54 protein-coding genes and 4 pseudogenes (1 of these 58 running past the window's edge) are annotated in these 56,514 nt (G+C 66.3%); 38 read left to right on the forward strand and 20 right to left on the reverse strand.

What is annotated here, in order from left to right; all coding sequences use genetic code 11:
- From H537_RS46170 to H537_RS49830, 17 genes are all read left to right on the forward strand, one after another.
- Positions 1–1,302, forward strand: a 1,302-nt coding sequence (locus H537_RS46170; RefSeq protein ID WP_043460559.1) for a hypothetical protein, incomplete at its 5' end; no start/stop codon positions are given.
- Between the two features lie 126 nt (positions 1,303–1,428).
- Positions 1,429–3,234 carry a type I secretion system permease/ATPase gene (locus H537_RS46175; RefSeq protein ID WP_084151016.1) on the forward strand — a complete coding sequence of 602 codons (1,806 nt, stop codon included), beginning with the start codon at positions 1,429–1,431 and terminating at the stop codon, positions 3,232–3,234.
- On the forward strand, positions 3,231–4,613 hold the full coding sequence (locus H537_RS0129085) for an HlyD family type I secretion periplasmic adaptor subunit (RefSeq protein WP_051243512.1): 1,383 nt from the start codon (positions 3,231–3,233) through the stop codon (positions 4,611–4,613). Before H537_RS46175 ends, H537_RS0129085 begins: the two co-directional genes overlap by 4 nt.
- A gap of 232 nt (positions 4,614–4,845) precedes the next feature.
- Entirely contained in the window at positions 4,846–6,081 is a 1,236-nt protein-coding gene (locus H537_RS0129090; protein ID WP_029000674.1) for a TolC family protein, read from the forward strand.
- 61 nt (positions 6,082–6,142) lie between these two features.
- Positions 6,143–7,912, forward strand: a complete 1,770-nt coding sequence (locus tag H537_RS0129095; protein ID WP_156901995.1) for a tetratricopeptide repeat protein — start codon at positions 6,143–6,145, stop codon at positions 7,910–7,912.
- A gap of 2 nt (positions 7,913–7,914) precedes the next feature.
- Positions 7,915–8,877 (forward strand): class I SAM-dependent methyltransferase, encoded by a 963-nt coding sequence (locus tag H537_RS46180; RefSeq protein WP_169517110.1) that lies wholly within the window; start codon positions 7,915–7,917, stop codon positions 8,875–8,877.
- Between the two features lie 92 nt (positions 8,878–8,969).
- Positions 8,970–9,866 (forward strand): exostosin domain-containing protein, encoded by an 897-nt coding sequence (locus tag H537_RS51610; protein WP_169517111.1) that lies wholly within the window; start codon positions 8,970–8,972, stop codon positions 9,864–9,866.
- A 12-nt stretch (positions 9,867–9,878) separates the two neighbouring features.
- A complete protein-coding gene (locus tag H537_RS53500) occupies positions 9,879–10,880 on the forward strand; it encodes an alpha/beta fold hydrolase (protein WP_156901996.1) in 1,002 nt (333 codons plus the stop codon).
- Between the two features lie 55 nt (positions 10,881–10,935).
- Positions 10,936–13,131 carry a glycosyltransferase gene (locus H537_RS51615; protein WP_084151018.1) on the forward strand — a complete coding sequence of 732 codons (2,196 nt, stop codon included), beginning with the start codon at positions 10,936–10,938 and terminating at the stop codon, positions 13,129–13,131.
- The gene (locus H537_RS53505) at positions 13,124–14,131 is read left to right on the forward strand and encodes a coiled-coil domain-containing protein (protein ID WP_156901997.1); all 1,008 of its coding nucleotides are present in this window, start codon (positions 13,124–13,126) and stop codon (positions 14,129–14,131) included. The genes H537_RS51615 and H537_RS53505 overlap by 8 nt, the downstream gene beginning before the upstream one ends.
- A gap of 67 nt (positions 14,132–14,198) precedes the next feature.
- Positions 14,199–15,551, forward strand: coding sequence for a UDP-glucose dehydrogenase family protein (locus H537_RS0129110; protein ID WP_029000677.1), 1,353 nt, complete (start codon positions 14,199–14,201; stop codon positions 15,549–15,551).
- 308 nt (positions 15,552–15,859) lie between these two features.
- Positions 15,860–16,120: a nucleotidyltransferase family protein gene (locus H537_RS46190; protein ID WP_211235102.1), complete on the forward strand. Its 261-nt coding sequence runs from the start codon at positions 15,860–15,862 to the stop codon at positions 16,118–16,120.
- A complete protein-coding gene (locus tag H537_RS55150) occupies positions 16,117–16,404 on the forward strand; it encodes a hypothetical protein (RefSeq protein ID WP_211235103.1) in 288 nt (95 codons plus the stop codon). Before H537_RS46190 ends, H537_RS55150 begins: the two co-directional genes overlap by 4 nt.
- 59 nt (positions 16,405–16,463) lie before the next feature.
- Complete coding sequence (locus H537_RS55155) at positions 16,464–16,658, forward strand: hypothetical protein (RefSeq protein WP_211235104.1); 195 nt, start codon at positions 16,464–16,466, stop codon at positions 16,656–16,658.
- A gap of 76 nt (positions 16,659–16,734) precedes the next feature.
- On the forward strand, positions 16,735–17,964 hold the full coding sequence (locus H537_RS49820) for a glycosyltransferase family 2 protein (RefSeq protein ID WP_051243517.1): 1,230 nt from the start codon (positions 16,735–16,737) through the stop codon (positions 17,962–17,964).
- Positions 17,965–18,070: 106 nt separating this feature from the next.
- Positions 18,071–18,967, forward strand: a complete 897-nt coding sequence (locus H537_RS49825; protein ID WP_051243520.1) for a DUF1796 family putative cysteine peptidase — start codon at positions 18,071–18,073, stop codon at positions 18,965–18,967.
- 83 nt (positions 18,968–19,050) lie between these two features.
- Entirely contained in the window at positions 19,051–20,757 is a 1,707-nt protein-coding gene (locus H537_RS49830; protein ID WP_156901998.1) for a glycosyltransferase, read from the forward strand.
- Between the two features lie 3 nt (positions 20,758–20,760).
- Here H537_RS49830 and H537_RS0129140 read toward each other — a convergent pair whose 3' ends face one another.
- From H537_RS0129140 to H537_RS0129170, 7 genes are all read right to left on the reverse strand, one after another.
- Positions 20,761–21,411: a hypothetical protein gene (locus H537_RS0129140; protein WP_051243525.1), complete on the reverse strand. Its 651-nt coding sequence runs from the start codon at positions 21,409–21,411 to the stop codon at positions 20,761–20,763.
- Positions 21,408–22,949 (reverse strand): tetratricopeptide repeat protein, encoded by a 1,542-nt coding sequence (locus H537_RS0129145; RefSeq protein WP_029000679.1) that lies wholly within the window; start codon positions 22,947–22,949, stop codon positions 21,408–21,410. The genes H537_RS0129140 and H537_RS0129145 overlap by 4 nt, the downstream gene beginning before the upstream one ends.
- Positions 22,946–24,031, reverse strand: coding sequence for a hypothetical protein (locus tag H537_RS0129150; protein WP_029000680.1), 1,086 nt, complete (start codon positions 24,029–24,031; stop codon positions 22,946–22,948). Before H537_RS0129150 ends, H537_RS0129145 begins: the two co-directional genes overlap by 4 nt.
- 27 nt (positions 24,032–24,058) lie before the next feature.
- A complete protein-coding gene (locus H537_RS0129155) occupies positions 24,059–24,979 on the reverse strand; it encodes a GlcNAc-transferase family protein (RefSeq protein ID WP_029000681.1) in 921 nt (306 codons plus the stop codon).
- 277 nt (positions 24,980–25,256) lie between these two features.
- A complete protein-coding gene (gene lspA / locus H537_RS0129160; RefSeq protein ID WP_043460640.1) occupies positions 25,257–25,787 on the reverse strand; it encodes a signal peptidase II in 531 nt (176 codons plus the stop codon).
- Between the two features lie 41 nt (positions 25,788–25,828).
- On the reverse strand, positions 25,829–28,681 hold the full coding sequence (gene ileS, locus H537_RS0129165; protein ID WP_029000683.1) for an isoleucine--tRNA ligase: 2,853 nt from the start codon (positions 28,679–28,681) through the stop codon (positions 25,829–25,831).
- 267 nt (positions 28,682–28,948) lie between these two features.
- A complete protein-coding gene (locus H537_RS0129170; RefSeq protein ID WP_029000684.1) occupies positions 28,949–29,911 on the reverse strand; it encodes a bifunctional riboflavin kinase/FAD synthetase in 963 nt (320 codons plus the stop codon).
- Between the two features lie 107 nt (positions 29,912–30,018).
- On the opposite strand from H537_RS0129170, the gene H537_RS0129175 reads away from it, so the two are divergent.
- The gene (locus tag H537_RS0129175) at positions 30,019–31,221 is read left to right on the forward strand and encodes an MFS transporter (protein ID WP_051243528.1); all 1,203 of its coding nucleotides are present in this window, start codon (positions 30,019–30,021) and stop codon (positions 31,219–31,221) included.
- A 102-nt stretch (positions 31,222–31,323) separates the two neighbouring features.
- On the opposite strand, the gene H537_RS53510 is transcribed toward H537_RS0129175, so the two are convergent.
- From H537_RS53510 to H537_RS57095, 3 genes and pseudogenes are all read right to left on the reverse strand, one after another.
- On the reverse strand, positions 31,324–31,647 hold the full coding sequence (locus H537_RS53510) for a hypothetical protein (protein WP_156901999.1): 324 nt from the start codon (positions 31,645–31,647) through the stop codon (positions 31,324–31,326).
- Positions 31,648–31,699: 52 nt separating this feature from the next.
- Positions 31,700–32,176 (reverse strand): annotated as a pseudogene (locus tag H537_RS46215) (IS701 family transposase); the annotation flags it as partial.
- Positions 32,177–32,313: 137 nt separating this feature from the next.
- A pseudogene (locus H537_RS57095) lies at positions 32,314–32,513 on the reverse strand (IS701 family transposase); the annotation flags it as partial.
- Between the two features lie 187 nt (positions 32,514–32,700).
- Between H537_RS57095 and H537_RS0129185 the strand changes: the two are divergent.
- The 6 genes and pseudogenes from H537_RS0129185 to H537_RS0129200 all read left to right on the forward strand — a co-directional run bounded on the left by H537_RS0129185 (position 32,701) and on the right by H537_RS0129200 (position 36,184).
- Positions 32,701–33,114, forward strand: a complete 414-nt coding sequence (locus H537_RS0129185) for a plasmid mobilization protein (protein WP_238446843.1) — start codon at positions 32,701–32,703, stop codon at positions 33,112–33,114.
- Positions 33,111–33,524, forward strand: a pseudogene (locus tag H537_RS56885) (relaxase/mobilization nuclease domain-containing protein); the annotation flags it as partial. The gene H537_RS0129185 and the pseudogene H537_RS56885, both read left to right, overlap by 4 nt.
- Positions 33,525–33,852: 328 nt before the next feature.
- Positions 33,853–34,356 carry an IncQ-type mobilization protein MobB gene (locus H537_RS0129190; protein ID WP_029000687.1) on the forward strand — a complete coding sequence of 168 codons (504 nt, stop codon included), beginning with the start codon at positions 33,853–33,855 and terminating at the stop codon, positions 34,354–34,356.
- Between the two features lie 56 nt (positions 34,357–34,412).
- Positions 34,413–35,300: a DNA-primase RepB domain-containing protein gene (locus tag H537_RS0129195; protein WP_043460642.1), complete on the forward strand. Its 888-nt coding sequence runs from the start codon at positions 34,413–34,415 to the stop codon at positions 35,298–35,300.
- 106 nt (positions 35,301–35,406) lie between these two features.
- The gene (locus H537_RS56890; RefSeq protein ID WP_084151023.1) at positions 35,407–35,649 is read left to right on the forward strand and encodes a S1/P1 nuclease; all 243 of its coding nucleotides are present in this window, start codon (positions 35,407–35,409) and stop codon (positions 35,647–35,649) included.
- A 193-nt stretch (positions 35,650–35,842) separates the two neighbouring features.
- Complete coding sequence (locus tag H537_RS0129200) at positions 35,843–36,184, forward strand: hypothetical protein (protein ID WP_043460571.1); 342 nt, start codon at positions 35,843–35,845, stop codon at positions 36,182–36,184.
- A 98-nt stretch (positions 36,185–36,282) separates the two neighbouring features.
- Here the strand turns inward: H537_RS0129200 and H537_RS0129205 are convergent, their stop codons facing one another.
- Entirely contained in the window at positions 36,283–36,990 is a 708-nt protein-coding gene (locus H537_RS0129205) for a pseudouridine synthase (protein WP_029000690.1), read from the reverse strand.
- A 131-nt stretch (positions 36,991–37,121) separates the two neighbouring features.
- On the opposite strand from H537_RS0129205, the gene H537_RS54625 reads away from it, so the two are divergent.
- The 7 genes from H537_RS54625 to H537_RS0129240 all read left to right on the forward strand — a co-directional run bounded on the left by H537_RS54625 (position 37,122) and on the right by H537_RS0129240 (position 42,453).
- The gene (locus tag H537_RS54625; RefSeq protein ID WP_029000691.1) at positions 37,122–37,832 is read left to right on the forward strand and encodes an ABC transporter permease; all 711 of its coding nucleotides are present in this window, start codon (positions 37,122–37,124) and stop codon (positions 37,830–37,832) included.
- A 62-nt stretch (positions 37,833–37,894) separates the two neighbouring features.
- Positions 37,895–38,611 carry an ABC transporter ATP-binding protein gene (locus H537_RS54630; protein ID WP_029000692.1) on the forward strand — a complete coding sequence of 239 codons (717 nt, stop codon included), beginning with the start codon at positions 37,895–37,897 and terminating at the stop codon, positions 38,609–38,611.
- Positions 38,602–39,444 (forward strand): ABC transporter substrate-binding protein, encoded by an 843-nt coding sequence (locus tag H537_RS0129220; RefSeq protein WP_043460574.1) that lies wholly within the window; start codon positions 38,602–38,604, stop codon positions 39,442–39,444. Before H537_RS54630 ends, H537_RS0129220 begins: the two co-directional genes overlap by 10 nt.
- Positions 39,445–39,542: 98 nt before the next feature.
- On the forward strand, positions 39,543–41,480 hold the full coding sequence (locus tag H537_RS0129225; RefSeq protein WP_029000694.1) for a hypothetical protein: 1,938 nt from the start codon (positions 39,543–39,545) through the stop codon (positions 41,478–41,480).
- Positions 41,481–41,490: 10 nt separating this feature from the next.
- Positions 41,491–41,820 carry a cupin domain-containing protein gene (locus tag H537_RS0129230; protein ID WP_043460576.1) on the forward strand — a complete coding sequence of 110 codons (330 nt, stop codon included), beginning with the start codon at positions 41,491–41,493 and terminating at the stop codon, positions 41,818–41,820.
- 82 nt (positions 41,821–41,902) lie between these two features.
- Entirely contained in the window at positions 41,903–42,136 is a 234-nt protein-coding gene (locus H537_RS0129235) for a hypothetical protein (protein WP_029000696.1), read from the forward strand.
- Positions 42,109–42,453: a MazF family transcriptional regulator gene (locus H537_RS0129240; RefSeq protein ID WP_029000697.1), complete on the forward strand. Its 345-nt coding sequence runs from the start codon at positions 42,109–42,111 to the stop codon at positions 42,451–42,453. The genes H537_RS0129235 and H537_RS0129240 overlap by 28 nt, the downstream gene beginning before the upstream one ends.
- 143 nt (positions 42,454–42,596) lie before the next feature.
- On the opposite strand, the gene H537_RS56355 is transcribed toward H537_RS0129240, so the two are convergent.
- Both H537_RS56355 and H537_RS0129250 read right to left on the reverse strand, forming a co-directional pair.
- The gene (locus H537_RS56355; protein WP_259375249.1) at positions 42,597–42,728 is read right to left on the reverse strand and encodes a hypothetical protein; all 132 of its coding nucleotides are present in this window, start codon (positions 42,726–42,728) and stop codon (positions 42,597–42,599) included.
- Positions 42,729–42,832: 104 nt separating this feature from the next.
- Complete coding sequence (locus H537_RS0129250) at positions 42,833–43,051, reverse strand: hypothetical protein (protein WP_029000698.1); 219 nt, start codon at positions 43,049–43,051, stop codon at positions 42,833–42,835.
- Between the two features lie 536 nt (positions 43,052–43,587).
- On the opposite strand from H537_RS0129250, the pseudogene H537_RS50415 reads away from it, so the two are divergent.
- Positions 43,588–44,374, forward strand: a pseudogene (locus H537_RS50415) (IS110 family transposase).
- Between the two features lie 16 nt (positions 44,375–44,390).
- Here H537_RS50415 and H537_RS0129260 read toward each other — a convergent pair.
- Together H537_RS0129260 and H537_RS46225 are read right to left on the reverse strand one after the other, a co-directional pair.
- Positions 44,391–44,651, reverse strand: coding sequence for a hypothetical protein (locus tag H537_RS0129260; protein ID WP_029000699.1), 261 nt, complete (start codon positions 44,649–44,651; stop codon positions 44,391–44,393).
- Between the two features lie 57 nt (positions 44,652–44,708).
- Positions 44,709–45,821, reverse strand: a complete 1,113-nt coding sequence (locus H537_RS46225; RefSeq protein WP_043460579.1) for a substrate-binding domain-containing protein — start codon at positions 45,819–45,821, stop codon at positions 44,709–44,711.
- 177 nt (positions 45,822–45,998) lie between these two features.
- Here H537_RS46225 and H537_RS0129270 point away from each other — a divergent pair, with 177 nt between their 5' ends.
- The 6 genes from H537_RS0129270 to H537_RS0129295 all read left to right on the forward strand — a co-directional run bounded on the left by H537_RS0129270 (position 45,999) and on the right by H537_RS0129295 (position 53,436).
- Positions 45,999–48,113 carry a TonB-dependent receptor family protein gene (locus tag H537_RS0129270; RefSeq protein ID WP_238446844.1) on the forward strand — a complete coding sequence of 705 codons (2,115 nt, stop codon included), beginning with the start codon at positions 45,999–46,001 and terminating at the stop codon, positions 48,111–48,113.
- Between the two features lie 155 nt (positions 48,114–48,268).
- Complete coding sequence (locus H537_RS0129275) at positions 48,269–49,054, forward strand: quinoprotein dehydrogenase-associated SoxYZ-like carrier (RefSeq protein ID WP_029000701.1); 786 nt, start codon at positions 48,269–48,271, stop codon at positions 49,052–49,054.
- Entirely contained in the window at positions 49,051–50,097 is a 1,047-nt protein-coding gene (locus H537_RS46230; protein ID WP_064736070.1) for a quinoprotein relay system zinc metallohydrolase 1, read from the forward strand. The genes H537_RS0129275 and H537_RS46230 overlap by 4 nt, the downstream gene beginning before the upstream one ends.
- Positions 50,098–50,244: 147 nt before the next feature.
- Positions 50,245–51,984, forward strand: a complete 1,740-nt coding sequence (locus tag H537_RS0129285; protein WP_029000702.1) for a PQQ-dependent methanol/ethanol family dehydrogenase — start codon at positions 50,245–50,247, stop codon at positions 51,982–51,984.
- 40 nt (positions 51,985–52,024) lie between these two features.
- The gene (locus tag H537_RS0129290) at positions 52,025–52,777 is read left to right on the forward strand and encodes a hypothetical protein (protein ID WP_029000703.1); all 753 of its coding nucleotides are present in this window, start codon (positions 52,025–52,027) and stop codon (positions 52,775–52,777) included.
- A 116-nt stretch (positions 52,778–52,893) separates the two neighbouring features.
- On the forward strand, positions 52,894–53,436 hold the full coding sequence (locus H537_RS0129295; RefSeq protein ID WP_043460582.1) for a PEP-CTERM sorting domain-containing protein: 543 nt from the start codon (positions 52,894–52,896) through the stop codon (positions 53,434–53,436).
- A gap of 40 nt (positions 53,437–53,476) precedes the next feature.
- Here the strand turns inward: H537_RS0129295 and H537_RS0129300 are convergent, their stop codons facing one another.
- The 5 genes in view from H537_RS0129300 to H537_RS0129320 are tightly spaced (at most 7 nt apart) and all read right to left on the reverse strand, a layout consistent with a single transcriptional unit that may run on beyond the window.
- Positions 53,477–54,487, reverse strand: coding sequence for a tripartite tricarboxylate transporter substrate binding protein (locus H537_RS0129300; RefSeq protein WP_029000705.1), 1,011 nt, complete (start codon positions 54,485–54,487; stop codon positions 53,477–53,479).
- Positions 54,478–55,194, reverse strand: coding sequence for a hypothetical protein (locus tag H537_RS0129305; protein ID WP_051243543.1), 717 nt, complete (start codon positions 55,192–55,194; stop codon positions 54,478–54,480). Before H537_RS0129305 ends, H537_RS0129300 begins: the two co-directional genes overlap by 10 nt.
- Positions 55,194–55,688 (reverse strand): hypothetical protein, encoded by a 495-nt coding sequence (locus tag H537_RS0129310; RefSeq protein WP_029000707.1) that lies wholly within the window; start codon positions 55,686–55,688, stop codon positions 55,194–55,196. Before H537_RS0129310 ends, H537_RS0129305 begins: the two co-directional genes overlap by 1 nt.
- The gene (locus H537_RS0129315) at positions 55,685–56,290 is read right to left on the reverse strand and encodes a DUF2135 domain-containing protein (protein WP_029000708.1); all 606 of its coding nucleotides are present in this window, start codon (positions 56,288–56,290) and stop codon (positions 55,685–55,687) included. The genes H537_RS0129310 and H537_RS0129315 overlap by 4 nt, the downstream gene beginning before the upstream one ends.
- A 7-nt stretch (positions 56,291–56,297) precedes the next feature.
- Positions 56,298–56,514, reverse strand: partial view of a MotA/TolQ/ExbB proton channel family protein gene (locus H537_RS0129320; RefSeq protein ID WP_238446845.1) — the 3' portion only. Its footprint extends 470 nt past the window's final position; only the last 217 of its 687 coding nucleotides appear in the window; the start codon falls outside the window, past its right edge; it ends in the stop codon at positions 56,298–56,300.

Consider the following 56,514-nt stretch of genomic DNA (forward strand, 5'->3'; position numbering starts at 1 on the left):
GGCTTCAGCTTCGACGCGGGCACGGACGTGACGGTCACGGGCACGGGCTTCCTGCATGCCGGCGGTGTCACGCCGGTGGCGCTGGGCGGCCTGCTGGGCGCGGCCGACGTGACGGCACATTTCAGCGCCCAAGAGCTGGGCCAGGTGCTGCACGATGGAGACGCGGCGCTGGACGCGCTGGTGCAGCAGCTGCACGCCGTGGGCGTGGACCATCTGGCGCTGGATGCCGGCCAGGTGGCGGATCTGGCCCACGCACACTTCAGCTTCGATCCGGGTACGGCCATCACCGTCACGGGCACGGGCTTCCTGCATGCCGCCGCGCCGGACGATCTGCACGCGCTGCTGGGCGCGGCCGACGTGACGGTGAAGCTCAGCGAGCAGGACCTCAACGCCGTGCTGTCGGGCGAGAACGCGCACGTGGGCCTGGAGACGCTGGCTTCGCACCTGCACGCCGCAGGTGCCGATGCGCTGGAGCTAGATGCGGGCCAGGCCATCGATCTGGCGCAGTCGCAGGCGCCCACGGAGGGCTGGCTCAGCAACGGCGGGCTGGAGGTGCGTATCGACGACCCGCTGGCGCTGGCCCAGACGGCCGACGCCGCCGAGCTCGATGCGCTGCGCACGCTGTTCGAGCACGCAGACACGACGGCCAACCTGGAAATGGACGACCTGCGCAACGAACAGTTCGGCAGCGTGGACGACCTGCACCATTCGCTGGACGAGCTGCAGACGGCGCTCGCCCACGCCGGCGTGGACAGCATCGAGATCGACGATGCGCTGGCCAACGCACTGGCCGAGGCCGACAGCCACTTCAACGGCACCGGACCGGAACTGGTGGTCGTGGCGCAGGCCGATGCCCAAGCCGGCGACGGTTCCACCGCGTACCTGGAGGCTTCGCTGGCCGACCTAGCCAAGCTGGGTGTGGACGAGGTGCATGCCGCCGCGGGTGTGGATCGCATCACGCTGGCTGCGCACGACGCGCTGCAGTCGGGGGCGAGCGACCCGGGCTTCACCATCGACGACCTGCCGCACTTCCATGTGCCGGCCGGCACGGAGGTGGACTTGGTGGTCACTGCCGACGACCTGGCGGCGCTGCTGCAGCATGCCGGCGCGTTCGAGCAACTGGAGGACCTGGGCATCGACAAGCTGCTCTACGCCGGCGACGGGTCGGACCCGGACTACGCGGCGGCCCTGTCGGCATCCCTGCCCATCGAGCTGGCACACCTCAACGCCACCGAGGTGCAACTGCTGGGTCTGGGCGAGGAGCCCGCCAACCCGCTCGATCCGTTCCACAAGCACAGCTGACCGGATTCACGCCGAGGACGAGGCGGCGATACGCCGCCTCACACCCGACCGAGCCCTCTTCCGTTCGCGGAAGAGGGCTTTTCCACTGTGGGCCGGCATATACGGCCGGTTACCGGAAGAGAAGTTATGCAACAATCCGAGCACCCCAGCACTCGTCAAGGGCCGGTGCGCACCACGCCGGTAGGGCAGGTGCTTTACCAGTGCCGCCGCAGCTTTTGGGCGGTGGCGGCGCTGTGCTTCGTCATCGAGGCGGTTTCGCTGGCACCCATCGTCTACATGTGGAATGCCTTCGACCGGGTCATGCCCAGCCGCAGCGTGGTGACGCTGGTGTCGCTGACGGTGCTCGTGGTGGGCGTCTACCTGTTCTGGGCCGCCATGGACTGGATGCGGGGACGCCTGATGGTGCGCCTGTCACTGCGCGTGGACTGGGAGATGGCGGTTGACGTCTTCGATGCCGCCTTCAGGCGCCATGTCGGCCGGCGCAAGCTCAACGTGCAACAGGTGATGTCGGACCTGCTGGAGCTGCGCCAGTTCCTGGGTGGCAAGGGGGTGTTGACGCTGATGTCAGCCCCTTTCGCCGTGCTGTTCATCGTGGTGGGTGCGGTGTTCCACCCGTTCCTTGCGCTGTTCTCGCTGTGCGCCGCCGCGGTCATGCTGATCGTGACGCTGGTCAACCAGCGCATGACGTCCGCCGCGCTCAAGGCGTCCAACGACGCCAACATGCAGGCGATGCAGATCGCCGCCGGCGTGCTGCGCCAGTCGGAATCCACGCTGGCACTGGGCATGATGCCCGCCATGCGCCGCCGCTGGCACCGCAAGCACCGCAAGTTCCTGATGCTGCAGGTCAACTCCTCAGATGCCGCGGGCACGGGTTCCGGGCTCACCAGCTTCCTGCAGCACAGCTTCCAGTCGCTGGGCATGGCACTGGGCCTGTTCCTGGCCATCGAAGGCGTGATCACCGGCGGCATGGTCATGGCCGCCACGATGCTCATCGCCCGCTCGGTGGCGCCGCTGCAGCAGCTCATCAGCGGCTGGCCCGGCGTCGTCAAGGCGCGCCAGGCCTATGACCGGCTCAACCAACTGCTGGGCGAGGACGAGGGGCGCTCGCAGCAGATGGCACTGCCCGCGCCCACCGGCCGCCTGGTCGTGGAGGGCATGTCGGCTGTGCCGCAGGGCATGGCCAAGCCGGTGCTGGCCGACCTGGACTTCAGCCTGGAAGCCGGGCAGGCGCTGGCCATCGTGGGCCCCAGCGCCTCGGGCAAGTCTTCTCTGGCCAAGCTGCTGGTCGGCGTGTGGAAGCCCGCCCAGGGCTCCGTGCGCCTGGACGGCGTGGAGATCTCGGACTGGAACCACGATGAGCTGGGCCCGCATATCGGCTACGTGCCGCAGGAAATCGAGTTCTTCGAAGGCACGGTGGCCGAGAACATCGCTCGCCTGGGAGAGGTCGATGCCGAGAAGGTGGTGGCCGCGGCCAAGCTCGTGGGCCTGCACGAGACCATCCTTTCGTGGCCCCAGGGCTACGACACGATGCTGGGCGATGCGGGCTTTGCCGTCTCGGGCGGACAGCGCCAGCGCCTGGCGATCGCCCGCGCCCTCTACGGCGACCCCGCCTTCGTCGTGCTCGATGAGCCCAACGCCAACCTCGACGAGGTTGGCGAACAGGCGCTGATCGCCACGCTGCGCCACCTGCGCGAGCGCGGCGCCACCGTGGTGGTGACCACGCACCGCCCGCGCGTGCTCGGCATCATGGACCGCATGCTGGTGCTCAAGGGCGGCCGGCAGGTGGGCTTCGGCGCACCCAAGGATCTCTTCGCCGCCGTGCAGCGCGCACAGCCTGCGCCCACCCCTGAGCTTGCCGCCGCGGCGCCTGGCGCGCCGGCCCACCCGGCTGCGCTGGAGTCCGCAACGCATCAACGAGGAGTCACCGCATGAGTGCCTTCGCACAACGCCTGCGGCTCTGGGCCACGGGCTGGAACCCTTACGACCCCGCCAAGCTGCAGCCCAAGGGCGAGGGCATCGAGCCCGTGCTGCTGGAGGAAAGCGCGGTTCGCCGCTCGATCGTGCGCATGGTCGCAGTGACCTTCGCCGCATTCCTGGTCTGGTCGATGGTGGCGCCGCTGGACGCGGGCGTGGTCATCCCGGGCTCCGTCACGGTGTCGGGCAACCGCAAGGCGGTGCAGCACCCGGGCGGTGGCGTGGTGCAGGACCTGCTCGTGCGCGAGGGCTCACAGGTGCGGCAGGGTGACGTGGTGCTCAAGGTCAACCCACTGGACACCGAGGCCAATCTCACCAATGCCGAGGGGCAGTACATCAACCTGCTGGCCACCGAGTCACGCTTGATGGCCGAGCGCATGGGCACCGACATCCGCTGGAAGCCCGAGCTGGCCCAGTTCGGTGCCAATGACGCGCGCGTGGCCGAGGCCAAGCTGGTGCAGCTGCAACTGTTCAGCTCGCGCCGCGCCGAGCTGGAGGGCCAGCTGCGCATCCTGCGCGAGCAGCTGTCGGGCCAGCAGGCCCAGGCACAGAGCCTGGTGAAGGTGGTTGCCGAGAAGCGCAGCCAGCTGGAGCTCGTGGCGCGCGAGGCGCGCAACATCGCGCAGCTGGCCAAGGAAGGCTACGTGCCCGAGGCCAAGGCCAACGAGGCGCTGCGCTCGCAGAGTAGCCTGCAGAGCGACATGGCCAACCTGGCTGCCGAGGCCAGCCGCACGCAGGCCAGCATCGCATCCACGCAGCTGCAGATGTCGCAGCAGCGCAGCATCTTCAACAAGGACATCGACAACGAGCTTTCCGAGATCCAGAAGAACCGCGAGGCCTTCCAGGCCCGCATGGAGTCGCTCAAGTTCGCGCGCAACCTCACTGAGGTGAAGGCGCCGGTGTCCGGCACCGTGGTGGGCCTCAAGGTCAACACCGTGGGCGGCGTCATCACCGCCGGCCAGGTGCTGATGGAGATTGTGCCGCAGGGCGGCCAGCTCATCATCGAGGGGCGCGTGCCGCTGACTTCCATCGATAAGGTCAGGCAAGGTTTGCCGGCGGACTTGCGCTTCTCGGCCTTCAACCAGCGCAACACGCCGGTGGTGCCCGGTGTCGTCAAGCTCGTGGGTGCGGACAAGCTGATTTTCCCGAGCGACAACACGGAGTACTACTTGGCCCAGGTGGAAACCACGCCGGAAGGCATGCAGCTGCTGGGCCATCACCAGATCCAGCCCGGCATGCCGGTGGAGGTGATCGTCAAGACCGGCGAGCGCACCTTCATGACCTATCTGGTCAAGCCATTGACGGACCGCTTCGCACGCAGCTTCAAGGAAGACTGATCGCGCCGGCCGCGGCGCCCCCGCTGCGCCGTGCAGCGCTGCGCCTGGAGCACGTCCAGGCGTAGCACGGTGCCGTGTGCAATCCGGCACAGGCCGTTCGTGAAATGCGTCCGCAAATCAGGCGTGGACGGCGTCAATCCGTTGATGCGTGACTTGAAACGTTCCTAGCATCGCGTCCGAGCAAACAAACCGACATGGATCGCCCCAGAGCCGGCCCGAATCACCAGCAGTCATGAAGTTTCCCTTCTCATCCCGGCTCAAGAGCGTGATCGTGACGCTTACTGCCACGACCGCTTGCGGCCTGGGCCATGCCCAGAGCTTCGAGCAGGCCGTGGCGGCGGCGCGCAGTGCCGATGCCCAGTACACGGCGGCGCTGGCCGCCGTAGCCAACCGCCGGGTGCAGGCCAGCCAGGCCGGCGCAGCTTTCTACCCTTCGGCTGCCGTGAACTACAACCAGGCTGACGTCTCCGCCAGTGGGCGCAGCACCCGCAGCGTGAGCGTGACCCAGCCGCTGCTGAGCTTCGACCGCTACCTGACGCTGAAGCAGGCCGATCCGCTGGCGGCCCTGGCCGAGGTGGAGCTGGCGCAGGCCGACAACGACATGGCGTTGCGCGTCTTCACCGCGATGGCGGACATCGTGCGCAACCGCGAGCAGATCCGCGCCCTCACGGTGCAGATCGAGGGCCTTGAGGAACAGCTGCGCCGCTCTCGGCGCATGCGCGAGCTGGGGCAGGGCACCGTGACGGAGGTGAGCGACTTCGAGGTGCGTGTGGCCGTGGCGCAGGCCAACCGCGTGAGCCTGCGCAATGCGCTGCAGGCGGCGGAGCGCAACTTCACGCTGCAGACCGGGCTTCGGGCCGACGTGCCCACGCTGCAGGTGCAGGTGCCGGTGTGGCCGGAATCCGAAGACCTTGATGCGCTGGTAAGCTACGTGCGCGAGCGTGCGCCGGCTGCGCGCTCCGCGCAGCTCAACGTGGAATTGGCGCGGATCGCATCGCGCCGCGTCGTGGCGCAGTACCTGCCCCAGGTGTCCGCCCAGGTCGCTCGTGTCCAGACGTCGGGCTTCGAACCCAACAACAGCTCGCGCGTGGCCGTCACGCTGTCGGCCCCGCTGGGCGTGTCGCCTTACTACGAAAACCAGCGCGCCGCCGCCGACTTGGTGCGTGCCCAGGAAAACCTGCGCTACGCCCAGGACAGCACCGCCACGGAGGCGACACGGCTGTACACGGCGCTGCGCTCGTCCCGCGACGAGGTGCGCATCCGCCGGCAGGCGGTGGAGACCGCCCGCCTTGCGGTGGATGCCAACGTCAAGAGCTACCAGGGCGGCGTGAAGACCAACATCGACGTCATCAGCAGCTACCAGGCGCTGGCCGATGCTGAAGTGGCGCTGGTGAACACTGAGCTGCAGTTGACCGAATCGAGGTTGCGCTTGCAACTGCTCCAGCAAGGTGTGCCAACAGCGCTTTGATGCGCGCTGTGGCACGAACGGCATTGCGTTGACCCCGCTCCCCATACCTTCGTTTCCACCCATGCCCAACAAGACCGCAAAGAACGCTGCCAAGGACGAGTCGACTGGAATCGAGGAAGAGGTCCTGGCACGTCGAGGTGTGCGTAAAAGGCGAGCCTCCGCCGAGGCAGCTGCGACCGCGGCGCCAGCGCCCATTGCCCACAAGCCGCCGTCGCAACGCACTTTGCAGCGCAAGCTGCCCACGGCGGCGAAAGGCGGCGCCGTCCCGGCGTTGATGCCTGTGGAGGCAGACGCCCAGGCCTTTAGGCTTGCGGGCGGCCCCATGGCAGTCGGGGCGACGGTTAAGCAGGCGGGGGCTGCCACGCCACCCGCTCCACTGGCACTCAAACCGCTGGGAGCACTTGGCGTTGACGAAGGTGTGTTCGTGCTATTGGCGATACCTGCGGCTTTCGAGTCCGTGGAAGCATTTGCCCGCTATGCCGAGGAACCGCTGCCCCATCTGCTGTCTGCAACCAAGGGTTCGTGGTTAAAGCGGCAGAGCATGGGCGGCGCGGCCGTCTATGTCGCCTTCGTGCCTTGGCCGCACCCGCCGGCCGGCTTGGTGCAACTGGGCTGCATCACCGCTGGCGGGCGCAAGCCGGTGTTCAGCGTGGAGTGCCTGCGCTGGGGCGAGACTGAGCGGGAGCCGCTCGCCGCGTTGCTCAAGCGCTATGGTCGCTTGCTGGTTCCGGCTTTCGATGCAGTGTTGCCGGCGGCGCATCCGCTGCGCAAAGCACTGGCACCCGCTCCGATAGCTGCAGCACCAGCTCCGACCGGGCCGGCATTGGTCGTGAGAGGCCATTTCGACGGTGTGGTGGATGAGCTAGCGCACGGCTGGGTATTCTGTCCGGAAGAGCCTGAGCGCCGCTTGAGCGTGGAAGTGCTGTGCGAAAGCGAAGTGGTAGGCCGCGGCCTAGCGGATCGCTATCGCGACGACCTGCAAGCCAACCATATCGGCGACGGCCAGCACCACTTTCGGCTGCAGCTCTCCAACGAGCTTTTCGACGGCCGGCCGCACGAGCTAAGCGTGCGCGTACTGGAAACAGGACTGCTGTTGCCGGGCCGTTCCATGGCCACGCTGCCTCAGCGTCAGCCCACACACATCGACTTGATGCCACGTGCGGAGCTGCTTGCGCTCGCACAGCGGCTGGCGCAAATAGTGCAAGTCCGCAACTCCAACGCTCTGAACGCGCTGTTGCAGGCGCTGCGCACTGCGAGCCTGTTACAGGAAACTGGACAGTGCGCTCAGGCACGGGCGGGCTACGAGCGGCTGATGAAAGCTCTTGGGCCCAATGCCTTGTGCTATTGCCGCATCGCCGAGACCTGGCTGCTAGAGAACGACCTTGAATCCGCGCTGAAGGCATACCAGGCAGCGGTGCAGGCCGACGCACAACTGGCCTGGGCGCATCTGGGACTGGGCAATGTACTGCGGCTGCAGGGACAACCGTTGGAAGCAGACACGGCCTACCGCGCCGCACTGGCGTGCCAGGTGGGCATGAAGCAGGCTCATGCGCGGCTGGCCCAGGTGGGCGGAGACGCTGGCGTGGCGCGCGCACAGTGGCTGTTGGAACAAGGCGACCGACAAGGGGCTGTGACCTTGCTGACCGCCGTGTTGATCGCGCATCCCGAGCATCCGCAGACAATGGCATGTCTGGAGAATTTGTTGCGAGAGCCTGTGCAGGACCGCGAGGCCGCACAGCCTGCGGCTGCCGCACAAGCGCACCGGTCTCGCCGGCTGCTGGACGTGGTGCTTGACGAAGCGGAGCGCCGGTTAGCCGAAAGATGCACCTGAGCATGCTGCGACGCATACAACAACAGCTGAAGCTGGCGTCGCCGTCGACGCAGCGGCAGGTGAACGAGTTGCAATCGCAACTTGCGAGCGTGGCTGTGCAACTGCATGACGCTCAGCGTGAGTTGGTGGCTACGCTGGCTACCGCACAGCAGCAGCAGCGGTCGCTGCTGGATCACATCGAGCGTCAGCAACAGGAGCTTGTTCAAGTGCGCGAGCAACTGGCCGATGCGATGAAAAGGGAGTCCCACAATGTTGTGCAGCAGGTAGAGGCCTTTCTGAATCTGCAGTCGCTGTGGAGTGGCCAGGGTACGCCAATGCCGCCGCTGCATGGTTGGCCGGTGAGTTCGGACATCGCCCTGCATCTGGCTGAGTTGCTACGCACTGAGCGTTACGATCAGGTCATTGAGTTTGGCTCAGGAAGCAGCACGCTGATCATCGCGCGACTGCAACAGCAGCTGGGCGGTGGCCGCCTACTAACCTTCGAGCATTTGTCGAAGTACCACGAGCAAACAACCGCTCTGTTGCAACGTGGAGGTTTGAAAGAGTCGGTAGACCTGCAGTTGGCGCCTTTGGCATCCAGAGGAGGCGCTAATGGGCGCGAGTATCGCTACTACGACTGCGACACTGCGCTGGCGCGAACGGCCCAAGCGCTGCGCGGGGTCTCGGCTCCCAAGCTGCTTGTCTTCGTCGATGGACCGCCGGCGGCCACGGGTGCCATGGCGCGCTACCCCGCACTGGATGCGGTGCTGGTTCATTTTCCGGCCGCTGCGTTGCACTTTTTGCTGGATGACTACGGACGTCAGGATGAAAAGGACATCGTTAAAACTTGGGAGGCTGATCTGCGGCGGGCCGAGCGTGCGTATGTTCACACTTCGCTGCCTATGGAAAAGGGCGCCAGCATGTTGCGCATAGCGCCGGCCAATGCAACGGTGTATGCGAAGCCTTCGGGCGGGGGGCAAGTATGAAATGGCAACGTCAAGGCAGTGTGCTGGCTTGGCCTCATGGCTGGCAGCGGCCTAATAAAACCGAAGAATGGGCTTACGAGCATTGCCTAGCCATGCTGCGGCCCGACCCCCTCCTGCAAATACTGTGCTTTCCTTGGGCTACCTTAGTGGATCTGAAGCACAAGGGTCAACACCAGCGTGCCCAGCCTTTACTGGAAGCACTGCACTGGGCTCCGCCACGCATAACGCTCCGGCGTGCCACCGTAATGCAGCATATCTGGGCCAAAGACATGCTCGAGCACCTTCAGGCACTGGGCGTTACGGACGTGTATTGGTCTCATGCTGTCAGGGAGGAGCCTACTTGGTCAGGCGGCATCCGCGTCCATCCATTCCCGCTCTACCCAGTGTGCTGTGGCCCGGACATTGACCCAGCCGATACACCGCCGTTAGAACAGCGTCCGTACCTCTACAGCTTTATTGGTGCCTACGAGCCGGATTTGTATTTGAGTAAGGCAAGACAATGGATTTTTGAACTGCCATCGCGCCCTAACGCCCATACGCTCCGACGCCACGAATGGCATTATCAAGGGCCAGTATACAGAGAGCAAATCCATGGTGACACAGAGCCAGATGAGGCCAAAGTCGCACGACAACTTAAGGAGCAAGAATACCGGCAGATTTTAGAGAAATCTATCTTTAGTCTGTGCCCATCGGGATCAGGGCCCAATAGCATTCGTCTTTGGGAATCTCTGGGGTTGGGCGCTATTCCGGTGATTTTGTCCGACCGTTTAGCACTGCCGGGTGAATACTCGGAATGGCGTGCAGCTGCTGTGTTTGTGAGGGAATCGAGAACTGGTGTTGAAGGCATACCTAAATTATTGAGCGAGCTTTGCAATAGCTCAGATGCTATTGATCGCCTGCGAGTCGCCGGTCGGGCAATCTGGTTAAAAGTACGAAATCCGGTTTGCGAGTATTTGAGGCGTGATAAATACGCTATTTTTAGCGGCTAATTGGAGAATGGTATGTCGTTGTTGAAGTTGAAGTCTTATGACTATCACGATGTTTATGTGCTTCCTAAGGTAAATCCCGCGTCTCGCATTGCTTTTGTTTCGTTTTCTGCATGGTCAATGACCGGTGTGGGTACTATTTTCGGGCATGCCTTCTTTGGGGTAAATGGAATCCCGGCATACTTTGTGGTGCAACGCAAAAACGTTTGGTATCGATCGTCAGATATCGAGGAAATTGCATTTGATATCTGCGCTCATGCGAAATCGTCTGGACTCGACTTAGTTTTGTACGGTGCCTCAATGGGCGGCTATGCAGCAGTAAATTTTAGAAGCTTGTTTGGTGCAATCCATTCAATCGCTATTGCGCCCCAAGTATTGATTCTTCCTGAGAATGCTCCGTTTGAGCCGCGATGGATGAACGAGCGTAAAGAAATGCCAATGGGCAGCATCGCTGAAGTAAATAATTTGTCTCGTCAGCGAGTGCCGCTATTGGTATTTTTTGACCCAAACCACTCGCTGGATCGCCAGCATATTGAAAATCTTAAGCGGATTTCAGGTAATTGTGATGGCGATTGCGTGATTGAGGTGCCTTACGCTAATCATGATGTGGCGAGAGCTTTGGTCAAGAGCAAAGTGATACAACGTTGTTTAATTGCCATGGCGGAGTATAGCCCCATTGATGTGGACTCTTTTCGACAACAATGTGCTAATTTGTTTAGGCAAGATCCGAAGGCATTTCTTAATTACTATAGAAATGTGGTGAGCGTGTCACATGCAAAGCTAGGGCATGATGATTATTTTTATTTTCTATCCTTTATGGAGAAAACGAAAGATTTCGACTTCGAGGCATGTTATATGGCTGCCGAGATTTATGCCAAACTCGAAAGCCGCGAGGCAGCTCTTGCAATGTCTCAAGCATCTTTAGATAGGTACCCCAGGGAAATTCCAAATTACTTGCATCTAAAGCATACTGGCATACTAAAAAAATTTGGTATTGTTTCGAGCCAATCTTTATAAATTGGCGCTGATGCAATTGGTGGGAATGCTGCTGTAAAAATTTTGAGGACTTGAAATGCCTAATACCAAGAATATTGTGCAGAAGTTCGCGCTGGCAAACAAGATGCTGCGAGAAGGGTGTTATGAGGACTCTGTAAATATGTACAGAGAACTCATAGCGGAAAAGCCTATAAAAATATACAAAGACAACTTGCAGCAAGCACTGCGTCTTGCGAGCAGTGCTTGCTCTAGTGCCGCTCCCGATCAGAAGTCACCTTCGCGTCGGCCGTCGATACTATTTGTGACCGCCGGTCTTCTCGGGCCGACGCCCGGTGGCGGTATTGCTACCTGTTTTCATAATATGGTTAAGGCGGTTTCTGAAAATAGTGATGCCAAGATTGATATCGTTTATGTTGCGCATCCATATTATGGGCGTGGCAATCGACAAACCTGGGTTGAATATTACCTGAAAAATTTCGGTGCCCGCTTGCTAACTCTCGATATCAATAAGAAAAACTATGGTTCGGAAGAGATGCGTCGTTCCCAAGCGGTGGACGAATATTTAGCTTCCGTCGACGGCCTGTATGATACTGTGGTTTTTCACGACTTCATGGGTTTGGGTTATTATGCCCTATTATCCAAAAAGTACGGTCTATCGTTGCAGTATGCCCGCGTTGTGATTTCAGCTCATGGAAATCACGAACTCTCCTACCACTTTGGGTCCAAAAAAGTGTCCAAATGGGCAGAAGCAGCAACCATGTTCATGGAGCGTATGGCTCTGGGGTTGGCTGATGTTGTGACAACGCCGAGTCAATATTATGCGGATTGGCTTTGCGAGAAATTCAAAGTCAAGTCTGCTCGACATATTCCAAATATTATTTACAAAGACGAGCGAAAAGCCGAAGACATTCAAATCAACTTGGCGCCTTCATTGCCTACCGTCGTATTTTACGGACGGATGGAGCGCTTGAAAGGCGTCGACACCCTGCTGCAAAGTGCGGCATTGCTGTCTGAGCGCGGCATCGCTATGAATATAGTTTTTGCAGGCAATTCCACTAAGATTGATGGAGTGGATGCGGCCGAATATATTCAGGAGAAACTTAAGGGGTCTGCGCACGTTTTTCACTTCATTGTTAATACCACTCCAAAAATGATTTTTGAGTTTTGTAAGAAAGCTAAGTGTGTGGCTGTCTACCCGACGCTCGGTGAGACATCGTCATGTGTGGCGGTGGAGTCTATTATTTACGACGCGCCTTTTGTTGCATCTGATATACCTGGCATCAAAGAACTTATTGCTGACGAGCATCACTCGGATGTTCTATTTGAGGCTGGCTCCCCGGAGGGTTTGGCAGATAGTTTGGTGAGTGCCTTCCAGAAACGTAAGGTTCCTTCCTTGTCGTTTGATATGAGCGAAAACTGCAAGCGCTGGGCCACATTTCTCATTGAATTTCCGGAGCGTTTCAGTCCAGTATCGCGTTTGCATGGGTCGGCTATGATTTCCGTCATCGTTCCCACATGCGATCGACCGGAACTGTTGAGTGATGCCATCGATTCTCTGCAGTACCAAACTTACAGGAATTTGGAAATAATCGTTGTTGACGATGCTAGTGTTGAGTGGCAGAGGAATGAGGAAATTTGTGCGCAGAAGGGTGTCCGCTACCAGCGACTGACTAGCAAAGCATACAAAGGGCGAGCTTGCAATACCGCAGCGGAACTTGCCAACGGGGAATTCATCTGTTTCTTTGATGACGATGATATGGCCAAGCCGGAAATGCTTGAGACCTATGTCAGAGCTTTCGCGGCAGACCCCAGCCTCGATGTGTTAAGTTGCTTTGCCGACTACTTCGAACACGCGGGATGGCAGCGAGGCTCTGAGATCAAACGAGAATATGTTTCCTTGTCGCTCGGTGGATCGCTGGAGACAAACCTGCTTGCAAATTTCTTCGGCAAGGGCACGTTCATTGTTCGCACTGAAAAGTTCTTTCAAATGGGAGGGTATGAATGCGACTTCGACTCGGTTCCTATGGTGGATTTCCGGTTCTATATAAAGGCGTTCCTCTCCGGCTTGAAGATATCGACCGTGCCGCGTGCCCTATATCACTACAGGAAGAACTCGCCGAATAGTTTGTTCTATAAGAACAAAGATAATCGACGAATGTTGTACCTTGCCAAGAAGTCCATCGAGGAAGTCTTGATTGGTAAATGTGGCGAAGGTGTGGGCAAGAGTTTGGGTCACCTTGTGTGGAATGTGGGGCTGCCTGTTTATGAATAACCAAGAAACATTTGCACCCATAGGTGCTCACGATGACGCTGCGCTGCTTCTGCAACAACTGCACGCTGCGCAGGAAGAGTTGCATCTTTTCTACTTGGGGCTAGCGCGTGGCGCATCGGACAGTGCCAGCAGCGCACAAGCCGTGGCTCTTGCGCAGGTACGGAATGAGTTAGCGGACTGCACCGGGAAGTTGAATGCAGCTACTGGGAAACTGTCAAAATCGGAAGCAACTGCAGCCACGGTCGCTCAAGAGCTGAAAAAATTTAAGCAGGCGCTCGAAGCCGAGCAGGATGCCAAGCAGGCATCCGAGGCGGCTTTGAAAGCCGCCAAAAGTGAAGTAGCGGCACTGAAGACGCAAGCCTCCAAGGTGGAGGGGGAACTGGCAAGAATCTGTCAGGAAAAATCAATTGCAGAACAATCTCATTCCCAGCAGCTGGCAAGCCTTAAGCACCAGCTTGAGGCTGAACAGCGGGATAGGGAAAAAATTAAGGTTGCACTGGATGCTATGCGCAATAGTGCTGAGTCCCTGCAGGCGCAGCTCCAGGAGGCTCAACAGCAGCATGTCGCTTCCTGTCAACGCCAAAGGGCTGCAGATCATGCCCACTCATTAACAGAAAATAAGCTGACGCGGGCTGAAAGCGCGTTGAGCAGTCTACAGGCAGAATTTGATGCTTTGCAGAGAAGTTACGCTTCTGTTTTAGAGTCCGCCAAGAAGCTGGAGGCTGCCGAACTAGAACTGACTCGGTTACGCTCTTCTAGGGACAGCATGTTGGATGAAGTCCGCGCCGAAAATGGATTGCTCATGGAACAGATGCATCAGGTTCAGGAAGAGCTTGAACGGTACTTCATGGAAAACCGAGAATTACAGGCCGCCGCACAGATGTCACGGGATTCGCTAGAACGAGCCCGTAAGGTCGTGAGTCGACTAATGTCTGTAGAAATCTTAATGCCCGATACGGAGCTGAGCTTGGATCTGCGCCAGGACGTTGCTTCACGCTAACTGTATGAACGGGCCGCATCCTAGTATGTTTGTGCGCTCATTTTTCAATTCCTGAGGAAATGGACTCATGAAAATCACCGTCGTCGGCTCCGGATACGTGGGCCTCGTCACCGGCGCCTGCTTGTCCGAAATGGGCAACCACGTCCTGTGCCTGGACCTGAACGAGCGCAAGATCCGCGTGCTCAAGGAGGGCGGCCTGCCCATCCATGAGCCCGGCCTGCTAGAGATCGTGCAGCGCAACGTCGCCTCGGGCCGGCTAGAGTTCACCACCGACGTCGACGCCGCCGTACGCCATGGCACGCTGCAGTTCATCGCCGTGGGCACGCCGCCGGACGAGGACGGCTCGGCCGACCTGAGCTACGTCGTGGCCGCAGCGCGTGCCATCGGCCAGCGCATGACCGATTACAAGGTCATCGTCGACAAGAGCACGGTGCCGGTGGGCACGGCTGACCGCGTGCGCGAGGCGGTGCGTGAGGAACTAACTGCGCGCGGCCTGGCGCTGGACTACGCCGTCGTCTCCAACCCCGAGTTCCTGAAGGAGGGCGCCGCAGTGGAGGACTTCATGCGGCCGGACCGTATCGTCATTGGCGCCGGTGACGAGCGCGCGGTGTTGCTCATGCGGGCGCTGTACGCGCCCTTCACCCGCAACCACGACCGGCTGCTGATCATGGATGTGCGCAGTGCCGAGTTCACCAAGTACGCCGCCAATGCCATGCTGGCCACGCGCATCAGCTTCATGAACGAGCTGGCGCTGCTGGCGGACAAGGTGGGCGCGGATATCGAGCAGGTGCGCCGCGGCATCGGCAGCGACCCGCGCATCGGCACGCACTTCCTGTACGCAGGCGCGGGCTACGGCGGCTCGTGCTTCCCCAAGGACGTCAAGGCGCTGCTGTACACGGGCGGCCAGTACGACCAGGAACTGCTGGTGCTTGATGCCGTGGAGCGAGCCAACGAGCGCCAGAAGCAGGTGCTGGTGGACAAGATCACGGCGCGCTTCGGGGCAGACCTTGCCGGGCGCCGCTTCGCGCTGTGGGGCCTGGCCTTCAAGCCCGGCACGGACGACATGCGCGAAGCCCCCAGCCGCGTGCTGGTGCAGCAGCTCATCGAACGCGGCGCGGCAGTGACGGCCTACGACCCGGTGGCGATGGAGGAGGCGCGGCGCGTGTTCGGAGAGCAGCCGCTGCTGACCTACGCCGGCTCGGCACTGGAGGCGCTGGAGGGGGCCGACGCGCTGGTGCTCATCACCGAGTGGCGCGAGTTCAAGAGCCCGGACTTCGACACGCTGCGCAGCCGGCTCAAGCAGCCCGTGGTCTTTGACGGCCGCAATCTCTTTGACCCCGCGCTCATGAAAGCCATGGGGCTGGAGTACCACGGCATCGGCCGTGGTTCGGTGGCGGTGCGGGACGGCACGCTGGCCTGAACTGTCGCTGGCCGTATCCGGCGTGGTCGTTGCCGTCCGGATGCGTCGTCCTGGCGCGTTGGCTTGCGGGCCGCCACGTCGCAACTGGGCATGATGGAGCGGCACGCACCCAGCCGTACCGATTCGCGGCGTACCTTGGGCAGGCGCACAGCCACGGCATGCGGCGGCTTTACGACACATGGTTTCGTCCCGAGCGCTGCCTCGGGTATGCAGCCATGACGACAATGCGTGTCTTACCACCGACGATCCCGACGTGCCCATGAGACTCCGTCCTGAACAGACACGGCTGATGGCTGATCCTGGACTGCGTGCGCCAGCAGTTCGGTTTCGATGCCCGCGTGCTGCTGTTCGGCTCCAGGCTCGACGATGCTGCGCGCGGCGGTGACGTGGATCTGCTGGTCGAAAGTGCCGATCTCCCCACGCTGCGCCAGCATGCCCGCGTGACCTTGGCACTGGAGCAGGCGCTAGGCCTGCCGGTAGACATCGTCGCCGTGCAGCGCGGCACGCCGGGTAGTTCCTTTGCCCGCATCGCACGTAGCGGCGCGCAGCGCCTTGAGGACACGCAGTGAACGGCTCGAACTCTCTGGCGGCGGAGCGTGAGCATCTGTCCAACCTGCTCGAAGCGGTGCAGCGCTGCACGCACTTCCTCCACGCCAGCGCCCTGAAAGTTCCCTGGCTGCTGGACGGTGCGGCACTGCGTCAGCGGCAGAAGGACGTGGAACTGTTCGAATCCCTGGCCGCGCTCAATGAGCGCTTTGCCAAGTTGCAGGACACGCTGGCCGTTGCCATGCGCCACGGTGCATTGCTGAAGAGCGAGGCCACCTCGCAATTCCTAAAAGTGCTGGCCCTGTAGAGAAGATAGGCGTCCTCAATTCCATCGAGAGCTGGCAGCTCTGCCGCACGGCACGCAACATGACCGCACACGACTATGAGACCGACTACGCGCTGGTTGCCGAGCACTTCAATGAGCTTCATGCGCTGCTGCCGTTGCTCGTGAAGGCCGCGGCGCGATTGCAGAGAATCTGCGCTCAAAGCCTGGGCATCGGACCGGCCACTAGGGACTTCAAAGTCGAGTTCAGTCAGGTCTGCGACTTCTTCGAAGCCTGATTCTGGTCCGCGATCACGCCAGAGACGAACACCGCTATGCCTGGGTTGCCGGGCATGAGGAAAGCCTTTCATCGCCATGCAGATCTCCGTGCTCATGCCGTCCTACAACCAGGCACCATTCATCGAGCGCTCGGTGCGCAGCGTGATGCAGCAGGAGGGTGCGGGCGCGTTGGAGCTGATAGTGATGGACGGCGGCTCCAGCGACGGAACGCCGCAGTTGCTCGCGCAACTGCAAGCCGAGTACGGCCCTGAGCGGCTGCGCTGGCAGTCTGAGCCCGACCGCGGGCCGGCCCATGCGCTCAACAAGGCGCTGGCGCTGGCGCGCGGCAGCATTATCGGCTGGCTCAACTCCGATGACCTGTACGCACCCGGTGCCGTGCGGCGCGCGCTGGAGCATCTGGCCGCTTACCCTCAACATTGGATGGTGTACGGGCAGGCCGAGCACATCGATGCCGACGATCGCGTGTTGGAAGCCTATCCGACCCGGCCGGCCGAGGCCGGGCTCGATGGCTTCGCCGACGGCTGCTTTATCTGCCAGCCCAGCGTGTTCCTGCGTCGCATGGCGCTGCGCATGCTCGGCGGCTTCGACGAGTCGCAGAAGACCGCTTTCGACTTGGCGCTGTGGCTGCGCCTGTTCGGTCCGCATGCCGCGCGCATCGGCTTCATCGAAGCGCTGCAGGCGCGTTCGCGGCTGCACGACGCTTGCATCACGCTCACGCAGCGCGAGCGCGTCATCCGGGAGAGCATGGCGCTGCTGGCCCGCCATCTCGGCGCGGCGCCGCTGCACTGGGTGCAGACCTATGTCGACGAGGTGCTGGCTGAGCATCCCTTCGGTGCGGTGCAAGACCCGCGCGCGCATCTGCACGAGTTCGCCGCCTCGGTGCAGCCGCTGCTGTCCGCGGCCGACATTGCGGCGTTGAAGGCCTGGCTGGTTAACGATGCCCGGGTGCGCCTGGCGCAGCCGGGAGTGGGCTTGGCGCTGTATGCCGACGGTTGGCTGCCCGTCAGCTCCGAGCTGCGCCTGGGCGCGGGCCCGGCGCGCGTGGTGGAGCTCGCCGGACGTCACGTATCGCCCGCCGGCACCGCGCTGGAGTTGGCGCTGGAGTTGCCGGGCGGGACGCAACTGCGGCACGTGTCGCAGCGCGGGCCATTCAGCGTGCGTTTCGAGTTGCCGCCACACGCGGCGCAACGTTGGATATTGCCGCTCACAGCCCGTGGCGGCTTTGTGCCGGCTCAACACGAAGCGAGCTCTACCGATAATCGGGATCTGGCCTGCCGCATCGACAGCGTGCGCTTGTTCCAGTGATCGGGTTGCGGCCGCAGGCCGTGACTTCCATGCGCGTTGATGAAAGATCCCCGCCTTGTTTTTGCCAGGCTTCAGCCGGCAGCGCTTGAAGTTTTAGGAGCGCCGCGTGACCGACGAGCAGTTTTTGCATTCCCTGTACAGCGGCCTGCTGGGCCGTGAACCTGACGCTGCGGGCCTGCAGCACCACCTGTACGCGCTGTCAGCCCAGCAGGCCGACCCTTCTCGCTACCGGCGCATGGTGGAGGCCTTTATCGGCAGCAGCGAGTTCCGCCTGGCCGCCGAGCGGCGCTGGGCACCCGCGGGCAGCAACGCCTACCTGCCAGACTTTGCCGGCGTGACCTTCAGCCACGTGGTGCCCATGGGCAACTTCTGCCATGCTGCCATGGCACTCAAACGCGCCGGGCTGCGGCGATGGGCTGGGCCGTTCGACTGGATCTTCTCCTGCTTCGGCATGGTGGCGCATTGCATCGAAGACGACTTCGCCACGTTCCTGGATCCAAGCCAGTACCGCAGCGTGCCGGTGGCCGAGCGCCAGACGCCCGAGGCGAACCTGTGCGAGCACCTGTTCTATCGAGAGCGCTTCGGCGTGCCCTTTGTCTTCAATCACCACGACCCGGCTGCCTCGGCCAAGGACGCAGCGTACTTCCAGCGCGGCGCAGCGCGGCTGCGCCAGGTGTTCAAGAGCCCGGCGTGGAAATTGTTCGTCGTGGTGTCGCCCCGGCCCGTGAAGCTGGAGTCGATGCAGCCGCTGCTGGCCGCGCTGGGCAAGGTCAGCTCGCATTTCGTGGTGGTAGCGTTGCAGTTCAACACCGTTCCGGACCGGCCGCAGCCCTTGGCCAATGGGCTGCGCACGCAGCGGCTGCGGCACGACCTGCTCAAGGTCGAGCTGGACGTGGCCTCGCCGTCCAACGGCGTGGAGTTCGCCGACGCGCATGACAACCGGATGCTGGACCGTTTTCTGCGCACCTTCCGTGTCCATTCCATGGCGCTGGAGGCGATGTGACGGTACCGGCACGACATGCGGTAAGCCTGCCTCTGCTCGATGCCGTTCGCCTGCTGCGGCAGGATGTGCTGCTCAACTTCAAGATGAGCATGCCGGACATGGACGAGCCGCAGCGCTTCCTGCTGTGGTGGGTGCTGTCCGGCCATCGCGAGTACCCCGCGGCCAACACCTGGCTGCCCGACGAGGCGCAGCGCCGCTGGCTATTCGAGCTGCTGCCTGGCTGGCCGCAGCGTGGCGGGCTGGGCATGAACCGGCTGCTGCACTGTCTCTACACCCATCGTCCCGATCTGCGCCAGGCCTTCGACATCGCCTCGCCCGTGGAACTGTGGAACGCGGTGGCGTGGTTCTACGTCGTCGGCCTGCGCGAGCTGGGCCTGGTGCCGTTCCTGGACCACCGGACCCGTGCCGCGCTCAACGCACCCGCCTTCACTGATGCCGGGCTGCAGCCAAGTTGGCTGATGATGCTGCTGTGGCAATTGCAGCCCTCGCTGCAGCAGGCCTTCGACATCGGCGCATCCCGGGGCCGTCTGGGGCTGATGCACTGGTTCGCCAAGCAGGGCGCCGAGCAGTTCAAGCTCAAGCCTTTGCTCGGTACAGCGTCCGCGCCCGCCGCTGCGGTGCCGGCTGCCGGCTTCGATGCCGCCGGTGCGCCCTTTGGCGTCAACCTCGTGGGCTTCGCCTTTGGCGAGCTGGGCATCGGCGAGGACCTGCGCATGGCTGCGCAGGCTTGCGAGGCGGCAAACATTCCGTTCAAGGTGCTCAACATCAACCCGGGGCAGCACCTGCGCCAGGCCGACCGCCTGGTGGCTGCGCACGTGGTGGAAGACGTTGCCGCGCTGCCCCATGCCATCAACGTCTTCTGCCTCACGGGTTTCGACACGCTGCGCGTGTATGCCGAGAAGGGGCCGGCGCTGTTCGAGGGGCGCCACAACATCGGCTGGTGGCCCTGGGAACTGCCGGTGTGGCCGCGGCGCTGGTCGGCGGCCTTTTCGGTGGTGGATGAGGTCTGGGCCGCCGCGCGCTTCACGCAGGACATGTTCAGCGCGGCCACCGACAAGCCCGTGACGTTGATGCCGCTGCCCGTGAGCGTGGCGCGCATGAAGAAGACTTCGCGCCGCGCGCTGGGCCTGCCGGCGCGGCGCTTCCTGTTCCTCTACGTTTTCGACTTCAACTCCTACCTCGCGCGCAAGAATCCGCTGGCCGTCATCGAAGCCTTCCAGCGCGCCTTCCCCGCCGGGGACGATTCGGTGGGCCTGGTGCTCAAGACCATGAACAGCCGCGGCAGCAACCCGGCCTGGGACGAGTTCACGCAGCGCTGCGCGGCCGACCCGCGCATCGTGCTGCTGCAACGCACGCTGGACCGCGAAGTGGTGCTGGGGCTGGTCAACGCCTGCGATGCCTACGTTTCGCTGCACCGCTCGGAAGGCTTCGGCCGCACCCTGGCCGAGGCGATGCTGTTCGGCAAGCCCGTGGTCGGTACTGGCTTCTCCGGCAACGCCGATTTTCTCACCCCGGATACGGGCTACCCGGTGAAGTGGAAGAAGCGAGCGGTGGCGGTGGGCGAGTACCCCTTCGTCGAGGAAGAAGATGGCGCCTGGTGGGCCGAGCCCGATGTGGCCCATGCCGCGCGCCAGATGCGCGCTGCACGCAAAGCTGCGGGCAGCGAGTGGGCGCTGCAGTTGCCGCAGCAGGTGCACGACACCTTCTCGCCGCGCGTGACGGGCGAGCGCATGGCGATGGTGCTCAGGGCGCGCTTCGAGGCGCTGGGCGAGTCCGAGGCCGTGGCCTGACGCTCATACGAAAGAGGCCAGCAGCTTCGGGTCCGACACCCGGCCGTCGAAACCCCGCTCGGCGCGCTGGCGGAACAGCGCGCGGTCGCCGGCGTCCACGGGACGCCCGTCCTTGTCATGGTCCACCTCCACCAGCAGCGCATGCGGGTGGTAGGCCAGCGCCTGCTGCTGCCGTGCCACGAGGGTCAGCTCGGTATCGCCGTAGTGGCGTGCGTAGCCGGGGTGGAAGAGAGGGCCGCCATACACGCTGTGTAGCCATGAGCGCCGCGCCATGCCGAAGGCCGCAAGCTGTCCGAACCACTTGCCGTCGTTGAAGGCCAGCAGCCCGGCGTTCGGTTGAGCAGCCATCGCCTGCAGCGCGAAGCGCAGCCAGTAGCGCCCGGCGAAGGCGTCCTCGGCGCAGTAAATGAAGAACTCGCCGCGCGTGAGGGCGATGGCGGTGTTCCAGATCGCCATGGGGCCCGCCCCGAGATCGTCCTGCACCGCCAGCAGCCGCAGCGTTGCGCCGGCGCGGGAGACCATCAGCTGCGCCGCCCGTTGCGCGGCAGCGCGCCGCAGCCACGGCATGACGGCCAGCACGGGAGCGTCAAGCACCCCCTGCGGTGCCTGTGCGTGCAATGCGGACAGCGTCGTCCAGTGCACCGATCCGCTCATCCCCGGCTCCATTGCAGCAGCTGGGCCGCGAGCTCGGCATGGTGGTCGAAGCGCCGCGCGCCCAGGTGGGCCACGCCGTGCCGCTCGCACATCAGCGCCGTCGGGCTGCGCGGCGCGGCGACGATGGGCTTGCCCAGCAGGCGCAGCTCCACGGCCGTGAGGCCCATGGCATAGGGTGTAGTGTCGACGAAGGCGGCATCCAGCGACTGCAGCGTCTGCAGGTACTCGGCGTGGTGGGCCGGCGTGATGAATTCGGCCACGTCCAGCAGCTCGCCCAGGCGGCGCTGCGCGGCGCGGCGCGTGCCTTCGTGGCGCCAGCGCTGGTCCACCAGCAGCAGGCGGCGCGGCTTGAGCTGGCGCAGGGTCTGCGCCGTGGCCGGGCTGATCTTGGCCGGGTTGGACACCAGCGCCAGCACGCCCGGGGCAGGCCGCGGGGCTGCCGGCGGCGGACGCCGCGCCGCGCGCTCCAACTCCTGCGCGTAGGGCGGGGCGGTGTAGCTGACGTAACCCAGCCGCGCGCGCAGGATCGGCTCGGTGTAGAGCGCCGCGGCGGCCGGCGGCACCTGGCGCGCGTCGGCGATGAAGCCGTCGAAGCAGCGCAGCCCGGTGCTCAGCGACTGGCCGCCCACCCACTTGAGCTGGCGCCGTGCGGGGTGGCCAGCGACGGCGGCCAGGGCCTCCGGATCGGTCCAGCCGCCGAGGTCGATGAGCGCGTCCAGGTCGGCCGCGCACAGCAAGCGGTGCAGCGTGGCGGTGTTTAGCCCGCCACAGGACACCCAGCGGTGGGCGATCCCCTGGAAGGCGGTGCGGGCCCAGTCAGCCTTGGCGCCGCGGTCGAAGAAGAGCAGGTCCGCGTCACGCGCCAGCACCGTGAGCGCACCGAGCGTGAAGAAGCCCACCGGCGAGGCGCAGAACTGTGCGGACAGCAGCCCGATGCGCGGACGCGCGGCAGCCGGGGTGCGCGGCCCGTGCGTCGGTGCCGCCGGTGCTCTCAACCGCTGCGCCAGCCCGGCGAAGCCGGCGGCGATGCCGGCCCGGCCGCGCGTGCCCTCGTAGAGGTCGGCCACCAGCGTGGCGAGCTCCGCCTGCAGCGCCAGCCGGGGCTCGCCCGTGGCGGCCATGCCCAGCGACATGGCCGCGGCGCGGACATCGCCGAAGGCGTTGAGCTGCAGATCGGCCAGCTGCTGCAGGGCCGCGGCGCGGCGCGGTTGCGGCATCGCAGCGTCGTCGAGGGCGGCCTGCAGTTGCGCGGCCGCGTCGTCCGGGCGCTGCAGCCGGGTGCAGGCCTGGGCCAGCACCAGCCGTGAGCGCCAGCCTGCGCCTCGTTGCGCGGCCGCGGCGGCGTGGAGCGCGGCCTGCGCCGCGTCGCCGCCGGCCAGGCAGGCCAGCGCCAGCTCCAGCCCGATGCCGGAGTCCTCCGGCGCGAGCAGCCGGGCCTGCTCGAAAGCTTGGCGCGCGGCCTGCGCGTCGCCCGCGTCGCGCGCCTGCCGTCCCTGCTCCAGGCAGGCGCACAGCAGGTCTTGCAGTTCTGCGTTCAACGAAACTCGAATTCAGTGGCGCTCACGAGCGTGAGGAAACGCTTGCACCATTCGGGGCCGGCCGCCTGCATGAGGTAGAGGTTGCGGTAGTTGAGCCAGCATGCATACAGCCAGCGCGAGCGCGTGCGGTGCGCCACGTCCTTCATTTCGCGCAGGCGCTGCAAGTGCGAGTTCAGGCGCGCCTCGGCCGCGGGCAGCGCGATCTTGTGCACTTTCAGGTCCTGGCCGGCGCTGCGCAGGAACAGCGGCAGCAGCCGCTCGACGACGAAGGGCCAGTAGCACGAGCCCGCGTGCTGGTTCCTCGGGTCGCTGAGCCGGGAGTCGAGCACGCGCAGCACTGGCGCGGGCAGCTTGGCGCGGGCACGGTCCACCACGCCGCGCACCCAGGGCAGGTAGACCGACCAGAACGTGGGACTTCCGACGAAGTAGTTGCACGCCGAGAAGGCCTGGGAGGACTGCACGGCGCCGAGCTCGCGCACGTCGAGTCCGGCCGCCTTGAACACCGCCGTGCACAGCTCGGTGAAGGCCGGATGCGCGGTGATGCCCTGCTGCCAGCCGTTGACGTACAGCGCCTCGTGCTCGGGGAAGGGGTTGCAGTAGTACAGGTCGTGGCCGGGGTGCTGCTCGATGGCCTGGCGCAGCGCCTCCCCCGTCAGGCCGGCCTTGGTGCCGAAGCGCCACGACAGCGCGCCCCACAGCGGCGCCACGCGCAGGCCCTCGTCCGCGCTCAGCCGCTCGAAAACGGCGAACTCGCGCAGCGGGTCGTCGTGGCCGGCGTTGTCCAGCGGAATGAATGCCGGATCCAGGCTAGCGCGCTGCTCCGGCAGGAAGTGAATTTGGTAGATCGGCAAGGCGTCTTCGGGGCGCGCCTGCACCGCTGCTGCCGGCTCCGCCGCGCTCGTCCTGCGGCGTGTGGACGCCTTCTTGCGCGGGGCCTTTTCGGCGACGGCCGCGGCTGCCGGCACTTCGGGCTGGGCAACCTGGGGCTTGGCCGAGGCCGACTTGCGTTGACGGGTGCGGCGTGCCGGTGTGGCGGCAGGCTCTTCGGCGGTGGCCGTGGCGGTGGAAACGTCAGTGGTCATGGTGATGCTCGGAACGCCGCGGCGTGCTCAGTTCACGGCCTTGCAGGTACGGTTGACGTAGTCGATGCCTGAGAACTCAGCGAACTCGGCTAGGCTGCGTGCGCTGCCCAGCCCGTAAGTGCCGAGGTCGGCGCCGTGGTAGAGCAGGGCGCGCATGCGCGCCTTGGAGTTGCGCTCCAGCTCCCACCAGCGCACGGGCCGGCTCTGGTCGTCTCCCTCGGCCCAGTGCACCGCGCGGCCGTTGCCGGCGTGGTAAAGGTGATAAATGGGCATGTCGGGCACGTGGTGGATATCCCAGCCCCGGGTCCAGGCCCGCACCGCCAGGTTCTGCTCCTCGCCGTGGAAGTAGACCCACGGGTCGTAAGGCACCTCGGCGATGAATGCACTGCGCGTGAACAGGCAGCCCGCGCCGACGTGGAAGCCGGGGATCGCCTGCCTGGTGCGCACGGGCCGGCTCTGGAAGGGCAGGACCGGCGACTCCTCGCCCAGCGTGGTGCCGGGGCGGGGTTCGAGCACGAGCGCATGGCCGGTGAACGGCTTGCGCACCGGCTGGCCGTCGATCATCTCGTAGGGCGAGGGGTAGGTGGAGATGATGGCGCGCGGGTTGCGGGCCGACAGCGCTTCGAGCTGCTCTACGAGCAGCCGGTCCCAGTGCCGGTCGAACAGCATATGCGAATCGATCTGCAAGAAGTACCGCTCCTCCTGGCAGTAGGAGGCCGCGATGGAGCGCGCCCAGCAAGGGCCGCGGCTGAAGCGGTGGTGCAGGTGCAGGTACCGCACGCTGCCGGCCTGTTTCACCAGCTCGACTGGCGGCTCGCAGGCTTCACTGGACTGGTCCACCACGCCGAAATGCAGTTTCGACGGCTGCGCCGCCTGGGCCAGCGCGTCGGCAACGGTGGGCCACAACGAAGGGTCCCGGTACGAAGCAACGCTGATGAAGATGCTCATGGAATGTGGCACGGCACGACAGCCGCGTACGATCGAAACGCCACGATCCGCGTCACCAGCGGCAGGGCGTGCAACCGGCAACCCGATGGACGGCCGTCCGTCATGGCCCAGCGCCCGTGGAAGTCGATGCGTGGTCGTTCAAAGCCGGCGAGTCTAGTGGCCGACCTGGGCATCAAATCCAGTCGCCCATGCGTTAGCGGCACCTGATGTGCCAAATTGCCGCGATGTCCGTGCGGGGCACATCGCTGAGATGCGCCCCGCGGGCCGGGTCCCGGGCTCAGCGCTGCCCGCGCACCCTTTTGAGCTCGTCCACGATCAGGCAGATCGCGCCCAGCGTGATGGCGCTGTCGGCCAGGTTGAAGGCCGGGAAGTGGCGCCCGCCGAGGTGGAAGTCCAGCATGTCCACCACGTAGCCGTGCATCAGCCGGTCGATGACGTTGCCCAGAGCGCCGCCCAAAATCATGCTGATGGCGAAGCAGAAGAGCCTCTGCGCCGGGTGCTTCTTGAGCATCCACACGATGAAGGCCGAGGCCGCCACGCCCAGCCCGGTGAAGAACCAGCGCTGCCAGCCCCCAGCACTCGCCAGGAACGAGAAGGCCGCGCCCGTGTTGTGCGCGCGCACGAGGTTGAAGAAGCCCGTGATCTCGCGCCCCTCGCCGTACTGGAACCAGCCCAGGATCAGCGTCTTGCTGAACTGGTCCAGCACGATCACCAGCACCGCCAGCCCCAGCCACAGCAGCAGCGAGGGCACCCCGCCGGAGGAGGCGCCGGCACCGGCACCGACGCCCGCCGCCGCGGGCCGCTTGATGGTCTTGACCGGCTTCACGCTTGCCTTGCCGCCCGCCATGCTCAGGCCACCGTGCGCGGCTCGCCCGCGCCGAAGAGGTTGCTCACGCAGCGGCCGCACAGCGTCGGGTGCGCCTCATCGGTGCCCACGTCGGCGCGCCAGTGCCAGCAGCGCTCGCACTTGGTGTCGGGCGACGGCGTGACTTCGATGGCCAGCTCCTCGCCGCGCACCAACTCCACCACCGACACGATCAGCACGAACTTCAGGTCGTCGCCCAGCGAGCCGAGCAAGCCGAAGTCCTCCTCATTGACGGTGAGCCTCACGTTGGCCTGCAGTGAGGAGCCCACGCCGCCGGCGCTGCGCACCGCCTCGATGGCCTTGTTCACCGCGTCGCGGATCTCGTGCACGCGCTCCCAGCGCGCCAGCAGCGCCTCATTGGCCTGGGTGAAGGGCCAGTAGGTCTCGGTGAAGATGGTCTGGCCGCCATCGAAGACCTTCCAGGCCTCCTCGGCGGTGAAACTCAGGAACGGCGCCATCCAGCGCAGCATGGCCTGCGTGATGTGCCACAGCGCGGTCTGCGCGCTGCGCCGCGCGTGCGACTTCGGCGCGGTGGTGTAGAGCCGGTCCTTGAGCACGTCCAGGTAGAAGGCGCCCAGGTCCTCCGAGCAGTATACCTGCAGCTTGGACACCACCGGGTGGAACTCGTAGCGGTCGTAGTGCGCCAGGATGTCGGCCTGCAGCTGCGAGGCGCGGGAGAGGGCGTAGCGGTCCACCTCCAGTAGTTCCTCCAGCGGCAGCGCGTCGGCCTTGGCGTCGAAGTCCGAGACGTTGGCCAGCAGGAAGCGCAGCGTGTTGCGGATGCGGCGGTAGGCATCGACCACGCGCGCGAGGATCTTGTCGTCGATGTTGAGGTCGCCTGAGTAGTCGGTGGAGGCGCACCACAGTCGGATGATTTCGGCGCCGAGCTTGTTGCTCACCGACTGCGGCTCGACGATGTTGCCCAGGCTCTTGGACATCTTGCGGCCCTGGCCGTCGGTGGCGAAGCCGTGCGTGAGCAGCCCCTTGTAGGGCGCGCGGCCCTCCAGCGCGCAGGCGATCAGCAGCGAGCTGTGGAACCAGCCGCGGTGCTGGTCATGGCCTTCCAAGTACAGGTCGGCCTCCGGGCCGCTGGCGTGGCACTGGCCGGCGTGGCTGCCGCGCAGCACGTGGAAGAAGGTCGAGCCCGAGTCGAACCACACGTCCAGGATGTCGGTGCTCTTGGCGTACTCCTCGGCTTGCGCGCCCAGCCACTCGGCCGGGTCGAGCTTGCTCCAGGCCTCGATGTTGCCTTCCTCCACCAGCTGCGCCGCGCGCTCCACGAGCTCCAGCGTGCGCGGGTGCAGCTCGCCGGTGACCTTGTGCAGGAAGAAGGGCAGCGGCACGCCCCAGCTGCGCTGGCGGCTGATGCACCAGTCGGGGCGGTTGGCGATCATGTCGCGCAGCCGCACGCGGCCGTTCTCGGGGAAGAAGCTGGTGGCGTCGATGGCCGCCAGCGCCGTCTCGCGCAGCGTGCCCGGCGCCTTGCTGACGGTGCACACGCCAACGCCTTCGTCCATACGCACGAACCACTGCGCCGCGGCGCGGTAGATCACCGGCGTCTTGTGGCGCCAGCAGTGCGGGTAGCTGTGCGGGATCTGCGAGGTGGCCAGCAGGCGACCGGCGTCCTGCAGCGCCTGGACGATGTTCGGGTTGGCCTTCCAGATGAACTGGCCGCCGAACAGCGGCAGCTCCGCGGCGTACACGCCGTTGCCCTGCACGGGGTTGAGGATGTCGGTGGACTTCATCCCGTGCGCGAGGCAGGAGTTGAAGTCGTCCACGCCGTAGGCCGGCGCGGAGTGCACGATGCCGGTGCCGTCCTCGGCGGTGGCGTAGTCGGCCAGGATCACGGCGGACAGCCGCGCGTAGCCCGGGTCTACGTCCGTGAAGGGATGGTGGAACTGCAGGCCCGCCAGGTTCTGGCCGGCGGTGGTGGCAACGACCTCGCCTTCCAGGCCGTAGCGCGCCAGGCACTTCTCCACCAGCGCCTCGGCCAGGACCAGCAGCCCGCGCGGCGTGCGCACCAGCGCGTAGGGCAGCTCGGGGTTGAGGTTCAGCGCCTGGTTTGCGGGAATCGTCCAGGGCGTGGTGGTCCAGATGACGATGAAGGCGTCTTGCTCCAGCGCGGGCAGGTCGGGGTCGCTCAGGCCGAAGGCGGCCGCTAGCTTGGCCGGGTCGGCGGCCTTGAAGGCCACGTCTATGGTGGGCGAGGTCTTGTCGGCGTACTCGATCTCGAACTCGGCCAGCGAGCTGCCGCAGTCGAAGCACCAGTACACGGGCTTCAAGCCGCGGTAGACGTAGCCGCGCTCCATGAGCTGGCCCAGCACGCGGATCTCGCCGGCCTCGTTGCCGCGGTCCATGGTGCGGTAGGGGTGCTCCCAGTCGCCGATCACGCCCAGGCGCTTGAAGTCGGCCATCTGCTGCGCGATCTGCTCGCCGGCGTAGGCGCGGCTCTTGGCCTGCACCTCGTCGCGCGGCAGGCCGCGGCCGTGGGTCTTCTCGATCTGGTTCTCGATGGGCAGGCCGTGGCAGTCCCAGCCGGGGACGTACAGCGCGTCGAAGCCGGCGAGCTGCTTCGACTTGACGATCATGTCCTTGAGGATCTTGTTGACCGCGTGCCCGATGTGCAGCTTGCCGTTGGCGTAGGGCGGACCGTCGTGCAGCACGAAGCGCGGAGCGCCGCAGCGCGCCTCGCGCAGCCGCTTGTAGATGCCCTGGCTCTCCCAGGACTGGACCCAGCCCGGCTCGCGCTTGGGCAGGTCGCCGCGCATGGGGAAGGACGTGTCGGGCAGGTTGAGGGTGGCGCGGTAGTCGGTGGCAGCAGCGGTGGAGTCGTTCATGGCGGTGGCGCCGTCGCGGCCGGCGCTAGGGGTTGTGGGCGGCGGCAGTGCCGCCGCGGCTCGGTCGGAAAGGGGAAGAGGCGCGGGGCGCGGGCGGCTGCTGTGGCGCAGCCGTCCGGCACGCGTCAAGCGGCCGAGCGTTGAATTCGATCGCGCGTGGCCTGGCGCCGGGTGCAGGCATGCCAGCGGCGCAGCGGCGTCAGGAAGAGGCAAGAGGGCATCCCCTGATTTTAGGGCCGCACCCGCGGGACGGCCCGACGCCGCGGCTCAGAGGTCCGGCTGCGGCGCGAGCCAGGCCCGCGCGTCGGCCTCGTCCTGCGCGATGGCCGCGCGCAGCGCCTCCAGCGAGGGGTAGCGGCGCTCGTCGTGCAGCTTGTGCAGCAGCTCCACGCGGATGCAGCGGCCGTAGCCGGCGTCCAGCGCCAGCGGCCACTCCAGGCAGTGCGTCTCCAGCAGCACGCGCCCGGCGTCCTCCACCGTGGGGCGCACGCCCAGGCTGGCCACGCCGGGCAGGGGCTGCTCGGTCAGGCCGTGCACGCGCACTACGAAGATGCCCATGGCCGCCGGCTTGGGATGGTCGAAGCGCAGGTTGAGCGTTCTGAAGCCTAGGTCGCGGCCGAGCTTGCGCCCGTGCATCACGTGGCCGCTGACGCTGAAGGGGCGGCTCAGCAGCACGGCGGCCTGCTCCATGTTCCCCTGCGCCAGCGCCTCGCGCACGGCCGAGCTGGAGACGCGCAGCCCGTGCACCTCGTAGCTGAGCATGCGCGCCACGTCAAAGCCGGCTACGTCGCCCGCGGCGTCGAGCGTGGCGTAGTCGCCCGCGCGGCGCGCGCCGTAGCAGAAGTCGTCGCCCACGAGCACGTAGCGAGCGCGCAGGCCCCGCACCAGCACCTCGTCCACAAAGGCTTGCGGCGACAGCGCTGCGAAGCGCTGGTCGAAGCGCAGCACCACCGCCTGGTCGATGCCACAGCGCTCCAGCTCGGTGAGCTTGTCGCGCAGGTTGGCAATGCGCGCGGGCGCGAGCTGCGGCTGCCCCGTGCGCTTGGCGAAGAAGTCGCGCGGGTGCGGCTCGAAGGTGAGCACGCAGCTGGGCAGCCCGCGATGGCGGGCCTCGTTGGTAAGTAGCGCCAGCATCGCCTGGTGGCCGCGATGGACGCCGTCGAAGTTGCCGATGGTGAGCGCGCAGGCGCTCGCAATGCCGGGATGGTTGAAACCGCGGAAGACGCGCATGGCCCGATTATCGCGGCCCCTGCAAACCCGCCCCTGCTGCGCGTGCGGATCGCAGTACGGCGTGCGGCGCGCGGTGCTCATGCATTTACCGCATAAGCTGCCGCGTCATGGCCTCGACTCTCGCTTCGACCCCGCTTGCCGTGGACGCGCCCGTGCCGCGGCGCATCCTGCCCGTGATCACCGTGTCGCAGTTCGCCGGCACCTCGCTGTGGTTTGCCGTCAACGCGGTGATGCCGGAGCTACAGCGCGAGCTGGACCTGCCGCCCTCAGCGGTGGGCAGCTTGACCTCCGTGGTGCAGCTGGGCTTCATCGCCGGCACGCTGGTGTTCGCGCTGCTGGCCATTGCCGACCGCTGGTCGGCGCGGCTGGTGTTCCTGCTGTGCGCGCTGGCCGGCGCGAGCTGCACGGTGCTGGCCGCGGTACTGCCGCCGTCGTGGACGGGACTGCTGGTGCTGCGGGGCCTGACCGGCTTCTTCCTGGCCGGCATCTACCCGGTGGGCATGAAGATCGCGGCCAGCTGGTGGACGCGCGGCCTGGGCAACGCGCTGGGGCTGATGGTGGGCGCGCTTATGCTGGGCACCGCAGCGCCGCACGCGCTGCGCGCGCTGAGCACACACTGGCCCTGGCAGCAGGTGATGTGGTGCGTGGCCGCGGTGGCGGCCGGGGGCGGGCTGCTGCTGTACGCGCTGGTGCCCGATGGCCCCGGCGCGCGCCGCTCGGCGGCAGGGCTGCGGCTCACGGGCCTGTCGTGCATCTGGCGCGACGTGAAGGTGCGCGCCTCGGCGGGCGGCTACTTCGGCCACATGTGGGAGCTCTACACCTTCTGGGTGCTTGTGCCGGCCATCGTGGGCACGCGCTGGGCGGGGGCAGCGCAGTCGTGGCGCTCCTTCGCGGTGCTAGCGGTGGGCGCGGTAGGCTCGGTGCTAGGCGGGCTGGTGGTGCGGCGCTTCGGCAGCGCGCGGGTGGCGGGCTTCTTCATCGCGGCCAGCGGCGCGTGCTGCTTCCTGGCGCCGTGGGCGCTGCACGCGGGCGACGTGCTGTTCATGGTGTGGTTGCTGGCGTGGGGCTTCACCGTCTCGCCGGACTCCCCGCAGTTCTCCGCGCTCACCGCCATGAACGCTCCGCGCGAGGCCGTGGGCAGCGTGCTGACGCTGGTGAACTGCATCGGCTTTTCCATCTCGGTGTTGAGCATCGAGTTGTTCGTGCGGCTGGCGCAAAGCTATCCGCTGACGCAATTGCTGCCCTGGCTGGGGCTGGGGCCGGTGGTGGGGCTGGTGTTGTTGAGGCCGCTGGTCAAACAAAGCACTTGAAATCTGAGAGTAGCTGTCTTGCCAGAACTTCAATTCGGTAGGACATATGTAAGCTACGACGGTATGGTTTGAGAAGGTTGTTCTCGGTGATCGCCAAGTGAGTCAAGCCGAACCAGCTGTACAGCTACGTCGTATTTTTGGACCGCCTTTTGTGGCGGTAATTTTTTTGACCAAATAGGTTCTCACCATATGGAAGGGGTGTTCGACCCGGACCAAAATTTGTTCCTTGGCGCGCCCAGCTATCGGCATCAAACCCTTGAGTCGCTCGTCTGCCATTTGCTTGATCGCGCCGCGCTTGTGTTCCAACTGCCATTGAAGATCTTCATGCAGTTTCCCTTGCTCCTGTGGCTGTGTAATCTCAGGGCACTTTTCCACATCGGCGTAGCCAGCATCCCTATGCGCATATGTTTCCTGTCCATGCAGCACTTCGTGAGTATGCGCGACATCGCTTTCATTGGCTGGCGTGGTCTGCGGGCTCGTACCAGGAGTCCATCAGCACGGTGCGAAAGCGCAGCTTCTTGCCGTGGATGGCATTGTCGAACATGTCCTTGAAGTGCGCCAGCTTAGTCTTTTGATCTTCGTCGGGTGCGTAGACGCGCCAGTCGATGACCCAATAGCGTCCTGTCCTCAAATTGACGTACAGACAGCTGACCACGCCGATGCCTTTGATCAGTCGATGGGCGCTGCCGCTGTACTGCAGACGCACCAAATCGATTTTGTGGGCGTGGTTCTTGTCCTGGAGGCTGTCACCAAAAATCAAGCAAGTGTCATCATTGTATTCGATGCCGTCTTTGACGCTATTCCACAGTTCCTCAAGGGTTACGTTGTCGTCCTGCAAATGGCGGTTGATGGCATCGTGCGAGAAGTGCGGATGATGGTCTGCAAAATACGTTTGCGTGTAATTGATCTGACTGGATAGAATGAACTGACAGTAATCAACACGAGTTGGCTTCACAGAGTTCCTCGCGCATGAGTGGGGTCCTTATCTTACTCAACCAACGGACCAATTAGAAAAATATTATGAGTTTTCTTTTGCGTAAGTCCTAATTAGTAGTTTATAGATGTAAGTAGAGCTTGCGCAACGAGCACCATTTATGCCGCGGGGCTACCTAGTTCAGCTCGTGGATAGTTGGACAACATTTCGCGTTTGAGCTAATGGAGGTTTTTCCGAGCTGTCGTGCCTGAGTTGCTAAGCAATCTGAACCGAGCACGGCACAAGGAATATGGTTTCGCTGCATCCGTCCACGCCAGCACTGGCATTTTCCTGCTCCAGTGGGCTGCTTCAATTTGCGTGCGTCAAGCTGAAGTCAGTTTGGTTAGCTACACCTTGGCGCACGTCGCTGCACTTGGACCCGTGCAGCAGGCGTACCATGACGGTACGTGAGCCTTTGTGGTGGAAGCAAGCCATGTTTTCGCTAGCGCTCAAACGGCTTGGCAGGGGCTCGCGCCCCTGCACCCCGGGGCAGCGCTGCGCTGCGCGTGGCGCCGCAGCAGGACGCGGGAGGTGCTTTCGTGACGGAGACGAAACTCAGACGCGGACGGTGCGGCCGACCCCGGCTGGACCCCGAGGCGGTGCGCTCGCAAACCATTGGCGTGCGCGTGTCGGCGGCGGAATTCGAGGCGCTGCAGGCCAAGGCCGAGCAATTGGGCTTGACGCCGGCGCATTACCTGCGCGAGGCGGCCCTGAAAAGGCGGCTGCCCGATCCGCCGGTGCCGGCGGTGAACCGGGAGCAATATGCCGAGCTGGCCCGGCTGGCGGCGAACCTGAACCAGCTGACGCGGCTGGCCAATGAAGGTACTTTCGTCACCGTGACGGAAAGCCATTTGCAGCGCTTGGCCGGCGAGGTGAACCGGCTGCGTCTGGCGCTCATTGGCGTGGAGCGCGGGGCGTGATTGCCAAGCTGGTCAAGGGCCGAAGATTCCTGGGAGCTTTGGACTATGACCTGAAGCAGGGGAAAAGTCGCGTCATCGACACGAACATGGCCGGCCGGACGTCGCGTGAGCTGGCGGCGGAATTCGGGGAAATCCGGCGGCTGCGGCCGAAAGTGGGCAAGGCGGTGTTGCACGTGTCGCTGTCGGCGGCTCCCGGTGAAAAGCTCAGTGACGAGCAGTGGCGGGAAATCGGCCAGCGGTATCTGCGTGGGATGGGGTTCAAGGACAACCAATTCCTGATCACCCGGCACACGGACACCGAGCATGAGCACATCCATATCCTGGCGAACCGCATTACCTTCGGTGGCGAGATGGTGAGTGACAGCCTGGACTATTCGCGACAGGAAAGGATCGTGCGGGAGATCGAGCGGGTATATCGCCTGGAGCAGGTAGCGCCGAGCCATGAGGCGCAGCGGCGGGCCTATACCCGGGGGGAAATCGAGCATGGGGTTCGCACGGGAGAGCCGTCCACACGGATGCATTTGCATGCGCTGTGCGACGCAGCGGCGCTCAAAAGCCGGAATTTCAGCGACTACATGCAGCGGCTGAAGCTCGCCGGGGTGGAATTGATTCCCGTGGTCCAGCTGCAGGGGGCGAAGCTGTCGGGGCTGTCGTACCGGCTGGACGGCGTGGTGATGAAGGGCAGTGACCTGGGCCGGGGCTACACGCCGGCGGGTCTGGCAAAGCGGGGTATCGGGTATGAGCAAGACCGAGACTTTGCGGCTGTCCGCCGCGGCGTCGAGCGCGCAGCGCCTGGAGCAGTTGAGCGGGCAGATCGAGGACTTGAGGCAGGCGCGGCACCAGAGCGTGGAGGACCTGGCCGCGAAGCTGGAGCCTTTGGCGCAGGCCATGGCGGCGCTCGTGGACGAGACGAAAACCACCCTGGCCGAGATCCAGGGCAAGGCCCGCGAGCAGGGCGAAACCTTCACCGGCCAGATGAACGAAGCCGCCAAGAGCTGGAACCAGGCCGCCGCGCAGGCGGCGCAAGCCGGGGCGCGGTTGGAGTCGGCTGGCCAGCGGCTGGAATGGCGCCACTACGTGCTGGCCGGGATGACGGGCCTTATCTCGGCGGCGCTCGTGAGCGTGTTCTGGCTCTGGGTGGCGCCCCCGAGGTCGCCGGACGTGAAGCTGGACCCGCAAGCCGTGGCCGAGCTGCTGAAGCCGGCCGTGATCGAAGCCTTGAAGCCCTCCAAGCGCAAGTAAGGGCGCTGGGGGTGGCGCGGCTGGAAGTGGCCTTGCGCGAGGCGCAGACTGGAGCCGTGGAGAAGCGGAGCTGGAGCGCGCAGGAGCTGGAGCAGTCGGTGGCGTGGCTCAAGCGAATGAACGTGCGGGGCCACGACGTGTTCATTCGGCCCGAGGGTGACGGGCATGGCCTCGTGCTGGTGGACGGGCTGCAGCGGCCGGCACTGGCGAGCCTGGCCGAGAGGGGCCTGACGCCGGCGGCGACCATCGAGGCCAGCCCGGGGCGGTTCCAGGCGTGGGTGAAGCTGTCGGCGGGCGCGGTGCCGGCCGAGGTGCGCGAGCTGGCGGCGCGCTCGATGGCCCAGCACTACGGGGGCACGGTGGAGCGCGCCAGCAGCCGCGCCTGGGGCCGGCTGGCGGGCTTCACCCACCAGGCGCCGGAGCTCCGGTGCGACGACCGGCAACCCTACGTGCTGGCCCACGAGTGCCCGGGCCGGGTGGCAGCGGAAGGGCCGGCGCTGCTGCGGCACATCGACGAGTGGCTGGAGTGGCAGCGGGAGCGCCAGGAGCAGGCGGCGCGGCTGGAGGCGATCCAAGCCGCGCCGGATCACATCTGGCAGCGGGACGCGCTGCTGGCGTACCAACAGCAGGCGCAGCGCTTCCTGGGGCGCCATGGCGCGGCGGGGGACTACCAGCGCATGGACTGGACGGTGGCGATCGAGCTGGCGAAGTCCGGGCGCTTCTCGCGGCAGGAGATCGAGCGGGCCTTGCGCGAAGGCTCACCGCACATCGAGCGCGGCCAGCCGGGTGGGATTGAGGACTACGCACGGCGCGTGGCCGCGCGGGCCTGGGACGCGCCGGAGGTGCTGGAGCACTGGCGGGGCCAGGGGCACGAGATACAGCAGCAGCGCGCGCTGGGCCGGGCGTCCGAGCGGGGCCGCGAGGGACCGAGCCCCAGCCTGTGACGCTTGCGTGCCCAAAGCTTCCCTTACCCCCAGTGCGACAGGATGAGCCGGTCGCTGTCCTCATGCTGCTCAAAGTTTTCATGCACTTGGCAACTGAGAAAGGTGCTTGAAACGCCCTAGAAACACACAGCCATGTTCAAGATTTGCGCTCGCCACCGGCCGCAATTCCGTCTTTGCCCGAAGCAATGTCGGTCACTCGGCGATTGCCGAAATCGCCCAGCACCGGGTTACGCCCGCTGCCGCCTCGGTGGCCGAGGTATTGAGGGAGGGTTTGTCGCTGGCCGCCGTGGCGACTTGGCTGGATGAAATCCGCGCCCAACAGCCGGCCACGGAAGGTAGCATTTCGTAAGCATCCCGGACAAGGACACAAGCTAAAACTTGACCAAGCATTGCGGCAAGCCGGAGGCGTCCGATGCTTGCGTGGTGGCCCGACTGCAGCGGCTGCGGCTGCAAACGACCTGCGCTGCGCCCCACGCCAGAGGCCCAGCGCACGGCCCTGAAGTAAACCATGCGCTTGGTGGCCAACATCTACCAGCCCCTGTATGCCTATGGTGACGTCCGCGGCGGCAACGAGCGTGTCGGTGAAGCTGCCGGCGGCCCACAGCCCGCTGTGCGACGACATGTGCGCGCCGGAGCCCATCGCCTTCACCTTGCACGCGGCCTGGGACTACCGACTGCTCGGCAAGCTGGCTTCGACCTGGGACGCGCTGGCAGCACAGGTGGAAAGCGGCTGGCTGTCCTCGGCCGAAGCCCGGATGCCGTCGGTGGACGGCGGCTCGCCCGCGGACTTGACCAAGCCAGCCACGGGCTGGGCGGGCGGGTCTGGGTCCTGGCTGACACCGTGCTCGACGATGCCTACCTGGAGCGCCCTACACCTATCCTGATGCGGCAGATCGGTTTAGCCGGGCTGCGGCTGGCGCGGGTGCTCAACGAGGCTTACGCGTCCAGGGAGTGCCCACGGCCATGACGGCCCTTCGTCAGCTCAACCCGCTTTTAACCCCAGCGCCGCTTGCTCCTGCGCCTCCACCCAGCGCCACTTTCCCGGTGCCAGCTCGCCCAGCGTCAACGACCCCATCGCGCTGCGGTGCAACTGTTCCACCCGGTTGCTTACCGCCGCGGCCATGCGTTTCACTTGGTGGTACTTGCCTTCGGTCAGCGTTAGGCGCAATGAGCGCTCGCCCGTGGCTTCGCAGGCGGCGGCGCGCACGGGAGAAGGGTCGTCGTCCAGCACCACGCCGGCCAGCATCCGCTGCACCTGGCCTTCGTCCACCGGGTGTTTCAGCGTGACCTCGTAGATCTTGGGCACGTGGTGCTTAGGCGAGGTCAGTTTGTGCAGCAGCGTGCCGTCGTCGGTGAGCAGCAGGAAGCCGGTCGTGTCCTCGTCCAGGCGGCCCACTGGCTGCAGGCCGCGCGTGCGCAGCGGGAGCGGCAGCAGGCTCATCACGCTGGGATGGTGTTTAGGCTTCATCGAGCACTCGTAGCCGGCAGGCTTGTGCAGCAGCACTAGCGCCTTCTCGAAATAACGCCACGGCTCGCCGCGCACCCGGAAGACGAGGCCGTCGGTGGGAAAGTCGGCGTCCGGGTCGTCCACGACGCGGCCCTCCACCTCAACCAGTTCTGAATAGACCAGCCCGGCGCATTCGCGTCGCGTGCCGAAGCCCTGGGAAAAAAGAATTTGTGCCAATCGCATGCACGGCACTGTAGCCGCCACGACTTATGCACTGATTGACATATCGCCGGGGGTCAGTGGCTCGCTGACAATCCCGGCCGAATGTGTCAGCAGGCCGCTTTTTGCGCTGCGCAATCCCCCAGATGTAGTCCATGAACGGTTTCACCGAATCCCTGCAGGCGGCCGGCGCCCTCATCACCCAGGCCGACGCGCGGCTGTGGCAGGTGGTGTTTCTCTCCTTGTCCGTCAGCGGCGCTGCGAGCGCGCTGGCCGCCGTGCTGGGCTTGGTCGGCGGCGCTTGGCTGGCGGTGAGCCGTTTTCCCGGGCAGCGTGTGCTGCTGCTGGTGCTCAACACGCTGCTGGCGCTGCCGCCGGTGGTGGTAGGCCTGAGCGTCTACCTGCTGCTGTCGCGCTCGGGGCCGTTGGGCCAGTACGGGCTGCTGTTCACGCCCGGGGCGATGGTGGTGGCGCAGACGGTGCTGGTGCTGCCGCTGGTGACGGCACTTACGCGCCAGCTCGTGGCCGACGCGCTGCGCGGCAACGGCGAGCAGCTGCGCTCCATGGGCGCCGGGCCGCTGCAAAGCGCGCTGCTGCTGCTGGTGCACGAGCGCATGGCGCTGATGACGGTGCTGCTCACGGGCTTCGGCCGCGCCATCAGCGAGGTGGGGGCGGTGATGGTCGTGGGCGGCAACATCGACGGCATCACCCGCGTCATGACCACCGCCATCGCGCTGGAGACCAGCAAGGGCGACCTAGCCCAGGCGCTGGCGCTGGGCGTGCTGCTGCTGGCGGTGGTGGCGCTGGTCAACCTCTTCATCGCCACGCTGCGCCGCCTGCAGCCGGCGGAAAGCCTGGCCCGGTGAACGCGCCGCTGCACCTTGGCTTGCTGCCGCACGCCGCCGCCGCGGCCCTCGGCGGCACCGAGCTGGAACGCGACGAGGCGCTGATCGAGCTGCGCGACGCCGCCGTGCGGCTGGGCGAGCGCCAAGTGCTGCAGCCCGTGAGCCTGCGCGTGCGCGCGGGCGAGCGTATCGTGCTGCTGGGCGCCAACGGCAGTGGCAAGACGACCCTGCTGCGCCTGCTGCATGGCCAGCTGCGCTGCAGCGGCGAGCGCAGCGTGCGCCGCGGTGCCGACGCCCGCGAGCCGCGGCAGGCGATGCTGTTCCAGCGCCCCTTCCTGCTGCGCCTGTCGGTGCGGCGCAACCTGCTGCTGGCGCTGTGGCTGGCGGGCGTGCCGCGCGGCGAGCGCGCCGCGCGTGCCGAGGACGCGCTGCGCCGCGTCGGGCTGGAGGCGCATGCCGGCCGGCCCGCGCGGGTCCTCTCCGGCGGGCAGCAGCAGCGCCTGGCGCTGGCGCGGGCCTGGGCGGTGCATCCGGAGCTGCTGTTCCTGGACGAGCCCACGGCCAGCCTGGATCCGGCGGCCAAGCGCGAGGTGGAGGCGCTGGTGCTGGAGTTCGCCGCCGAGGGCATGACGGTGGTGATGAGCACCCACAACCTCGGCCAGGCCAAGCGCATGGCCACGCGCGTGATCTACCTGGAGGACGGCCGCCTGGTGGTGGACCGGCCCGTGGAAAGTTTCTTCAACGACCCGCTGCCGCCCGAGGCGGCGCTATTCCTGAAAGGCGAATTGCCATGGCATTGAGCTCCCGCCGTACCCTGCTGCGCACCTTCCTGGCCGGCGCGACCGTCCTGTGGACCGCGCTGGGCAGCGCGCAGGCGCAGCAGGCGCCGTTCATCGTGATGGCCTCCACCACCTCCACCGAGCAGTCGGGCCTCTTCGGCCACCTGCTGCCGGCCTTCACCAAGGAAACCGGCATCGAGGTGCGCGTGGTGGCGCAGGGCACGGGCCAGGCGCTGGACATGGCCCGGCGCGGCGATGCCGACATCGTGTTCGTGCACGACCAGCCGGCCGAGGAGAAATTCGTGGCCGAGGGCTTCGGCATCAAGCGCCAAGCCGTCATGTACAACGACTTCGTGCTGGTGGGGCTTAAGGCCGATCCGGCGGGCGTGAGGGGCAAGGACGTGGCCGCCGCTATGGGCAAGCTGGCCACGGCCGGTGCCCCGTTCATCTCCCGCGGCGACAAGAGCGGCACCCATTCCGCCGAGCTGCGCTTCTGGAAGCAGGCCGGCGAGGACATGGCGGCCAGCAAACCCGCGGGCTACAAGGAATGCGGCTGCGGCATGGGCCCGGCGCTCAACATCGCCGCCTCCAGCGGCGCCTACGTGCTCGCGGACCGCGGCACCTGGCTGAGCTTCAAGAACCGCGGCGACCTGAGCATTCTGGTCGAGGGCGACAAGAAGCTGTTCAACCAGTACGGCGTGATTGTGGTGAACCCCGCCAAGCATGCGCACGTGAAGGTGAAGGAGGCGCAGCGCTTCGCGGACTGGGTGGTGTCGCCGGCGGGGCAGTCCACCATCGCGGCCTACAAGATCAACGGCGAGCAGCTGTTCTTCCCGAACGCCGGCGCGCAGTAAAGGCGTGAACTTTGTGCCGGACTGCCGCGCTGCGGCGCCGGCCGCCTCCCGCGTGCCGGGAGCCAGGGTCCACAATCGCCGCCGACCGAACGTGACACATGGCCATGGACAACTACCGGACACGCTCTGCCTTCCTCAAGCAGACGCTTTTCAAGCTGCACAACGCCGCGGCGGCGTTGAATCCCGTGGAATTGGGCGGCACGCCAACGCATTTGCCGCGCAAAGCTCTCGTGATCGGGCATTCCGTCGCCCTGGAATGGCAATTCCAGCACCGCAATCCCACTAATACCCCGGTGGATTTCGTATTCGTCAACCAAGCGCCAAGCCTACCTGCGCGCTCGGATGAGGAATTGGCCGAATACGATTTTCAGCTCGTCCAGATTCCGCTGCGGTCCGTGTTGCCAGATCATGCCCTCTGGGGCGGCTCCGCCAAAACGGATTCCGAAATGGAGGCCATTTTCCAGCGCAGCGCGGCCACGTTGAAGGCCCTGTTCTCGCAGTATCTTGAGTACAATAAGCAGGGCGGTCTGCTCAGTTTCGTCGTCAATTTCATGGTGCCTGCGGTTAATCCGCTGGGTAAGCTCGTGCCCTACCATGATTTGCGCAACCCACAGTATTTCGTGGCACGTTTGAATCATGACCTGGAATCCCTGGTGGCGCTGCTCGGCAACGCCCATGTGCTCGACGTGGATGCGCTTACGTCCTTCTATGGCAAGAAGCTGTTCCAGGACGATTTGCTGCACCCTTTCTCGTACGGCGGTTACTGGCCCGGCAACCTGAAGGACGAGTCGCGCATCGAGGCTGCGCCGCCGCTGCACGAGCACTTCATGGTGGCGGGAGAGCTGTTTCGCAACGCGCTGTGGCTGGAGGCCATTGGCGCCTTCCGCATTGCCAATCCCGTGCAGCCGGTCAAGCTGATCGTCTTGGACCTGGGCGACACGCTGTGGCAGGGAGGGCTGGAAACCATGGACAGCGTCGATGTGGGCATGGTGGAGGGTTGGCCGGCGGGATTGCTAGAAGCGCTCTCGTATTTCCGGGACCGCGGCGGCTTGCTGGCCCTTCTGTCTAGAAATCATCGCCATCTGGTCGAGCAGGCCTGGGCCAGGCTGTATGGCAAACGGTTCCCGCTGACCCATTTCGCTTCGGTCCAGTGCGGTTTTGCGGCCGGCAGCGACATGATGTTGACCATCATGCGGGAGACCGGCATCGCGCCGAATGCGGTGCTCTTCATCGACGGCCATCCCGTGCAGCGTGCCGAGATCAAGGCGGCGTTTCCGGACATCCGGGTCCTGCACGGCTACCACTATTACTGGCGCAGAGTCCTGCTACTGGCTCCGGAAACCCAGGCGGCCCGGCTGGGCCGCAATTCCACGGCGACAAGCGAGCAGGCCCAGAACGCAGTTGCGCCGCAGCAGGACTTGGTTTCCGGCCTGTCGCGGGAATCGTTTCTACAGGGGCTGGAAATCAAGGTGGATATACGGCAGCTGGAAGGTAGCGAGGACCCGGCCTTCGAGCGCAGCCTGGAGCTGCTGAACGGGACGAGCCAATTCAACAACACGGGGCAGCGCTGGAGCCGCGAGGCCTTCGAGTCCTTCACGGCGGAGCACCGGGTGGTATGCGTTTCCGTGGAGGACCGCTATGCCGCCTACGGCGTGGCGGGCCTGGTGCTGATCAAGCATAACTGCATCGAGCAGTTCGTGATGAGCCGCCGCATCATGGGCCTGGACATCGAGCAGGGTGTGATGGACACGCTGTTGCGCCATGGCCTGGAGCATTGGTCCATGCCTTCCATGACGGCTCAGCTCAACGACAACGGGGTCAACACGAGCTGCCGCGACTTCCTCGCCGCTTGCGGCTTCGCTTCCGACCCCTGGGGTGACGGCTGGTTGCGCCTGAACCTGCAGGGCAGGCCGGCGCTGAAGTACCACGGCGCCTTCAACAGCCAACTGCCCGGGAAGGCGCCCCTGAAAAAGCTGGGGCTGAAGCTGCTGGCACCGACGACGTCGGAACCGGCGGCGCAGGCTGTGGCCCCGTAGCGGACCGTCCATGAATCTGCCTGCCGCAGCCAATCTTTTCGTGTCGATGCCCGGGCCTTCGGCGCAGGAGCAGTTCCTGACGCTGCTGAAGCGCGGCGGCGTGCGCATCGAGCGCATCGTCTCGCAAGGCCACACCGCGCCCGCCGAGGGCTGGTTCGACCAGGACGAGGACGAGTGGGTGCTGGTGCTGGAGGGCGCGGGGCGGCTGCTGTTCGAGGACGGGTGCGAGCTGGAGCTGCGCCGGGGCGACCACGTGGACATTCCGGCCCACGTGCGCCACAAGGTGACGTGGACCGACCCGGACCGGCCGACGGTATGGCTGGCGGTGTTTTATGCATAGCAGCCTGGAGCACCCGGGCACGAAAACTGAGGCAGGCTTGCGCATGATCGGCACGATGCCGGCGCCTACGAGGACACGCCCCATGTTGCAAACCTACGAAGCCGTTCTGCAGCCCGACGGCCACCTGGAGTTCTTCGATACCCCGCCGCCACAGGCAGCCGGAAAGCCGCGGCGTGTGCTGGTGACCTTCATCGATGAAGTCATGCCGGCGAACACGGCGCTGTGCGGTGCCACGTTGAGCGAGCCGACGTTGGCGCAGGACTGGTTGCGTGACGAAGAGGAGGCCGCGTGGGCTCATTTGCAACCCGGCAAGTGATCCTACGGCCTTTCCCGTTCTCAGACCTCTCTGCCAGCAAGCTGCGCCCGGCCCTGTTATTGGCTTCGGCCGGCCGGGGCGACTGGCTGCTGTGCCAGATCACCAGCAATCCTTACGCGGATCCGCATGCGGTGGTGTTGCAGAACGAGAACTTCGTCGAAGGGAGCCTGCAGCGGGTGAGCTATGTGCGCGCCGGCAAGCTCTTTACCGCGCACGAGTCCTTGTTCCAGCGAGCGGTGGGATCGCTCAAGCCTGAACAGCATGGGTTGGTGGTGGATCTGATCGTGAGCATGGTGCGCGTAGGGGCGTACTCGTAGGCATCGTTGACCGGCCTCGCTCCCGAACGGATCAGGTGTGGCTGGCGGTGTTCTAAGCCTGAGGCCCGTTCAATCCGTCGTCTCGAACGCCGGATGAAAAGCCACCGTCCGACTGGCCCGTGTCTTCAGTCTGGTACGGCGTCTCAGCGCGGCGCGCTGGTACCGCACACCACCTCGCCGATCGAGCGCACCCCCGGTGCCGCGGCCGACAGCACGCTGCCCGCCACCGCCAGGAACACGGCCGTGAGCAGGAAAGGAACCAAGGTGCGCCGCACGGGGTCGTGAACCAGTGCCGCGTTTCCGTGCGCCGCAGGTGGCAGTAAAGGGTGAAAGACAAGGCGCCGTCCACCAGCACTTCCGACAGCAGCGCCGGCGCCGTTCACACCACCCACAGCGAGGCCAGCGCCAGGCCCAGCACCAGCAGCGGGGCCAGCAGCGGGATCGCCAATTCGTCCGCATCGACCGCCGCACCGGCGGCGTCGCTCACCGAGGGCAACTTCGCATCGGGCAGCTCGACTTCGGGCAGCGCCGGCCCGAAGGCTTCGGTGACCGTGAAATCCGCGCTGGCACCGCACACCGCCGAAATCGCCGCCGCCACGGCTGCGCAAGGGCGCTTCGGCCGCGCCGCCGCCACGGCGTCCGGACGAGCCGCTGGGCAGGTTGGGCAGGTCGAGCCAGTCCGATGCCCGCGTGCGCAGCCACAGCCACAGCAGGCACAGCAAGAAGAGGTACGCCACGCCCAGCGCCAGCGGGTAGCGCCACGCCATGCCGTGCACGCCCGCGTGCAGCAGCGCGAAGGAGGCGAGGAAGCCCGCGCCGCCCGTGAGCGCCACGAGCAGCGCCATCTGCAGCCGCGGGAAGCCCTCGCGCTGCAGGCGCCGGCGCGTGCGCTCGATGGCGTAGTCACGGGTCAAGTGCAGGAAGCGGGACACGGCGGCGCCTCAGCGCGGGAGCACGCGCCTTGTATCTTTAAAGCGAGGCATCGGACCGGCTCACGCAGCCCGACGCGCCTCTGGGTTGATGTTGGAAGCCCGTCACTGAGCACTGGGCGCGTGAGCCGGACCGTCCTCTCTTGCAGCCCGAACGGTTGTAGGAACCCGCAGTTCGCATAGACAAGGATGGGAGCGAGAGGACGTGTCCGACTCTGTTTTCGTGGGCATCGACGTGTCGAGCCAGACGCTGGAAGTAGCCAGCAGTGACCATGCCAAGACCTGGCAGGCGAGCAACGACAGCACCGGCATTGAGCAGTTGGTGACGCAGCTGGTGGCGCTGCAGCCTGCGCTGGTGGTGCTGGAGGCCACAGACGGCTACGAGTTCGAGGCGGCGTGCGCTGTGCAGGCCGCGGGGCTGGCTGTGGCGGTGGTTAACCCGCGCATGGCGCGCGACTTCGCACGCGCTTGTGGGTGCGCTGGCCAAGACCGATGCGCTGGACGCAAAGATGCTTGCCAGCTTTGCCCGTGTGCTGCACCAGCACCCCGAACGCGAGCGCTTCGTCAAGCCGCTGGCCGACGCTGAACTGTAGCGCCACCACGCCGAACTCGCCGCGGCCTTGCAAAGCGTGCCAGGCATCGGCGCGGCCAGCGTTGCGGTGCTGCTGGCCGAGTTGCCCGAGCTGGGCAAACTCGACCGCCGCCGTGTCGCCGCACTCGTAGGCGTGGCACCACTCAACCGCGACTCGGGCCAGATGCGCGGCCAGCGTGCCATCTGGGGCGGGCGCGCCGACGTGCGACGCCCCCTCTACATGGCCACGCTCGTTGCCGTGCGCCACAACCCTGTCGTGCGGCTCTACTACGAGCGGCTGCTGGCCGCAGGCAAGCGCAAGAAGGTCGCCTTGGTAGCAGCCATGCGCAAGCTGCTGACGATGCTCAACGCCATCGCCAAGCAGGGCTCGCAGTGGAATCCGGCGCTGCATCACGCTTGACAGCCAAGACGGTTGCTCAGTTCGGACACACCAGCTCGCCCGTGGCCGTGCGGCGGAAGCACATGCCGCGGTCGCGCGTCTCCTGGCTCTCCTTGCGCGCCGCCTCGCCGTCCACGATCTCCTGGCGGCGCTGGTCGTAGTCCCGCAGCTCGCTGCGCGTCTTGCTGCGGCACAGCTCGCGGTCGTTCCAGCCGCGGGTGGCGAGGCATTGCTGCTCCGCGTCGATGGCGGTGCAGCCGCCGCACAGCAAGGCCGCCAGGGCGGCGGCCAGGGACAAGCAGGTTCTGATGCGCATGGGTCGTGGAAGGCGCGGTGCCTTGTGGGTCAACCCGTGCTATCGGCCCTTCTTCGGCGTTTTGAAATGCCACCACGGCAGCGCCTTGGTCAGCGACAGCACCTGGCCCGCATCGGGCGCGGTGTAGCCGGCCAGGGCCTGCAGCGCCTCGGGCCACTCGGGGCTCTCCAGCGCCGCGCGCAGCGCGCGCACCGGGGCGCTGTCCAGCGCGTCCTTCAGGCACACGAGGTAGTAGTCCTCCTCGGTCAGCGGCACGAAGTCCAGGCCGAACTCGCGCGCCGCGGCCTCGATGCCCGGGCCCACGTCGGCCTGCCCGCCGGCAATGGCCGCCGCCACCGCCAGGTGCGAGTCCTCGGGCCGCGCCAGGTAGCCGTCGATCGCCGCCGGGTCCACGCCCGCGGCCTGCAGCAGGTGGTCCATCAGCAGCCGCGTGCCCGAGCCGCTCTGGCGGTTGACGAAGCGCAGCCCGGAGCCGGGCAGGTCGGCCACGGACAGCCGTCGGCCCACCGCGCCGCTGCCGCGCAGCATCAACCCCTGCTGGCGGCGCAGGCAGCCGATGAGCTTGTGCAGGCCCGGCTTGAGCAGCGGCTTGAGCGCGGCGGCGAACACCGGCGAGCCGTCGGGCAGGTGCGGCACGTGGAAGCCCGCCACCGTGCAGCGGCCCTGCGCCAGCGCGCGCAGCGCGTCCACGCTGCCCGCGAAGCGCAGCCCGACGTGGAGCTGCCGCTGCTGCGCCAGCTCGCGCAGCAGCGGCAGGCCCAGGTCGTGGCTGGCGAAGACCTCCAGCACCAGCTGACCGCCGTCCAGGGCCTGTGCCAGGACGTGCTCCAGCTCTGCACGCAGCGCCTCGATGTGTGGCGTCATGCGCGTGCGCGCCTGGCGCTCGGCGATCAGCAGCCGCTGCGCGAAAGGCGTCAGCCGCGCTGCCTGGCCCTGCGTCCAGTGCACCAGCGGCTCGCCCAGCACCTGCTCCCAGTGCTTGAGCGAGCCCCACACGTGGCGGTAGGACGCGCCCATGGCCGTGGCGGCATGGCGGATGGAGCCGTGCTCCTGCAACTTGTTGAGCAGGTCGAACAAAGGGTTCTCGACTTCGGGCCCGCGCTGGCCGCGGGACTCGAAGCTGTACTGCAGATGGATACCGCGCGTTTGCATATGGCGCGGGATGGTAGCGGGGGCACCTGCTCCATCGCGGCGCAGCGACAACAGGGGTTTGTGCCCCCTTGGCACGTGAGGCGCTGTTGGGTCTGATCCTGGCCTGCGTTTTCAGATCCGCTTTCCACAACAATGAACATCCGAGTTTTCCCGCCGACCCCCCGACTGCGTCCGTGTGTGCTGGCTTGCGCGGCGGCGCTGGCGTCGCTGGGCGCGCTGGCGCAGGAGGGCGCCGCGGCCGGGCAGGGCGCGACGCAACAGGTGGTGGTGACGGGCTCGGTGCGCGAGCGCGTCGCGGCCGAGGTGCCCTACGCCATCGGCGTCATCGGGCGCGAGGAGCTGCGCGCGGCCGGGCCGATGATCAACCTGTCCGAGGCGCTCTCGCGCGTGCCGGGCCTGATCGTCAACAACCGCAACAACTACGCGCAGGACCTGCAGGTCAGCTCGCGCGGCTTCGGCGCGCGCGCCACCTTCGGCGTGCGCGGCCTGCGGCTGTACAGCGACGGCATCCCCGCCACCATGCCCGACGGGCAGGGGCAGGTGTCGCACTTCGACCTCGCCGGCGCCTCGCGCATCGAGGTGTTGCGCGGGCCCTTCTCGGTGCTCTACGGCAACAGCTCCGGCGGCGTGATCGCCGCCTTCAGCTCGCCGGTGCGCGAGCGCCAGGGCGAGGTGGCGCTGGACATGGGCAGCGACGGCCTGCGCCAGCTGCGCGGCAGCGTGGAGGCGCCGCTGGGCGGCGGCTTCGACCTGCGCCTGAGCGGCTCCACCATGGAGTACGACGGCTTCCGGCCGCAGATGGAAGCCAAGCGCCACACCTTCAATGCGCGGCTGGGCTGGCAGGGCGAGAGCGACCGCGTGATCGTGCAGGCCGGCTACTTCAGCCAGCCGGCGCAGGACCCGCTGGGGCTCACGCGCGCGGAGTTCAACGCCAACCCCTACGGCACCACGCAAGGCCAGGTGCGCACCAGCCCCCCGGGCAGCCCCAGCGTGCCCGTGGCGCAGGTGTTCAACACCCGCAAGGACGCCGAGCAGACCCAGGTGGGCGTGAGCTGGAAGCACAGCTTCGGCGACGGGGTGCTGCGCGAGAGCCAGGTGGCGGCCTACTCCGGCCGGCGTAGCGTCACGCAGTGGCAGTCGATCCCGCTCAACGTCCAGGGCGCTCCCACCCACAGCGGCGGCGTGGTGGACTTCGACCGCGAGTACCGGGGCATCGATGCGCGGCTGCGCTGGAGCTGGGAGGACGTGGACCTGCTCACCGGCGTGGCCTACGAAACCCAGGGCGATGATCGGCGCGGCTTCGAGAATTTCACCGGCACCGCGGCCGCGCCCACGGCGCTGGGCGTCTCGGGCATTCAGCGCCGCGACGAGCGCAATCGCGCCACCACGCGCGACGCCTACGCGCAGCTGGACTGGAAGCTGGCCTCCACCCTCAACGCCAGCGCCGGGGTGCGCAGCGGCGAGATCAAGCTCAGCACCCGCGACTTCTACGTCCGCACCGGCAACCCCGACGATTCGGGCGACCTGAAGTTCAACTACACCAACCCCGTGCTCGGCCTGCGCTGGCAGGCGCTGCCGGCCCTGCAGCTGCATGCCAGCGCGGCGCGCGGCTTCGAGTCGCCCACGCTGACCGAGCTGGCCTACCGCTCCGGCGGGGTGGGGGCGGGCTTCAACACCGCGCTGCAGCCGCAGAGCAGCCGCCAGTTCGAGCTGGGCGCCAAGTGGCGCGAAGGCGCCTGGGGCATGGACGCGGCGCTGTTCCGGGCCAACGTGGACAACGAGATCGGCGTGGACACCAACAGCGGCGGCCGCTCCAGCTACAAGAACGTGGGCCACACCCGGCGCCAGGGCGCGGAGCTCTCCACCACCTGGCAGCCGCAAGCCGCTTGGCGTACGCAACTGGGCATGACGTACCTGGATGCCAGCTACCGCGACGGTGCCTTCGTGGGCAACCGCATCGCCGGCACCCAGCGCACCAGCGCCTTTGGCGAGGTGGCCTGGCGCAACGCGGGCCTGGGCGAGTGGGCGCTGGAGGCGCGGGCGCTGGGGCGCACCGCGGTCAACGACCTCAACAACGACTTCGCGCCCGGCTACGTGATCACGAACCTGCGCTGGATCAAGAGCTGGCCGCTGGCCGGCGGGCGCAAGGTGGAGCTGCTCGCGCGCGTGGACAACCTCGCCGACAAGGTCTACGCCGGCAGCGTGATCGTCAACGAGGGCAACGGCCGCTACTTCGAGACCGGCGCGCCGCGCAGCTTCCTGCTGGGGGTGCGGGTGTACGGCGGGTTCTGATACCCGGCCCCGGCCCGGATCTGACGCAGCGCAAACCGCCGCGTCCTGCTCCGGTCCGGGCATCAGCCTCGCGCACGCCCTTGCTCCACCCTGGAGCAACTCCCGGGTAGACCCGGAATGGCGGTCGCCACCCGCCGCGCGGCACAGTCAATCCCATGAAAAGACGTCATGTGATGGGCGGGGCGCTGGCTTGGCTGGCTGCGCCGCTGGCGGTGCTGGCGCAAGGAGACAAGGACCCGCTGGGCTCCTCCCAATGGGAGGACATCCGGCGCGAGTTCCTGGGACAGGCGCCGGTGGTGTTCGACGAGCGCGTGCAGGTGCGCGGCCCGGCCTTCGCCGAGGACCCGATGGCGGTGCCGGTGAGCGTGTCGGCGCTGGGGCTGCGCGACGTGAAGCAGATCGTGGTGCTGGTGGACCGCAACCCGATCCGCAAGGTGCTGGACTTCCAGCCGCAGCTGGCGCTGCCGGCGCTGAGCTTCCGCTTCAAGCTCGAACAGGCCAGCCCCGTGCGCGCCGCGGTGCGCACTGGCGACGGCGTGTGGCACGTGGGCGGCACCTGGGTGGAATCCACCGGCGGCGGCTGCACCGTGCCGGGCGCCACGCGCTCGGACGGCAGCTGGGCCAGCACGCTGGGGCAGGTCAGCGGCGCGCTGTTCGAGAGCCCGCTGGACGCGCAGGCCACGCGGCTGCGGCTGCGCGTGATGCACCCGATGGACACCGGGCTGGTGGCCGGCGTGCCGGCCTTCTACATCAACCGCCTGGCGGTGCTGGACGAGGCCGGGCGCGAGCTGCTGCTCTTCAACGGCCACGAGCCGCTGAGCGAGAACCCGGTGCTGAGCTTCGAGCTGCCCGGCCGGACGCAGGGGGCGCTGCGCGTGCGCGGCAGCGACAACAACGGCAACCGTTTCGACGCGGCCGTCGGCCGCCGCCTGCTGCCATGAAGCACCTTCGTCTCCTGTGCGCTGCCGCCGCGCTGGCGCTGGCAGCCGTTGCGTCCCCGGGCATCGCCGGCCAGGCCGACGCGGCCCGCCTCGACTACAACCTGCAGGCCCGCGCGCTGGCGCCGGGGGTGTGGGTGGTGGAGGGCGCCAACGCCGATTTCGATCCTGCCAACGGCTGCAACATCATCAACACCGGCTTCATCGCCACGGGCGCGGGCGTGCTGGTGATCAACACCGGGCCCTCGCTGAAGTACGGGCAGCAGCTGCGCGCGCTCATCGAGCGCACCGCCGGCGAGCCGGTGAAGCAGGTGATCCACCTGAACCTGCATCCCGACTATTTCCTGGGCAACCAGGCCTTCGCCGACGTGCCGCGCGTGGCCACCCCAACCACGCGCGCGGGCATGGCGCGCGAGGCCAAGGCCTACGAGGACAACCTCTACCGCCTCTGTGGCGACTGGATGAAGGGCACGCAGGCGCTGCTGCCCGATGCCGACGTGGCGCCGGGCGTGCTGCGCATGGGCGGGCGCGAGATCGAGCTGCGCGAGTACCAGGGTCACACCGACAGCGACCTGGTGCTGGTGGACCGCGCCAGCGGGGTGGTCTTCGCCGGCGGGCTGGTGTTCGTGCAGCGCATTCCCACCACGCCGCACGCGCGGCTGCCGCAGTGGCAGCAGAGCCTGCGGGCGCTGCAGGCCGCGTTGCCGGCGCAACCGGCGGCCCAGGGGGCGCCGGGCCTGAAGGCGCTGGTGCCCAGCCACGGGCCGGTGCGCGCCGACGCGCAGGGCGTGGCCATGACGCAGCGCTACCTGGGCTGGCTCGAAGGCACGCTGCAGCGCGCCGCGGCGCAGGGACTGGAGATGACGGAGCTGCTGCGCAGCCCGCTGCCCGAGGAGTTCCAGGGCTGGGGCGCGCGCGCCACCGAGTACACCCGCAACGTCGTGCACCTGTACCCGCGCTACGAGCAGGAGGCGTTGCGGCCGGCCTGTGACACCAAGGCGCGCGCGACGTGTGAAAAGCTGGGACAAATTGCGGAGAAACCCTGACTACAAGGGTGCTTTGCGGAGGCCGAAACGGCTTCTGGAGCGGCTCTAAAGCGGTTCGCGGCGGTGGCACGCTTGTTGCGCAAGGTGTCCCCGCGCAGCGGCCGCACAAACCGGTCGAACACCGCATCCACTCACGAAGGAGACAACATGCGCTTCAAGATGATCACCACGATGGTCGCCCTGGCCATGGGCTCGATGGCTGCCCAGGCCGTCGTGACCGACAAGATGATCCTGGACGACGCCAAGACCACCGGGGACGTGCTGTCCTGGGGCATTGGCACGCAAGGCCAGCGTTACTCGCCGCTCAAGCAGATCAACACCTCCACCGTCGGCAAGCTGGTGCCGGTGTGGTCCTTCTCCTTCGGTGGCGAGAAGCAGCGCGGCCAGGAGTCGCAGCCGGTGATCCATGACGGCGTGATGTTCGTCACGGGCTCGTACTCGCGCATCTACGCGCTGGACGCCAAGACCGGCCAGAAGCTGTGGAAGTACGAGCACCGCCTGCCCGAAGGGATCATGCCCTGCTGCGACGTGATCAACCGCGGCGCCGCGCTCTACGACAACCTGGTGATCTTCGCCACGCTGGATGCGCAGCTTGTCGCGCTGAACCAGAAGACCGGCGATGTGGTGTGGAAGGAAAAGATCGAGGACTACAAGGCCGGCTACTCCGCTTCCGCCGCGCCGCTGATCGCCGAGGGCCTGCTGCTGACGGGCGTCTCCGGCGGCGAATTCGGCGTGGTGGGCCGCGTCGAGGCGCGTGACCCGAGGACGGGCCAGCTGGTGTGGAGCCGTCCGACCGTCGAAGGCCACATGGGCTACAAGTACGACAAGGACGGCAAGCAGACCGAGAACGGCATCTCCGGCACGCAAGGCAAGAGCTGGCCGGGCGACCTGTGGCAGACCGGCGGCGCCGCCACCTGGCTGGGCGGCACCTACGACCCGCGCACGGGCCTGGCCTACTTCGGCACCGGCAACCCGGCGCCGTGGAACTCCAACCTGCGCAAGGGCGACAACCTGTTCTCGTGCTCGACGGTGGCCATCGACGTCAAGACCGGCCAGATCAAGTGGCACTACCAGAACACGCCCAACGACGGCTGGGACTTCGACGGCGTCAACGAGTTCGTGACCTTCGATGACGGCGGCCGCATCCTGGGCGGCAAGGCCGACCGCAACGGCTTCTTCTACGTCAACGACGCCAAGACCGGCCAGCTGGTCAACGCCTTCCCCTTCGTCAAGAAGATCACCTGGGCCACCGGCATCGACCTGAAGACGGGCCGTCCCAACTACGTGCCCGAGAACCGCCCGGGCGACCCGACCGCCAGCGCCGACGGCAAGAAGGGCCAGACCGTGTTCGCCGCGCCGGGCTTCCTGGGTGGCAAGAACCAGATGCCGATGGCGTACTCGCCCGAGACGAAGCTGTTCTACGTCCCGGCCAACGAGTGGGGCATGGACATCTGGAACGAGCCCATCACCTACAAGAAGGGCGCGGCCTACCTGGGCGCCGGCTTCACGATCAAGACGCTCAACGAGGATTACGTCGGCGCGCTGCGCGCCATCGATCCCAAGACCGGCAAGATCGCCTGGGAAGTCAAGAACAACGCGCCGCTGTGGGGCGGTGTGCTGACCACCGGCGGCAACCTGGTGTGGTGGGGCACGCCTGAGGGCTTCCTGCAGGCCGCCGACGCCAAGACCGGCAAGGTGCTGTGGAAGTTCCAGACCGGCTCCGGCGTGGTTGCGCCCCCGGTGACCTGGGAAGACAAGGGTGAGCAGTACGTGGCCGTGGTCTCCGGCTGGGGCGGCGCGGTGCCGCTGTGGGGTGGTGACGTGGCCAAGCGCGTGAACTACCTGGAGCAGGGTGGTTCCGTCTGGGTGTTCAAGCTCACGAAGTAAATCGCGAGCAAACCGGGGTGGCCGGGCTAAGCTGTCAGCGATGACACGATGGCCTGGCTTTCAGCCAGGGCTGGCGCTGTGCGCGGCCCTGGTTTTTTGTTTTTCGGCGCTGCCCGCGCGCGCCACGGACCGGCCCTACCTCGTGCTGCGCACCGCGGCGATGGAGGACGACGAGCAGTCCTGGATGCTGGGCGGACGCCTGATCCGTACCGGCGCGGACAACGCGCTGCAGTTCGGGCTCGAATACGGCTTCACGCGCGCCACCTCCATGGAACTGGAGTGGACCGTCGAACGTTTCGGCGGCGGTGAGCACGCCCGCGAGGCCGAGCTGGAGTTCAAGCACCTCTTCAACGACATCGAGCGCGACGGCTGGGGTGCCGGGCTGAGCGTGATGCTGGGGCTCACGCGCGAACGCCTGGAAGGCGGCGAAAGCGCCGCGGAGCCTGACGAGCCGCCGGGCCGGCGCGCGCGCCGCGGCCTGCTGGTGCAGCTGCCGCTGAGCGTGTCGCTGTGGGAAGAGCAGGGCCTCGCGCACTTCAACCTGGGCTGGCAGCGCCAGCCCGCGGGCGGCGGCCAGGGCTTCCTCGCCGCCGGGCTGGAGCGGCGGCTGGCAGGGCGCACCTGGGGCTTCAGCGAGGCGATCTGGCAGCCGGGCAAGCACCTGCTGCACGCGGGCATTCGCCACTGGCTGCGCCGCGACCGCCTGGCGCTGGACCTGAGCGTGCAGCGCCAGCAGGACGATGGTCGCTGGCGCAACGGGGTGGTGATCGGCGTCGTGGCTTACGACCTGTGAGCCGCGCGGAACTGCGGTTCACCCTTATCCGGGCGGTCCCTATCCGAGCGGTGTGCAAGAGGTCGTGAAATAAGCACGATTTCGTAACTTGAGCTCATTGGGCAGAGGGAGAAATCGTGAAGAAGTTGATCGCAGCTGCCGTCTTGGCGGGGTCGGCGGTAGGCAGTGCGGTGGCGGCGCCACTGATGGGTAGCGTTCTCAACTACCAGTACTACTACCCGACCCTGGGCTCGCCCTATGCAGGTACGCCCGACGTCAACAGCAATTTCATCGTGGGCCCTGGCGAGGAGTTCTACACCCTCACCGACGCCATCGGCAGCCTGGACGTCACGGCCAACCAGATCATTGTCGAGTTCAGCCACAACTCGATCTTCGGCCCGGCAGCCTTCAGCGGCTGGGTGCTGACGGACATCTTCGGCACGATCGACAACTTCACCTCGGTGACCTTCGACGCGGCCACCAACATGATCGGCCTGGATGCAAGCCGCCTGAGCTTCACCGCCGACACCATCGCCCTGAACTGGCAGGGCTTGTCCTTCGATGCCGACACCCGCGTGGTGCTGAACGTGGTCACCGGCAATCCGGTTCCTGAACCCGGCACTCTGCCGCTGCTGGGCGCTGCGCTGCTGGGCATCGCCTTCATCCGGCGCCACAGCTGAAAGCTGCAGGGTGGTTGCAGGCAGCAGCGGAGCGACGGGCTCAGCTGTTGCCCTTGGCCAGCCCCAGCTTCTCCACCGCGCGCCGCTCGGCGGCGTAGGTCTCGCGCATGCTGCGCGCGTAGTCCTCAGGTCCCAGGTAGGCCAGCTCCTGGTCGTACTTGGCCAGCTCGGCCACATGCTGCGGGTCGAACATCGCGGCCTTGAAGGCGTCGTGCAGCGTGGTCACCACCGTGCGCGGCAGCCCGCGCGGACCGGCCAGCCCGTACGGTGACATGGCCACGATGCCGTGGCCCAGCTCCTTGAGTGTCGGTACCTGCGGCCAGCGCTTGGTGCGGTGCTCGCCCAAGGTGGCCAGCAGGCGCAGCTTGCCGCTGTCCACGAAGGGCGCGAAGCCGTTGGAGGTCACGCCCGCCATGAGCTGGCCCGAAGACACGGCGATCATCTGCTCCGCCACGCCCTTGTAGGGCACGTGCACCCACTGGATGTTGCGGCGGCCGAAGAGCTCGTCCATCACCAGGTGCGGCGTGGTGCCGGTGCCGTTGGTGGCCACCGTGAGCTCGCCCGGGTGCGCCTGGGCCCAGGCGAACAGGTCATCCAGCGAACGCAACGGGCTGGTTGCGGGCACCACGATGCCGAAGGTCACGCCGCTGATCTGGATGATGGGCGTGGTGTCGCGGATCGGGTCCCAGGCCAGCTTCTGCACCCACGGCGCGCGGAAGACCGGCTGCGGCATCTGCGCGATGGTGTAGCCGTCGGGCGCGGCCTGCTGCAGCACCGGCATGACCAGCGTGCCGCCGGCGCCGCCGCGGTTCTCGATCAGCACCTTCTGTCCCAGGTGGCGCCCGGCGATCTCGGCCAGCAGCCGCATGGTCAGGTCGGTGGCGCCGCCCGCGGCCCAGGGCACCCACAGCGTCACCGGGCGGCTGGGGAAGCGGTCGGCGGGCTGCGCGAGCACGGTGGCACTGGCAGCGCCGGCCATGGGTGCCAGCAGCGTGCCGGCGATGCGCCGCAGCGCGCCGCGGCGCCCCAGCAGGTCTTGTCTCATTGCCATGACAACAGCTCCATGGTCAGGGTGCCGCCGAGCAACATGGGTGAGCCCGCGAGCTCCTGGCGCTGCAGCTTCACCAGCCCCACGTTGGGGCAATACCACTCGGTGGTCAGCAGTGGCAGGTCACGCCAGCCGCTGACCGGATCGGCAAACAGCTTCAGCGCCGCCGTGCCCTTGACGCGCAGGCAGCCTTCGAAGTGCCCCGCGCGCGTGTCCACGGCTTGTCCCAGCGCCTCGATGACGTAGTTCATGGGCACCGCCGGCGCGCTGTGGCGCACCTCGGCCGGAAAGCCCTGCCGGCGCTGCAGCAGGTACGTGATGGTGGGTGCCGCCCACTGCGTGCCCACCGCCAGCGGCGCCTTGAGCACGTAGCGCCGCGCCTCGTCGCGCTCGGGCTCGGCCTGCACCAGGCTGCGGCTGGCGACGCGGAAGACGCCGCTGTCGTCGGCGCGCAGCCAGTAGTCCATGCCCGCGTCGCTGCGGCGCAGGAAGGCCGCGCCGTCGGAGAGCGAGCCGTCGCTGCCCAGCGACTCGAAGCTGCGCTGCTCGCGCTCCACGCGCTGGTCTTCCCAGTCGGTGCGCAGCTCGTAGGTCCAGCGGTGGCCCGATTCGAGCGGGAACAGCTCCGCGCCCGGCGCCTTGGCGCCGCAGCCGGCCAGCAGCGCCGTGGCGGCGGCCAGTGCCGGAAGGAGCAGGGGGTGCGCGCGCATTACTTCTCCGGCAGCTGCGGCGCGGGCAGGTCGCGGATGGTGATGCGCTGCTCGTCGCTGCCCGGGCGCAGCCACGACACCCCGCCCTTGCCCGCGCGCGGCTCGGCGGTGCCGACCTGGCTCACGCCCTGGCGCGTCTTCTTCATGCCCTCGTCCAGCAGCGCGTGCAGGTCCTTGGCGTAGGGCAGCTTGTAGGCGCGCGGCTGGCGCGCGGGCTTGCCGTTCTCCAGCGCGTTGACCCAGACGTAGAGCGCGCCGGGATTGGTCTTGCCCGGCTCCTCGATCACCGCCGCGAGCAGCACGAACTTCTCCGGCAGCGGGTCGGCGTTGGGCCAGCCCGCCAAGCCGTGCGCCGTGTCGTCGGCGAAGAAGTAGAAGACCGTCACGCCCACCACCAGCAGGCCCTTGAGCCAGGCCGGCCAGCGCGACCACACCAGCGCCAGCGTGCACAGCAGCACCAGCATCACGAGAGAGAGGATCAGGGCGAGGGTCATAGCCGTTGCACCAGCGATTTGGGAAGCGTGCTGACGTTGGTGACGTTGCCGTCGGGCAGCACCGTGAAGCGGACAGCCGTGGCCTCGTCGCCCTTGCGGGCCAGCTGGACCTGTCCGTAGAACACCACGTCGGCGCGGGGATTGACCTTGATGACGGAGACGGTGGCCTCCACCGGCTTGCCGTTCTTGGTCTCGTAGTAGTGCACGTTGACCGTGAACTCGCCCGGCTCGATGCCGCGCAGCGTGACGACTTCCTGATTCAACGGGTTGACCACCTGCTTGCCGTTGATCACCACCATGTCGTTGGTCAGGCCGCGGTCGTCGCGGTCCAGGTGCATCAGCCCGGCCTCGCGGGTGCGGAACCACACCAGCTCGCCGGCGGGATCCTGCACCCAGGTGTCGAGGTCGTTGGGGTCCATGTCGGGCCAGGACACGTTGATGATGAACTCGGCCTTGGCGGGGATGTCGCCCGTCTTGAGCGCCTTCGGGTTCATCGCCAGCAGCGCCACGATGAAGCAGAACACGAAGGCGATGAGCATGTTGAACAACATGTCATAGAAGGGATCGACCTCGGCCTCGCGGGTCGTGCGGCGCCTGCGCATCGCTTGCTCACTCCTTGCCGGCGTCCAGGCGCAGCCCGGCGCGCTGGATGTCGGCCACCAGCACGTCGGCGTAGCGGTCCAGCCGCGTGAGCTGCAGGCCCAGCAGGATGTTGCCCACCAGCCCCACCATGGTCGTGAGCAGCGCCACGCCCAGGCCCGTGGTGAGCTGGCGCAGCAGCTCCTGCGACTGCGTCGGGTCGAAGCTCTGCAGCTTGCCGATCTGC

Origin of the sequence: Azohydromonas australica DSM 1124 (assembly GCF_000430725.1) — a bacterium.
Classification (GTDB): domain Bacteria; phylum Pseudomonadota; class Gammaproteobacteria; order Burkholderiales; family Burkholderiaceae_C; genus Azohydromonas; species Azohydromonas australica.

What these genes read in the sequence shown, in the direction of transcription:
- H537_RS46175 (WP_084151016.1), top strand. Translation starts at nt 1,429, where the DNA reads ATGCAACAATCCGAGCACCCCAGCACTCGTCAAGGGCCGGTGCGCACC.
- H537_RS0129085 (WP_051243512.1), top strand. Translation starts at nt 3,231, where the DNA reads ATGAGTGCCTTCGCACAACGCCTGCGGCTCTGGGCCACGGGCTGGAAC.
- H537_RS0129090 (WP_029000674.1), top strand. Translation starts at nt 4,846, where the DNA reads ATGAAGTTTCCCTTCTCATCCCGGCTCAAGAGCGTGATCGTGACGCTT.
- H537_RS0129095 (WP_156901995.1), top strand. Translation starts at nt 6,143, where the DNA reads ATGCCCAACAAGACCGCAAAGAACGCTGCCAAGGACGAGTCGACTGGA.
- H537_RS46180 (WP_169517110.1), top strand. Translation starts at nt 7,915, where the DNA reads ATGCTGCGACGCATACAACAACAGCTGAAGCTGGCGTCGCCGTCGACG.
- H537_RS51610 (WP_169517111.1), top strand. Translation starts at nt 8,970, where the DNA reads ATGCTGCGGCCCGACCCCCTCCTGCAAATACTGTGCTTTCCTTGGGCT.
- H537_RS53500 (WP_156901996.1), top strand. Translation starts at nt 9,879, where the DNA reads ATGTCGTTGTTGAAGTTGAAGTCTTATGACTATCACGATGTTTATGTG.
- H537_RS51615 (WP_084151018.1), top strand. Translation starts at nt 10,936, where the DNA reads ATGCCTAATACCAAGAATATTGTGCAGAAGTTCGCGCTGGCAAACAAG.
- H537_RS53505 (WP_156901997.1), top strand. Translation starts at nt 13,124, where the DNA reads ATGAATAACCAAGAAACATTTGCACCCATAGGTGCTCACGATGACGCT.
- H537_RS0129110 (WP_029000677.1), top strand. Translation starts at nt 14,199, where the DNA reads ATGAAAATCACCGTCGTCGGCTCCGGATACGTGGGCCTCGTCACCGGC.
- H537_RS55155 (WP_211235104.1), top strand. Translation starts at nt 16,464, where the DNA reads ATGACCGCACACGACTATGAGACCGACTACGCGCTGGTTGCCGAGCAC.
- H537_RS49820 (WP_051243517.1), top strand. Translation starts at nt 16,735, where the DNA reads ATGCAGATCTCCGTGCTCATGCCGTCCTACAACCAGGCACCATTCATC.
- H537_RS49830 (WP_156901998.1), top strand. Translation starts at nt 19,051, where the DNA reads ATGAGCATGCCGGACATGGACGAGCCGCAGCGCTTCCTGCTGTGGTGG.
- H537_RS0129140 (WP_051243525.1), bottom strand. Translation starts at nt 21,411, where the DNA reads ATGAGCGGATCGGTGCACTGGACGACGCTGTCCGCATTGCACGCACAG.
- H537_RS0129150 (WP_029000680.1), bottom strand. Translation starts at nt 24,031, where the DNA reads ATGACCACTGACGTTTCCACCGCCACGGCCACCGCCGAAGAGCCTGCC.
- H537_RS0129155 (WP_029000681.1), bottom strand. Translation starts at nt 24,979, where the DNA reads ATGAGCATCTTCATCAGCGTTGCTTCGTACCGGGACCCTTCGTTGTGG.
- ileS (WP_029000683.1), bottom strand. Translation starts at nt 28,681, where the DNA reads ATGAACGACTCCACCGCTGCTGCCACCGACTACCGCGCCACCCTCAAC.
- H537_RS0129170 (WP_029000684.1), bottom strand. Translation starts at nt 29,911, where the DNA reads ATGCGCGTCTTCCGCGGTTTCAACCATCCCGGCATTGCGAGCGCCTGC.
- H537_RS0129175 (WP_051243528.1), top strand. Translation starts at nt 30,019, where the DNA reads ATGGCCTCGACTCTCGCTTCGACCCCGCTTGCCGTGGACGCGCCCGTG.
- H537_RS0129190 (WP_029000687.1), top strand. Translation starts at nt 33,853, where the DNA reads ATGAGCAAGACCGAGACTTTGCGGCTGTCCGCCGCGGCGTCGAGCGCG.
- H537_RS0129200 (WP_043460571.1), top strand. Translation starts at nt 35,843, where the DNA reads ATGCCTATGGTGACGTCCGCGGCGGCAACGAGCGTGTCGGTGAAGCTG.
- H537_RS0129205 (WP_029000690.1), bottom strand. Translation starts at nt 36,990, where the DNA reads ATGCGATTGGCACAAATTCTTTTTTCCCAGGGCTTCGGCACGCGACGC.
- H537_RS54625 (WP_029000691.1), top strand. Translation starts at nt 37,122, where the DNA reads ATGAACGGTTTCACCGAATCCCTGCAGGCGGCCGGCGCCCTCATCACC.
- H537_RS0129220 (WP_043460574.1), top strand. Translation starts at nt 38,602, where the DNA reads ATGGCATTGAGCTCCCGCCGTACCCTGCTGCGCACCTTCCTGGCCGGC.
- H537_RS0129225 (WP_029000694.1), top strand. Translation starts at nt 39,543, where the DNA reads ATGGCCATGGACAACTACCGGACACGCTCTGCCTTCCTCAAGCAGACG.
- H537_RS0129230 (WP_043460576.1), top strand. Translation starts at nt 41,491, where the DNA reads ATGAATCTGCCTGCCGCAGCCAATCTTTTCGTGTCGATGCCCGGGCCT.
- H537_RS0129235 (WP_029000696.1), top strand. Translation starts at nt 41,903, where the DNA reads ATGTTGCAAACCTACGAAGCCGTTCTGCAGCCCGACGGCCACCTGGAG.
- H537_RS46225 (WP_043460579.1), bottom strand. Translation starts at nt 45,821, where the DNA reads ATGCAAACGCGCGGTATCCATCTGCAGTACAGCTTCGAGTCCCGCGGC.
- H537_RS0129275 (WP_029000701.1), top strand. Translation starts at nt 48,269, where the DNA reads ATGAAAAGACGTCATGTGATGGGCGGGGCGCTGGCTTGGCTGGCTGCG.
- H537_RS46230 (WP_064736070.1), top strand. Translation starts at nt 49,051, where the DNA reads ATGAAGCACCTTCGTCTCCTGTGCGCTGCCGCCGCGCTGGCGCTGGCA.
- H537_RS0129285 (WP_029000702.1), top strand. Translation starts at nt 50,245, where the DNA reads ATGCGCTTCAAGATGATCACCACGATGGTCGCCCTGGCCATGGGCTCG.
- H537_RS0129290 (WP_029000703.1), top strand. Translation starts at nt 52,025, where the DNA reads ATGACACGATGGCCTGGCTTTCAGCCAGGGCTGGCGCTGTGCGCGGCC.
- H537_RS0129300 (WP_029000705.1), bottom strand. Translation starts at nt 54,487, where the DNA reads ATGGCAATGAGACAAGACCTGCTGGGGCGCCGCGGCGCGCTGCGGCGC.
- H537_RS0129305 (WP_051243543.1), bottom strand. Translation starts at nt 55,194, where the DNA reads ATGCGCGCGCACCCCCTGCTCCTTCCGGCACTGGCCGCCGCCACGGCG.
- H537_RS0129310 (WP_029000707.1), bottom strand. Translation starts at nt 55,688, where the DNA reads ATGACCCTCGCCCTGATCCTCTCTCTCGTGATGCTGGTGCTGCTGTGC.
- H537_RS0129315 (WP_029000708.1), bottom strand. Translation starts at nt 56,290, where the DNA reads ATGCGCAGGCGCCGCACGACCCGCGAGGCCGAGGTCGATCCCTTCTAT.